Origin of the sequence: Candidatus Symbiopectobacterium sp. NZEC127 (assembly GCF_025962675.1) — a bacterium.
Classification (GTDB): domain Bacteria; phylum Pseudomonadota; class Gammaproteobacteria; order Enterobacterales; family Enterobacteriaceae; genus Symbiopectobacterium.
The window spans coordinates 1-57,671 of sequence record NZ_JAGFPG010000010.1; the positions used below are offsets into that span (position 1 = coordinate 1).

Genomic DNA, 57,671 nt, shown 5'->3' on the forward strand with positions numbered 1-57,671 from the left:
GAGCGGTAGTTCAGTCGGTTAGAATACCTGCCTGTCACGCAGGGGGTCGCGGGTTCGAGTCCCGTCCGTTCCGCCACTAAAAAGAAAAGCCCTGAGCATTTGCTCAGGGCTTTTTACTGTGTGCTATAGTCTGCTCACTCTGTAAAGATCTGTTATGCAGTGCAAGTCTTGCCGAATATCCCTGTCACTCAGGACGTTCTTTGCTTAAAGTAATAGCGTGTAGCACTGAAGAGACAAGCAGGTTCGTTGTGCGAAAGAAAACCTATGCGGTGAGGTACAGTGCGGGGCAACCCGTAGAGAGAATTTTTTCCTCTGGTGTACAGTATCCTGTTATGCAGGCACTGCCAGAGGCGCCGCTGCTTGAAAAAAACGACGTACTGCGTGTGTTGGTGTGGAATATCTATAAACAGCAGCGTCTGCATTGGCTTTCGGTATTACAAAACTTTGGTAAAGATGCACATCTCGTTTTACTGCAAGAGGCGCAAAGTACGCCTGAGCTGATTCGCTTTGCAACGGCGAACTACGTTGCGACCGATCAGGTTCCCGCCATTATTCTCCCCCAACACCCTTCTGGTGTGATGACGCTCTCCGCGGCTCAACCGTTATATTGCTGCCCTCTGAGAGAGAAAGAGCCCCTGCTGCGCCTGTCTAAATCGGCGCTGATAACGGTTTATGCATTGCAGAGCACTCAGCAACTGATGGTGATTAATATCCACGCCATTAATTTCAGCATCGGTGTTGAAGTGTATGGCAAGCAGCTGGATGCGATTGGTGAGCAGGTTAAACGTCATACCGGGCCAGTGATCATGGCGGGAGATTTTAATGCCTGGAGCCGGCAGCGTATCAATGCGCTTTATCAATTTGCCAGTGAGATTGCCTTGCGTGAGGTTCGCTTTGTTGACGACCAGCGGCGTCGAACGTTCGGCCGCCCGTTAGATTTTGTTTTTTACCGTGGTTTGCACGTCATGCAATCTTCCGTTCTGGTTACTCAGGCTTCTGACCATAATCCATTATTGGTTGAATTTCAGTTGCCAGCATGACGATAAAACAGCATACGAAAAAAAAAGCCACGGTCGTTATCAACAATCGTGGCTTTTTTATAGGCTATGCAGTACTTAAGAGTCTGGCGCTGTTGCCGTATTCACGAACAACGTTAACCGATCTCCAGGCTGAATATTCGCCTTTTTATTGATGACTGAATTCCACCGCATGACATCTGCGATATCTACCCCGTGACGTTTGGCGATACTCGCAAGAGAGTCTCCTTTACGCACCTGATAGGTAATGGAATTACTGTTACCCTTCTTACTGCCCGCAGCGGTTTGTGCTACCTGAAGCGATTGACCAATCTTCAGCGCGTTAGCGCTGGACAGATTGTTCCACTTACGCAGATCCTGCGCACTGACCTTCAGTTTCGCCGCAATACCTGACAACGTGTCGCCTGAACGAACCTTGTATTCCGTAGTTGCGGATAGCTGCGCCAGTTTAGTGGGTTGTACAGCGGCGATATCGCCATCTGCCAACGAATCCTTCAACTGCTCAACGTGTGCCTTAGGCACCATTATGTAATGTGGCCCGTTCGGAGCGGTCACGTCACGTTTGTAGCCTGTGTTGTAGCTCTTCAGTTTTGTTAGCGACAAGCCTGCCATTTCAGCCGCTTGCGTCAACTCCATCTGTTGACCCAGGTCTACCTGCGCCAGTGCCCGACTTTCGTTGGGCTTGGGTAACTCAATGCCGTATTTTTTGCTATTCTTAAGAATATCGCTTAAGGCTAGCATTTTGGGGACATAAAGTGACGTTTCACGTGGTAACGCCAATGCCCAGTAACTCGTTGACCTGCCTTTTGCCTTATTTGCTTTTACCGCTTGCAAGACACGTCCTTCACCGCTGTTATAAGCGGCGATGGTAAGTAGCCAGTCACCATCAAACATCGTGTTGAGGCGCTGCATCATGTCTAAGGCAGCCGTCGTTGATGCAACAACATCGCGACGACCATCATACCACTGGTTCTGTTTCAAACCGTAGTTACGCCCAGTGCCTGGCACAATCTGCCAGAGCCCTGCGGCATTGGCGGATGATGTGGCCTTGGGATCAAAAGCGCTCTCCACTATGGGTAGCAGTACCAGTTCCATCGGCATTTTGCGCTGCTTAATCTGCTCGACTATCCAGTACATGTACGGCTCTGCCCGTAATGTTACATCGTGGAGATAGCTCTTATTTTTTAAGTATCGTGTTTTTTGCTCGCGGATCCGGACATTATCCGGAACCTCCATCTTCAGCTCGTCGCTAATGAAGTTCCACAGGTCGCGCTGCGCTAGGCCATTATTATCCAACCAGCGCGCGGATGTCTCTCGACTTCCTGTGTACTTTCCTGCTTCACCTTGACCTGCTGAAGACAGACTCTGCCCATGTTGTTTCGGTTGTGAGGTGTCCTGGTAGACCCCTTGGCAACCTGCCAACAAGACTGAGGCGATAATAATCGCTTGAGCCTTCATATGTGTGTCAATAGTTTGCTTAAAAGACGAGCAATAATACTTTGATTAGCCGATCAGCACAACAAAAACCTTCAGAAGCAATCTTTCTTACCACGTAATTGGGCGAAAACTTGCCAATCCGCTATGTTACCGGGTTTTATTTTTAATTTTTCTTTTAAATCAATGTCATGGCATCTAAGGAAAAGGTTGATTTTTCGTTCAAGACCCAGGGTGGTTGGCAACGATGATTGAGATTTATCGCGTAATAGCCTGATTTCAGAAAGGTAAGCGGTAATATTGCACTCTTCAGGCCAGATAGTGTGAGCAAACTCAAGATTTGACAGCGTGTACTCGTGCGCGCAGCAAATGCGTGTGTCATCGGGTAATTTTGATATTTTTTCTATAGATTCATGCATTTGTTTTGGTGTCCCTTCAAAAATTCGTCCGCATCCAGCAGAAAACAGCGTATCTCCGCAGAACAAATACGGCGCGGAGTAGTACGAAATATGACCTAAAGTGTGACCCGGCACAGAAAACACGGAGAAATCCGAATTGAGTAACTGAATGTGATCTCCGTCGCGCAAAATGCGTGTTGCACCACGCTGCGCCGTCTCCTCGGGTCCATAAACCGGCAAGTCAGGATAAGCCTTCAGAATTTCAGGAACCCCCGCCACATGGTCACTATGATGGTGGGTGAGCAAGACCGCTACCGGTGTGAGTTGGTGTTTACCTAGCGCTTGTAATACTGGTTCCGCTTCACCGGGATCGACAATCACACAACGGTGCTGTGTGTCATGTAATAGCCAAATGTAGTTGTCTGAAAGTGCTGCAATACTGATAAGATTCATGCGATACCCCATTTATTACCTGGTCTGAGATAGCTATTGGGTCTGAGGGAGAATACTAAGATATGAAGCCAGCGCATACGCCCCAGGCTTACTCTACGCCAACGTGTTGGGAGGATATCCCTTGGGGCACACATTACCAGCAGACGCTTGAACATGCACTGGCTGCATGGTGGCCGCGTGTGTTCGGCTTCCACTTACTGAAAGTCGGCGCGCTCAGCAACGCTATCGCGACGGACACGTGTGCCATTTCTCATCAGGTCAACATCAACCCGTATGCGGCTGATGATGTGCATGTCTTGGCCGATCCTTATCAACTGCCCTTTTCTGAGAAGTCTATAGATGCCTGTTTGCTGGCGCATACGCTCTCTTATTCGTCGGACCCACATCGTATTTTGCGCGAAGTGGATCGGGTACTGATCAATGACGGATGGCTATTGCTGAGTGGTTTTAATCCTATAAGCCTGCTCGGGGCTGGGAAGCTGACGCCCGGTCTTCGTCAATGCCAACCCTATTGCGCACGTATGTTCACGCAGATGCGTATGATCGATTGGCTCAGCTTGCTCAATTATGAAGTGTTGTATCAGGGGACCTTCCACGTGGTGCCGTGGAAGATACCGCAGATGACAACAACATCAGCACCTCACTCTGCTCTCTTAGGCTGCCTGATGCTCCTGGTTGCGCGCAAACGTACCATTCCGCTCACCATGTCCCCTATGCGCCAGAAGTTCAATAAGGTACCGGTGCGCAGAGCGGTGGGGGCAACCAAGAGTTACCGTAAAGGATACAAGCCATTCTGAGCCGATTATTCCGGATGATACCCGGTATCGTCCTGCGTCGGGTGTGAGGCCGCCTGGCGTGCCAGTTCATCGCATTTCTCGTTCTCTGGATGACCCGCGTGACCTTTAACCCACTCCCAACGCATCGTATGCCGCTGAATAGCGGCATCCAGTCGCTGCCAGAGATCGATATTCTTGACCGGTTTTTTGTCAGCAGTTTTCCAGCCTTTAAGTTTCCAATTGTGGATCCAGCGCGTGATACCCTGCCGCACATATTGGCTATCGGTACTCAGTACCACCGTACATGGGGTCGTCAATGCTTCCAGCGCGGCAATCGCCGCCATTAATTCCATGCGGTTATTGGTCGTCAGATGATAACCTGCACTCATGGTTTTTTCGTGCTGCTTGTAGCGCAGCACAACACCATAACCACCCGGGCCGGGATTTCCCAGACAAGAACCATCGGTGAAAATTTCTACCTGCTTTGTCATCTCTGGTAGACTCTGCCTTAATCATAAAAACCGTAAGTCTGACATAAAACGAAAGCGATGAGCACTGCAATTACACGACAGATCGTTCTGGATACCGAAACCACGGGGATGAACAGGCTCGGTGTTCATTATGAAGGCCATAAAATCATTGAGATCGGTGCGGTGGAGGTCATCAATCGCCGCCTGACGGGGCGCCATTATCATGTGTATATCAAGCCTGATAGATTGGTTGACCCGGAAGCCTTCATGGTCCACGGCATCAGCGATGAATTTTTACAAGATAAACCCGCCTACGCTGAGGTAGCCGAGGAGTTTATTGAGTTCATTCGCGGTGCGGAGCTGGTTATTCATAATGCCGCGTTTGATATCGGCTTTATGGACTATGAATTCCGGATGCTGAATCGGGATATCCCGAAGACAGAGACCTTTTGCAAGATCACCGATAGCCTTATGGTCGCGCGTAAGCTGTTTCCTGGTAAAAGGAACAGCCTGGACGCACTGTGCGACCGTTATCAGATAGATAACAGCAAACGAACGCTGCACGGGGCGTTACTCGACGCCGAAATCCTGGCAGATGTCTATCTGGCCATGACGGGGGGACAAACCTCTTTGGCGTTTGCCATGGAGAGTGAGAACCAGCAAGTGAGTGCAGAAAGTGAGAGCGTGCAGCGAATTACGCGGCAGGCGTCTGCTTTGCCCATCGTTTATGCCAGCGCGGAAGAGCTGGCCGCGCATGAAACGCGCCTCGATCTGATTGCCAAAAAGGGGGGCAGTTGCCTGTGGCGCCAGTAATCACCACCCGATTGATGATGATTGCAGCATGACGCTGTAATTATAAACAAACAGTATGAATTGATTATAAAAAGCATTGACGCCATACTCAGATCACCTTAGTATTCATCCCGCTCGCAAGGGCATGTTAATGGGGAGCGGTAGTTCAGTCGGTTAGAATACCTGCCTGTCACGCAGGGGGTCGCGGGTTCGAGTCCCGTCCGTTCCGCCAATAACTAAAGAATGCTGATATAAGTTCGCTTATATCAGCATTTTTTTTTGCTTTTTCGATGGTTGATGAATTTATCAACAGCAAAGAAAACGAAATTGTGTAGTAATTCCTGTGCTGAAAATGCTAAGTATTAACCTTGTAGCACGCTTTTGAAGCTGGTTAGATGAAATCCGGTCATAAAATTACGTAAGTGAATCGGTCCGCTTGCTGTGTTAGATATTATCGGTTATAGGAATTTTGATCAGATAATTCATATTTTATTTTCTTGGTTTGAGCCATACCACCTTTACTGAAGGTAATGTGTATTACCCTCTGTCTGCGTTTGTTATTACTTTTGAATACTAATAAATTCACAATAAAACAATGTACTGTCTCTGTGAAAGTGACCTGATATCACATGGGCTGCATGTGTGCGTGAGGTTAGCAATCTCATTTTTAAGGCTGTGTCGCTTATTTTAATTGATTGTTTCATTGTGAATGTCGATATTTTATTTTTTTTATCTTTGAATGTTTGGCGCAAAATGCTAAATGTTGATTTATCATTCTTTTTTTTGATGGCTCGATGTAGATATGCCGTTTTTTTAATGTTCTTATGAATGAACATCTGTCCAATTTATTTAGGTTAGTTATTCTTAAGGCGTGTTTAAAGAAAGGTTATATTCGCTGATGTTTATTTTAAGGGGTGGGGTTAATAAGTAAGAAAATTCTTATTATTTTTTTAATTTTGCTAGTGTTTTGTTAATTGATAGGTTTTAACAATCGTTATTGTGTTTTTTTTTGACAATATAACCATTGTTAATGGCGAAAAAGAGATGCTATAAAATCCCCGCAAAATAATGAGTGTGAATATTACCAAGTCGAAAGTGAGATGCTAAGACATGGTGAAATAATAGCATTAATAAATGGAGATAATTGGATATGTATTCTTTAGTACGCTATGTTCAGGGGAAGTCAATCTCGAGTTATGTATATTTCACTGAGGTAATGCATAATTTTAAAAATAATCAGCGCGGGGTAACCGCTGTTGAGTATGCTATTGTGGCAGCGGGCGTTGCTGCGGTGGTCACAGTTATTTTTGGTGAAAAAGGGCCTGTTAGAGAGATGTTGGCTGGCATTTTCACTAAGATCAAAACTACAGTGGAGAACTCTGTTAAATAGAGGCTATTAACTATTCTCTGGAAATTTATAGCGATACGTGAGCCTGAAAATAGGTGCTTTATACCTTCATGCGTGTATAGAGCGCCTATTTCGAACGCCTTTATTGAGTTCATGCGGTAGCTATATATTAGCGAAAAGAGTTTTTATAATGGGTGTTATACCTGATGATTATTTTATAACAACAGCAAGAGCGGATTAGCGTTGAAATGAAAAAGAGCGCACTGATTATTTACATGTTAATGATCCTGACTGGCGGTATAGGTATTTTATTCTATATAAAATCCGCACATACGCCAGCACCAGGAGCGAGTGAAATGCAGGCGCATTCTTTAACAGAAACCATTATCGTGGCCGTCGCCCAGCGCGATCTGGCTGCCAACAGTATTCTGAAGAAAGATGATTTTCAATTGAAAAATATATCTGTATCACCTGAAAGCACAGAGATGCAGTTCAATATAATGGAAAATGACCTGACGCATTGGGCACTTAAAAGTGCGGTAGCCAAAGACAGTTATCTTCAGCCAACCGCGTTGGTTGAACCCGGAAGCGATGATTATATTGCCATGTTTATCACACCAGGAAATGTGCTTTATCCTTTTGAGTTAGATGCTTCTGATAATTATCTGCTAAACAATGTAAAGTCAGGTGCCAGTGTGGATATCTATCTCGCATATGGGCTCCGCCAAGACGATAACGGAAGTGAGGACATCATCTCTCCCGCAAAATCTATTCGTGATACACGGCTTAAACCCCTTATGGTCAACAGGCGTGTATTGGCAATCCGTCGGGTAAACCGGGATGAAAAAGAGAAGGCTCAAGAAAGCAGAAGTCAACTGCTGGTGGAACTGAGAGATGCAGAGCTCAAGCTGCTGAAAGGATTAGAAGGAAACGCCAGGGTACTGCTATTTCCCTCAATCAGAGGCCCTATTGACTTGCGTTCAAGAGGCAGTGAAACGCTATCCGGCAAAGAGGCGACATGGCCAGTCAGCAGCGCGCCCCTGTTTGATGAACCCCGCTCGCGGCCCACACATGAGTGGCGCGGTTAACAGGTCTTGTCTATTAGGGCTGATAGGGAAATTTTAACAGAGGAAAAAAGTTTGATTATGAAGCGCTTCTCATTTCACGTTAGCCTGATGCTAACGCTGATTTTAGTGTATCCGTTAGCGGCAATGGCCGATCAACTCTTTTTAAAGCCAGGCCAGTCAAAAACATTACGGACCAAAGGCCGTGTTAATACGGTATTTATCTCAGATCCTACGGTAGCGGACTATAAAGTATTGAATGAAAATACCATCGTATTGTATGCGAAAGCGCCCGGTATTTCAGAGGTCACAGCCTATGATGCTGACACAAGAATTTTGGCTGATTTACAGATAAATGTTGATTCTTTTCTCGGTGATATCAATCAGCGCATTGCGCTGGAGTTTCCCGGAAGCCAAGTAGTGGTTAAAAGCTTCATCAGTGGTGAAAATAAATCTTATATTCTGACCGGAACGGTGCCCGATGAGGAAACCCGTGGGGCAGTATATCAGCTGGTGGGCAGTGTTGTTGGAAAAGAAAGTCGAGAACTTAAGGTGAAAAATGATTCTGAGGATCAGAAAAGTTCAGAAGTTTTCTTTATGACAAAGAGAGTTTATAGCAATGTAATAAATAGATTGCAATTACCCTCATCAAATCAAGTTAATGTTAAGCTTAGCGTTGTTGAGGTAAGTAAAAAATTCACAGACACATTAGGGATTGAATGGAGTAATTTAACGCTGAGTGGGCTGATTAAAGGCAATGGCGCTGTTAATGACCCAGGGGTTTTCAGTTTGATTGGCCTCAAACATGGGTTTGATGCAGAAAATATCAGTACCACAATCAGTGCCGTTAATAATGACAGTTTGGCTAGAGTACTCGCGCAACCCAATCTCACGGTGTTGTCCGGTGAGGTAGCCAGCTTTTTAGTTGGTGGAGAAATCCCGCTTTTAGTGCAAAGCAAAGAGGGGACTACCGTACAATATAAAGAGTATGGTATTCGGTTAAATGTTGCTGCCAAAGTTGAAAAGAAACAGAAAATAAAACTGTTGATCTCGAATGAGATCAGCAGCGTTGCTGGGAGTTATGCGTACAATAATTACAATATACCTCAGATAAAAACGCGGCGTTCCAGTTCGACGATCGAACTGGCAGATGGCGATAGTTTTGTGATTGGGGGATTACTCAATGAGGAGGATGTGGAATCATTGACGAAAATCCCTTTCATTGGCGACATTCCCATTCTTGGGGCGCTGGCGCGTAAATCGCACACAGCGCGAAATAAAACAGAGTTGGTGGTTTTTGCTACTGTCGATCTTGTAAAGCCAGTATCTGCGGCATCACGGCAGAAAATTAAGTTGCCTGATTATCATCGTAGCTCTTCCGTTCAATTATTTTTTAATAGCGGAGTAGATAAAAATACCCTTGAAGGACGGCTTGCCAGTGATGCACGCAGTTTTATGGACCGCGGTGGATTTTCCAAATAGTCGCGATAAGCCAGTACACTGAACATTGGAGTTTCGCATGAAATTATTTTTTGATACCAAATCGAATAATAAGAATACAGCGGTGAAGTCGCAGAAGAAAAAATTTGCACAGCCCATTTTAATTATTTCACCAAGTCCTGATGTGATGTCTGATATTGTCAGCCAACTGCTGATGCATCATTTGGCTGATGTCATACCGCATGAAGCGGATTTTTTTACCATGAGTGATAATCCAGGTGCCAGCGATGCCATCGCGGTCATTGTTGATATTAATGATGTGGATAATGTTGAACTTATTATGCAGATGGTTGCGCTACTCATCCCGGTTTCGGCAAAACCGATTCTCGTGGGTAATAATGACTCAATCCGCTTTGCTCATGCGTTGATGATAGCAGGCGCTAACTATTTACATATTGGCTCGCAGTTACCGCAACTGCCCGATCTGATTCGTGACCCTATTCCGGCTGCACATAACCGAGCAACAATGAAAATCAGCATTCTGGGATGCAAGGGAGGGGCAGGAGCATCCACCGTGGCGCATCAGCTTTTTAAGGCTGCGGGAATGCTGACCTCAATACCCATGCTGTTGGTGCAGGGTTGCAGTGGCAGCCGGGATTTGGATTTATTGTTAGCTAAAGCGTTACCCAGCGACGGCAGCATTGCCGATCTTACCGCTCATCAGTCGGTAAAAATGGAAACGTGCGACGCTGCATGGCTGTATGAGGATACCGCGTTTAATCGTTATAACCTGGTTTTCTTTGATCATGGAATTCACACACACGTCGAACAGCAGCTGGAACAGGTATTCATGCAGTCCCATGTCATTGTGTTGGTCATTTCACGGGCGTTAGCCTCATTGCGTGTGGCGAAAAATATACTTGAAGAACATAAACGTTTCTTGTTGGCAAACCCACTGAAAGAAGTACGTATTTTGCTGTGTTTAAACGAGAGTCATCCCAAAAATACGGATGAACTTGTTAACGCTGATATTGAAGAGTATCTCGGGCTCGATATTTTTAGCGTAAATGCCTACAACGTTCACCATAATCCACTCTCCTCAGAGAGTGCGCTCTATCGACTTGCTGCTCACCTGTTAGGCAAATCATTGGGCCCTCCGTCCTCCCGTAAAACCCTGTTTACTCTACCGACTTTTCTTCGCCCCGCGCGTCAAAATGCGGCCGTGTGATTTTTGGTCTGTTTGATATCAGGGAGGTGGGAAATGGAACAGGTGATAGGGGGAAACGGCGATGAATCTTGAAACTGAAATGAACAGCACGCTGCTCTATTTTCGCGAGCAGGTGCTCAAAAATATCGATTTAGAACGCATTGATGAGTTGAAGAATCAGCGCGATGCGCTGCTGCGAGAAGTTAACGACGCCATTCAACGCGTGATGAATAGCACAGGACAATATCTTTCAAGCCGGGTTTGCAACTGCTTAAGCGAGCTTATTGCCGATGAGATTACGGGGTATGGGCCGCTGCGTGAGTTGATGGAGGATGAAAGTGTCAGCGACATTCTGGTCAATGGGCCCGAACGTATTTTTGTGGAGCGCGCGGGGAAATTGGAATTAGTCGATAAGCGTTTTATCAGCAACGAGCAGTTGATTGATATTGCGCGCCGACTGGTTGCGCGGGTGGGGCGCCGCGTTGATGACTCGCAGCCGTTGGTCGATGCGCGCATGCCTGACGGGAGTCGCCTGAACGTGGTCATTGCGCCTGTTGCACTGGATGGGGCTTCGATCTCTATTCGTAAGTTTGGCTCCGGGCAGAGAACGCTGGCCAATCTGATTGAGTACGGCAGTATGAATGAAATGATGGCTAATTTCCTGGTCATCGCGAGTCGCTGTCGCGTCAACATTATTGTTTCTGGCGGGACCGGGTCAGGGAAAACAACCCTATTAAATGCCATGTCCCATTATATCGATGAAGGGGAGCGGGTACTGACACTGGAAGATGCGGCTGAGCTACGTTTACAGCAACCGCACGTTGTCAGGCTGGAAACCCGTATGGCCGGTGCTGAGAACCAAGGCCAGATTACAATGCGTCATCTCGTGGTCAATGCACTGCGTATGAGACCCGATCGCATCATTATCGGAGAGTGCCGGGGAGAAGAAGCGTTCGAAATGTTGCAGGCAATGAACACCGGCCATGATGGCTCCATGTCAACCTTGCATGCCAACTCCCCACGCGATGCCTTGGCGCGTCTGGAAAGTATGGTCATGATGTCAAGCGCGGCGCTTCCCCTTACAGCAATCCGCCGCAATATCGTATCGGCCATCCATATTGTTGTTCAGGTATCGCGTTTGCCTGATGGCTCACGAAAAGTCATCAACATTACAGAAGTGATGGGGATGGAGGGCGATAACATTATCTTGCAAGATATTTTCAGCTATTCCGCGCAGGCAGAACGCTCTGAAACGGGGGAAATTCAGGGAAGTTTTACCTCTTACGGTCTATTACAGCGCTCAGCCGTGTACCAACAGGCAATAATCCATGATATGCAAGAACCCTTGAAGCAACTGTTCGGAAATAAATTACCATGATCGTTATCTTCACAAGCATGCTCCTGCTTGGCTTGCTCCAACTCGTGCTAGGGCATCGGAAGAAAAAAAACATTCAACGATTACGTCACGTTGCTACCGTGCCGAAAACCAACAAGTTAACCCACCAACTTAAACAGCACATATTATGGCAACATCTGGTGACGCTTTTCAGTGATATTTCCCGGTATTTGCTGGGTAAAAAGTATGACCTGGCGTTAAAAAATGGTTTGATTGTCTTCGCTGTTCAAGGGGCAAGCATTTATAGTAGCCTGGAGTATTTACAACTTGATGTGCTTATTGTATCACCGCTCATGTTGTTGTTGACATTGTATATACTTTTTCAACGGAGTAAAAAAGAGGCACGAATAGCCTTTGAAACCGCATTTTCGGAAGCGTTGAATATAATTAACAGCGTTATTAGCGCTGGGAATTCAGTGATGCTCGGCATTGAACAGTGTGGTGAGAAAGTTGCAGGTATTGTTGGTGAAGAGTTTAGAAAAATATCTCAGCGCCTTGAAATCGGTGAGGATATTGAAAGTGTTTTGATGGATTCGTATCGGCGTTTACCTTATAGAGAATATTACTTTTTTATTGTCACTGTCTTGGTGAATATGAAGGGGGGAGGGCAAATCAAGGACGTTATGACGCGGTTAGCAGCCATGATCTCCAATGGAAGAATTATTGATAGAAAAAAGTTAGCCATGACATCTGAAGTAAGAATGTCTGTAAAAATATTAACAGCCATCCCGATTTTTTTCTTCTTTTTTATAAAATACAGTTCTCCAGACAGTTTTGCTATATTGCTTTATGATCCAATGGGTAAAGTCATACTTTATTATGCGATAGGTAGCATTTCCTCAGGCATTTTTATTCTTTGGTTAATGATGAATAAGCTATAGGTGAGTTATGTTTTATCTATTTTCACTGCTCATGATAGTATTGGGCCTGGGTGGACTTCTCATCCATTTTTTCAAAGACAAGAATAAAAACAGGTCATTAGGGTTGTTGAATGTACATAAGCATTCATTGAGTGAGGCTGCAAGCCAGGATGACGCATCGCATGTTGAAACGATTATGATAAAATCAAGTCGTTTAATTTCGATTGCATCATTGTTAGATAAAAATGTGCTACTAAAAATGTTAACCGTCGTTACGCTTGGCGGCATATTATTTTTACTGAGCATCAGTGGTGTGCTTCAGGTGTCGATGAATGTTTTACTCATCTGTCTTTTAATACTGAGTGTGGCAGTCATTATTTTACCTGATATGGTAAAAAAACGTATTATTGGAAAACGCTTAAAAAGCATATCAAATGATTTACCTTTTATTATTGATATGATGGCGGTTTGTATTCAGTCTGGAATGACTGTTGAAAAATCTATGCGATATATTAGTGATAACACTAAACATGTTAATAAGGATATTGCCAGAATTCTGGAACGTGTGATGCTAAAAACAGAGGTGAGTGGAATCAATGCTGCGTTGGAACAACTTTATCAAGAGATGGCCAGTAATGAAGTGAGAATGTTCTGTACTACATTGCAGCAGAGCATAAATTTTGGCTCATCCATTTATAAAGTGTTAATCGCTTTAGGCAAGGAAATGAGAGATATACAGTTACTCGATATGGAAGAAAAAGTGGCAAGCTTATCTGCCAAAATGACCATGCCGATGATTGGCTTTATTATGTTTCCATTGTTGGCAATAATTGTCGGACCAGGTTTGATAGGGATGATGGCATTATGGGGAAGTTAGTTAATATTTTATTATTACTTTCAGGGTTGTTGCTCGGCGGGTGTGTTACGAAAGCCGGAGATCACGATGCTATCGATGAGGAACAGAAGGAGTTTATTCTTACCAAGATGAATGATTTCCAAGGACTCATTAAGTTATATCGTGAAAAACTAAATCGAAAAGAGGATGCAAAAACACGGTATATTTTGGCAAATCATTACCACTCTGCCATGGATTATGAATCATCAAGGCATTATTTAGCGCCTTTGCTGGTCGATAATCCCGATGAAGATATTCTGTTGCTTGAAGGCAAGAATTTGCTGGAACAGGGACAGATCGCGCAAGCGCTTGGTTGCGTCAGGGCGGCTTTAAGTAAAAATCCTGAACACGGGGAAGCGTTAAACACACAAGGCGTGTTGCTGGCGCAGCAGGGCGATTATCTTGCTGCCAAGGCATCGTTCGATAAAGCTCGGACGCATTTTGTTGATGAAGATAAGGTCATTAACAACCTGGCGATGCTGGCCATCATGCAGGAGGATTATCCTACCGCGAGGGATTATCTGGCACCCTTATATGCGCGAGGGTATACGGGTGAAAACCTATTACATAATTTAGTGTTTGTGCTGGTGAAAATGCGGGATTTTGAGGGCGCGGAAGCGGTGCTGCATCGAGCAAAGAACGTTGATGTCAGTGATGGTTTGCTTGAATCGTTATCAAAAATCAAGCCCCGCTCTCAACTCCAGTTACAGCAACGCGAATTGCTGGCTAAGCAAGAGGTATTGATAAAAAAAGGCCAAGGTGATGAAGACGCTACGCCCGCTTTACCGTTATCGAAAGAACATAATAACGAGATTATTGCGGTCCGGGCGGGACAACATGAAAAGTATTTCCGCATGGCAATGGCATCTCGGGAACGAATTGCAATTAAACAACTTGGTGATCGGGCACTGAACCAGGTAGTCTATGAATTACAAGGCGTGACGGCAAGTGATGACATATTACGCATAGGAAACAGCTTGATGGTAGATGGTAATGTACGGTCAATTTCAATTGCGCATAAAGATAATAACACTATTCTTGTTAAGTTCATATTAAAGAAAAAACTGGATAAGTTGAAAGTGTTCCACCTTGCGGCTGAAAAATCAGAACCGGAAAGATTGGTGTTTGATTTCTATCACGGCTAATCTTTTTGGGGCTCCTTTTATTTATTTTCTCTGAGCTGGTGTTGTTAGGCGGTTTATAATTGTATTACGTTGATTACCGTATCGCCTGTCGATTGCATACACCATACTATTCAGTGGATTATAAACGCTTCTGGCATGTTTAAGGGACAACTAAAAGTGAAAGTAGAAGGGATGCTGGCAATAGCTATCAGTGTAATATTGATATTCGTTTGTTATACAGATATTCGTTTTAGACAAATTACCAATGTGACAACATTGCTTATCTTTTTGCTTTCACTTTTATTAGCTTTTCACCATGTTGACGATCTCTCATTAATTATATTGTCGCTATTGTTTTGTGTCGGTTTTGTTTTCTCTGTAGCAGGAGTAATAGGTGCAGGTGATATTAAACTGGTATGTGCATTATCAACGGGGCTTTCAACGCCACATATAGGGGATTTTCTCTTATTGACGGGAATGGCAGGGATCCCACTCACGTTGCTTACGTGTTTATATTACCGAGTGTTCTCAAAACAGAATGTCATCACCGTACCCTACGGTGTTGCTATCTGCTGTGGCTATTGGCTGTTGTGGGCTGTGTAAGTAAGAAGGATTAAAAATTGAACAACAAAAGGAAATATGTGCTTTTATGGTACCGTTCGAGTACTGGAAGTGCCGCGCTTGAGTTTTCTTTGATCCTTATCCCTTTTATTATGGCACTTCTTTTTCTCGCAGAACTGTGTCGGGTGGTTTATATTTCATCTGCGCTGGATTTGATTCTGGCCGAATCCAGCTATCGTACATCGCTTCGTCAGCCTGATAGTGATTACCGCGCTTATTTCAAGAAAGCCTTTAATGAGCGTTTAGATGTATGGCCGTTATTTACCCAAAAAAATACGATACGTGTATCTGCACAATATTGTAATGACATTGCTGCGTTAATTGAGAATGGCAAACATTGCTCATCTACCCATGCGGTTGGAAAACCGTTGGCGCTGTATGATGTTAACATTCATTATCAACCTCTCTTCTTTATATTTCCAACGGTGATGGTTGAACAGCGATGGAAGCGAAAGATTGCTTTTGTTCAGGAATTTCAGCGAGGAGAATTGTAATATGTCTTCGCGTTACAGAAAAAGAAAATTGCTGTTTGGGATAGAAAGTGAGAAAGGAAGTGTAGTGATTGAGTTTATTTTCTATTTTTTTTCTATTATGCTGCTTTGTTTTTTATTAATTGATTACAGTCGATATTTTTTAAACAAAGGATATATGGAACGTGTCAGTCAGTCTCTTGCCAGTGTGTTGCGTGAGCGCACAGCACTTTATCAAGGAAAAGAAGTTTTGACACAGGATGATGTCGATCAGTTAGATATGTTGGCGGCGATGCTCTTGGCTGAAACTCACATCGGAAAAAAGTACAATCTCTACGTGGATGCAATCTATTTCGATGATGCTGCCAAATCAGAGAAAAAATTAAAAGGAAGCCCGATAGCGTTTACTGTTGATAATGTTAAGGATGACTATTGTCCAAAGTCTGACTTTGCCAAGGATTTTACTAAACGAATTCCGCTTTCCCCTTTTTCTCATGCTGATACTGCATCAGTGCAGGGGGGGCGTTGGCTACCTGTTTATCAAGTCACCCTCTGTACTCAAGGTCAGTATAGTTTATTAATAAGAATGTTAAATGCTATTGGACTATCTATTGGAAATATCTCGGTTAGTAATGCGGTAATTCCTCGGTGAGTTTTTTGGCGTTCGATAATCATCTCAGGGAGAGTCATGAAGATAAAACATGCTGTTGATTTCTTTCTCTTGGTATTCCGCAGAGAGTCTGGGGCAACGACATTGTTGTTTGCTATTATGTTTCCAATGCTGCTGATGTTTTTTTCTTTAGCACTTGATGGAGCTCATTTTCAGGCAAACCGCGCCCGATTGGCTGATGCGATGAATCAGGGGGTGTTAGCCATTGCGATAAACGATCGCTGCGATTACGTTGCTGATAAAGAATGTGGTATCAAGCATGGCAACAAGGAGGCGAATGAAAAGCTTCTGAGCCGCTATCTGAATTATTATCTGCCCAACGTAGCCTTTAATGATAACGATCTGGACGTTATGGTCAGTTTAAACCGTGATAATGCAAAAAAGTTAACCTCAATTGATTATAATGCATCAGGGATCGCAATATTACATCCTATTTTCAAGAAATATAACGAGGTGGGATTTAGCGATAATGTCCTTATTCGTGCTGACAGTTCTGCCGGTACAGTCAGAAAATCGATGGAACAGAAAAGTCTCCCTACGGATTTTGTTTTTGTTGTAGATATTTCTTCTTCTATGGGCGGTGAGATTAATGGGCTGAAATCTGGTATTAAATATGATATTTTAAAAGATGCAGTAGTGAATTTCTCTCAAACTATTCTTAATAGTAACGAGAAAAACACCATTGGCATTGTCCCTTTTAACATTGGCGTTCCTGTTAAATTGAGTAAAAAAAATGTTTTTGGTGGAAAAGAAACAGGCTGTTCTTTTGTTGGAAAACTTAAAAAAGAGTATGCGGAGTTTAAAAATAAAAGGGTTGATTTCGATTTTTGGTATAACAAAAACTTTGCTTTGAAAAATAAGGATATCAACCAGCAGGATGAGATCATCACCTCTTATTATAAATCAATCGTCTCACCTGGTTTGGGGCTTACTATGGCGCAAATGGTTGATGATAAAAAATGGTGTGCTGAAATTTCAAAAATGAATGGAAATTCATTTCCTTTTTATAGCTGTGATGCTGATCCTCGTGCCAATTTGCGGGCACATCCTGAAGAGTTTACTCTTCATTATCATAAGGCTGATAAATTATCCACACTGGCAAAAAATTATTTAAATGTGGTAAATGTTGAAACTATTGATTTCGATGAAACGTTGAAGGATGACTATTTGTTTTCTGAAAACTCAGTTACTACTTATACCTACTTTCCTTATCATGATAAAGATGGCATGTTTAACAATATGTGTTTTGATCATTGGCATACAATAAAGTTACCACGCGAATCTGATGTAAAGAAGATAACTGATTATGCCGAATTTTCGCGAAACAGAGAGTCTCCGACCTCATATTTGATTGAATTAACCTCGAAGGCTGATGTCATCTCTCATTTTAAAACAATGAAGATACAAGGAGGAAATACAGACAGTAGCAGTGGTTTGTTGCGATCGCTACCTGTGATTGCTAAGGGTATTAACCCTAAAAAAGTTATTATCATGGTTACTGATGGGGAAGATAGCGGTAGGCCGAAAGAATTGGCTACAGCGCTTCATAAGGAATACCATATTTGCAAACGCATAAAAGAGGGTTTGTTAAATTATAATAAAATCCATAAAACAGTGGAGGTGGATATTTTTTTTATTTCCTTGGCTAAGGACGGTCTTGATGGTAAAAATATTAAGTTTTGGAAGGAATTCTGTGTCGGCAATGATAATGCATTTGTGGTGGATAATTACTTAAGTTTGGTAAATATTTTGGCAAAAATATCCAAAAAAGAAAAAATTAATTTTATCGATAAAAGTGGTTTTAATCGATAAGTTGTTTCCATGTTTGGGGGGGGTATGAGAACAATAGTTATTGCGGATACACTCTATTATCGTTATATAGGGTTGAGCGATCTTTTTTATAAAAAATTCGATGGCAATCCTGATGTGGATGTATTCGATCACTACAACGAGAAAAAGCTAACACGTAGGGGGGAATACCGTAATGCGTTGGTTATAGGTAATCAAACCTTTCATGAGATGGAGAAAACAAATCAGTTATTACTTGCTAATAACAGCGATATCATTGTCTATCGTATCTTTTTTTCTGATGTAATTAAGCTACGGCGGTTGAAGCGACATTTGGTGCTGAGTCCTTATTGTATCGTGGTATCCTCAGATATCGCCAATCGTGATTTATTTATGCTAAGCCACTCTTGGTTGGGATCGCTAGACAAAGAGAAATGCGCCTATGTCAGGTTTAACTCACACGAGCGACAACTGTTAAAGTACTGGGAGGAGATAACGCATGGCCGTATTCCTGCCGGGCTTAAGGATATAGCCTACTCCGTTATTAGTCGTTTAAAGCGAAAAATGGATATTCGCAGTGAATACTCCCTTTATCTGCTGTGGCGGATAACGCATAGAGGGATTTTTTCTTTAAACAATTTTTCGATGGACAGTAACCGCAGCAGGGTCAGGACGCCCGTACCGCGAAAAGTATCGGCTACGCCGCCCATTCCCCACGGCTATTTTTTTCTGCGTTAACGCGGTTACGTCGTGCTGAGAGGGAGGTGGGCCCGGGATGCATTGCTTCCGGGCCGCATTTTGTCGCTTAAAAATCCCAATCGTCATCTTCGGTATTCACCGCCTTGCCGATGACGTAGGAGGAGCCCGATCCGGAGAAGAAATCGTGATTTTCATCCGCGTTGGGTGACAATGCGGAAAGAATGGCCGGATTAACATCGGTCATGTTGGCAGGGAACAGGGCTTCATAACCAAGGTTCATCAACGCTTTATTGGCGTTATAATGCAGAAACTTTTTCACATCCTCGGTCCAGCCCACACCGTCGTACAGCGCTTCTGTGTAGAGGATTTCGTTGTCATAAAGATCCTGCATTAAATCGAAGGCGTAGTCCTTTATCTGCTGTTGCCTTGCTGTGTCAACGGTGGCGAGGCTCTGTTGGAATTTATAGCCAATGTAATACCCGTGCACGGCTTCATCACGGATAATCAGACGAATCAGATCGGCGGTGTTGGTCAATTTGGCACGGCTGGACCAATACATCGGCAGATAAAAGCCGGAATAGAACAGAAAAGATTCGAGAAATACGCTGGCGACCTTTTTCATTAAGGGATCGTTGCTGCGGTATTGTTCAAGAATCAGTGTGGCTTTTTTTTGCAGTGTGGCGTTTTCTTCACTCCAGCGATAGGCATCATCCACTTCGCTGGTGAGACAGAGTGTCGAGAAAATAGAACTGTATGACCGGGCGTGCACCGCCTCCATAAAGCTGATGTTGGACAACACCGCTTCCTCATGCGGGGTGACGGCGTCTGGCATCAAGGTGGGGGCGCCCACGGTGTTTTGTATCGTGTCCAGCAACGTGAGGCCAGTAAAAACGCGAATGGTCAACTGGCGCTCTTGAGGGGTTAGCGTGCCCCAGGAGGGAATGTCGTTCGACAGCGGTACTTTCTCCGGCAGCCAGAAGTTACTGGTCAGACGATTCCATACTTCCAAATCCTTGTCGTCTTCGATTTTATTCCAGTTGATCGCTTTTACGCGTGTGAGCAGAGTCATCGTTAAATTCCTTCGAGAAACCTATCAGAGCGCACAGGAGACACAGCCTTGCACTTCGGTACCTTCCAGCGCCATCTGGCGTATGCGCACGTAATAGATGGTTTTAATGCCTTGTTTCCAGGCATAAATCTGTGCCTTGTTGATATCCCGGGTGGTGGCGGTATCGCGGAAAAACAGGGTTAACGACAGCCCTTGGTCGACGTGCTGGGTGGCGGCGGCATAGGTGTCGATGATTTTTTCCGGGCCTATTTCGTAAGCGTCCTGGTAGTAATCCAGATTGTCATTGGTCATATAGGGGGCAGGGTAGTACACGCGACCAATCTTGCCCTCTTTGCGGATCTCAATACGCGACACGATGGGATGAATGCTGGAGGTTGCATGGTTGATGTAAGAAATCGATCCGGTGGGCGGCACGGCCTGTAAATTCTGGTTATACAGCCCGTGCGCCATCACGGAATCGCGCAACTCAGCCCACGCTTGCTGGGAAGGAATGACAATCTGCGCCGCCTCGAACAGTTCACGCACGCGTTGCGTTTCCGGCTGCCAGGTACGTTCGATGTATTTGGTAAAATAGTCGCCGGACGCATAGGTCGATTGTGCAAACCCGGCAAAAGTGCGCCCACGCTCAATCGCCAGTTGGTTAGAGGCGCGCAGTGCATGATATGCCACGGTGTAGAAGTAGATGTTGGTAAAATCGATGCCTTCCGGTGAGCCATAGAAAATCCGTTCCCGCGCCAGATAACCGTGCAGGTTCATTTGTCCGAGGCCAATGGCATGAGAGTCATCATTGCCTTTGGCGATGGAGGGCACAGACCCGATGTGGCTCATGTCAGAAACCGCCGTCAAGGCGCGAATAGCGGTTTCCACCGTATTGCCGAAATCAGGTGAATCCATGGTTTTGGCGATGTTCAGCGATCCCAGATTACACGAGATATCCTTGCCGATGTGGCGATAGCCCAGGTCGTCATCGTAAAGGCTGGCTTCGTTGACCTGAAGGATCTCCGAACACAGGTTGCTCATGGTGATTCGGCCATGAATCGGGTTGGCGCGATTCACCGTATCTTCAAACATCATGTAGGGGTAGCCAGACTCAAACTGTATTTCTGCCAGAATCTGGAAAAACTCGCGCGCCTTGATTTGCGATTTACGGATGCGTTTGTCATTTACCATTTCATGGTACTTCTCGCTCACGCTGATTTCCGAGAAGGGCACGCCATACACCTGCTCCACATCGTAGGGAGAGAACAGGTACATCACCTGATTGGTTTTCGCCAATTGGAAGGTGATATCCGGGATCACTACGCCAAGAGAGAGCGTTTTGATGCGGATTTTTTCATCGGCGTTTTCACGCTTGGTGTCGAGAAAACGCAAAATGTCAGGATGGTGCGCGTTGAGGTAGACAGCGCCTGCACCTTGCCGTGCACCCAGTTGATTGGCATAGGAAAACGCATCCTCAAGCATCTTCATGATGGGGATGATTCCGGAAGACTGGTTTTCAATACGTTTGATCGGCGCGCCGGTTTCACGAATGTTGGTCAAGGTAAAGGCAACGCCACCGCCACGCTTGGAGAGCTGCAACGCCGAGTTGATGGCACGCCCAATAGATTCCATGTTGTCTTCGATACGCAACAGAAAACAGGAGACCAACTCACCGCGCTGTTTTTTACCGCAGTTGAGAAAGGTTGGCGTGGCGGGTTGAAAACGTCCGCTGATGATCTCGTCGACCAGGGCGCTTGCCAGTTGGGTATCGCCTTTGGCTAGCGCCAAGGCAACCAGACAGACCCGATCCTCATAGCGTTCCAGATAGCGTTTACCATCAAAGGTTTTCAGCGTATAGCTGGTGTAATATTTGAACGCACCGAGGAAGGTTTGGAAACGGAATTTGTGCGCATAGGCTTGCTGAAACAGGCTCTTGATAAAACTGAATTGATACTGTTCCAATACCTCAGCTTCATAGTAGCCTTCCTCCACCAGATAGCGCAGCTTCTCCTCCAGATTGTGGAAAAACACCGTGTTCTGGTTTACGTGCTGGAGGAAATAGCGTCGTGCCGCCAGCCGGTCTTTTTCAAACTGAATGTGCCCGTCAGCATCATAGAGATTCAGCATGGCATTGAGCGCATGGTAATCAAGCGCGTTATCGCTTTTTCCCTGCACGGGGGTGTTGATTACGGATGTTGTTGCCAAAATTGGGTTACTCCTTTGCGCACATTGATGACGTCTTCCGGTGTGCCGAGCAGTTCAAAGCGGTACAGGTACGGCACCTGGCATTTCTGCGCGATGATGTCACCCGCCAGACAATACGCAGTGCCGAAGTTCATATTGCCTGCGGCAATCACGCCGCGCAGACCGGCCCGGTTGTTGGCGTCGTTGAGGAAGCGAATCACCTGGTGCGGCACGGCACCTTTGCTGCTTCCTCCGCCGTAGCTGGGCACCACCAGAATGAACGGTTGTGCCACGTTGAGTACCGGCTGGTCTTCTGCTATCGGAATGCGCAGGGCGGGCAGACCCACACGAGCGATAAACCGATGCGTGTTTTCCGATTGGCTGGAAAAATAGACCAGTGGATTCATTACGCCCCCTTACTGCAACTGCGCTGAGCGCAACGCGCCGAGTTTATCCGGGCGAAAACCGCTCCAGTGGTCATCTTCTGTCATCACGACCGGCACCTGTTGATAACCCAATGCCCTTACCCGCTGTAACGCCTGCTCGTCTTCCGTCAGGTCGATAAGCTGATAAGCGATACCTTGTTTATCCAAAGCACGGCACGTCGCATTGCACTGAACACAGTGCGGTTTAGTGAAAATAGTAATGCGCATGATTCGTATTTACCTTTTGGGTTAAAGTCAGTATGGTGAAGCGGCCTTGTGACACCCTTCCGCTGCCGCCTTTCTGCGAAACGCGCCTCATCGATAACCGTGGCGTGTTTAAATACTAGATGTAGATGTTTTTAATTTCAACCATACAATATATGGTGTTTAGTGCGAATGGGTTCAGGTCGACACCTGAATGGGGGGAAGAGGGCTGCACTACCAAGCGGAAAACGGGGACAGCGTTGAGAATAAAAAAAATGGGCCGCTGTGGGCCCGTCGGTGCATCGTCTACAAAACCGGAAGATTCCTACCGTAGTAGATCTCTCGCATCTCATGATAGAGCAGATCGGTGATCCTTTTACGTTCGGCCGCTTGCAGATTTTCCGGCGCGGCGTTGAACAGGTAGTGCCGCAGATCGAAATCCTTGAGCAGCATTTTGGTGTGAAACATATTCTCCTGATACACATTCACATCCATCATGTGATACAGCGACTTCATATCTTCCGACATAAAGTTCTGAATGGAATTGATCTGATGGTCGATGAAATGTTTCACCCCGTTGATATCACGTGTAAAGCCGCGCACGCGGTAGTCAATGGTGACAATATCGGATTCCAACTGGTGAATCAGGTAATTCAGCGCTTTTAGTGGGGAAATCACGCCGCAGGTTGACACTTCAATGTCGGCGCGAAAGGTGCACAGGCCACCTTCGGGATGGCTTTCCGGGTAGGTATGTACACAAATATGGCTTTTGTCCAGATGCGCAACCACGGAATGGGGCAGCGGTCCGGGATGTTCGGAGTTATCGACATCGCGCGGATCCATCGGTTCCTCGCTGACCAGAATGGTCACGCTGGCGCCCTGAGGATCGTAGTCCTGCCGTGCGATGTTCAGCACATTAGCACCAATGATCGCGCAGGTTTCTGTCAGGATCTCCGTCAAACGATTGGCGTTGTACTGTTCGTCAATATAGGCGATATAGCCGTCGCGATCGTCAGCGGTTTTGGCATAGCAGATATCGTAGATACAAAAACTCAGGCTTTTGGTCAGGTTGTTAAAGCCGTGCAGTTTCAGCTTGTGCAATTTTCGTCACCCCCTTATGGCTGCAAGCGTCAGGCTAATGCATTCAGTAGATATTGTGGCAGCGCAAAGCTACCGGTATGGACTGCCGGCGTATAGTAACGGCAGGTAATGCCAGAGGCATGATAGCGTGCGGCAAGCGTCTCCTGCGCTACCTGGCGCAATGCCGGATCGTTACTGGCCCAGGCAAAGGTCATGATGCCACCGTAATAGGTGGGGATCGCCGCCTGATAGAAGGTGACATCCGAAAAGGAACGGTTAAGTAAGCGATGGCTGTTGATGGCTTCATCCTGTTGCAGGAAACAGACGCCATTTTGCGCCACAAACAGGCCGCCAGGATTCAGGCTGCGCGCACAGCCATCGTAAAACGCTGAGCTGAAAAGGCTTTCTCCGGGGCCGATGGGATCGGTGCAGTCAGAAATGATCACATCAAACCTGTCGCGGTTTTGGCTGACAAAATCAACGCCGTCGGCGATCACCAGCGTTAAACGCGGATCGTCATAAGCTCCGGCACTGTGGTTGGGAAGATACTGGCGGCAGAAACTGACCACACCCGCATCAATCTCCACCATGGTGATGTGTTCTACTTCCGGATGGCGACACACTTCGCGCAGGATGCCGCCATCGCCGCCGCCGACGATCAGCACACGCTTGGCATTGCCATGGGCCAGCAGAGGGACATGGGTCAGCATTTCATGGTAGATAAATTCGTCGCGTTCGGTGGTTTGCACCACGCCATCCAAGGCCATCACGCGCCCCAGCGCCGCATTTTCGAAGATAATCAGATCCTGATGTGCAGTTTTTTCATGAAACAGCACCCGGTCAATGGAAAAATACTGGCCGAAGCTGGCATGTAACGTTTCATGCCACATCTCTTTTCGGGACATGTCAGGGCTTCCTCTGCGATAACTGCCGTGAAAATGAGCGCGCCATCATAGCTAACTCGCTGATGGCATGCACGGCGAAATTTCAGGCAGTGCGGGAAACGTTACGCGAGCATTATTTTGCGTAAGCGAGCAGGCCGAGTGAGTTTTGTGCCAGTGATTGACACTTTTTGGGGGTCGGGATGGGGATATTACTCAGATCGCGGTAGCTATCCTCACCCAGGCGGGTCATATCAAAGTCACTGTAATTGTTGAGATTCCAACGGTTTTGTTGCGCGAAAGAGATCAGCACGCGTCGAATATGATCGTTGGGAATGTCTTGATAGCCACAGTTGTTTTTCAAATAGACGAAAATGGCCGTCAAGTCAGCGAGATCTTCTGCCTCAAATTCATTCAGTGCGTTACTGGCTGACGAAAATCCCATCAGACTCATAAGCAGCAGTGCCAGCGCAGAGCGTTTCATGATTAAACCTGTATCAACAATCGTAAAATGACGTTATCACAGATGGGGTAAGTGGGTTCAAGGTTTATTTTACGCGTTCAGGTTAGTAAAACCGGTTATTCCCTGATGTGCCACTCTGTACGCTTGAGTGCAATGGCCGGATTAAGCCCCATTTATTCCGTGTTGATAACATGACGCCGCGCGCAGCCTCTGTTATTAATAGAGGATGGTCAATAGGATTTACCGTTGCTGGTGTGATGATAGTGGGTCTCTGGCGTATCAGTTTTTGGGTGATTAACGGAGCATTTTTGCTTCCCGTGGGGATCGTCTTTGCGCTGGCATTTTGGCCCGAGGCTGGCGGCCTGCTGGCACTGTGGCAGCAGGGGATGCCGCTTTATCTGCTGCATACGACGATTCTGGTCTGTGGTGCGGTGGCGCTGAGCCTGCTGATTGGGCTGCCTGCCGCCTGGGTCATGGCCTATTACCGTTTTCCCGGCAAACGCGGTGTCGCCTGGGCCTTGTGCTTGCCGCTGGCGATGCCCGCCTTTCTGATGGCTGATTTTTATGCCGATATGCTGGGGCAACATGGTGTGCTGTGGTCCCTGTTTGATCTCCCTGCGTTCAACGAGGAAAGCGCGCACCGCCTAACGCTGTCGGGCGCTTGCGTCGCGCTGGCGCTGGCTTTTTACCCGTATGTTTATCTGCCGGTGCGTCATGCGCTGGAATCCCAACCTCCGCACTGGTTGCAGGCTGCGCAGCTACTCAAACTGACGCCGCGTCAGGTATTCTGGCGTTTATCTTTCCCGCTGGTGCGCCCGGTTATCGGGATGGGGGCCATGCTGGTGGCCGTCGAGGCCTTGAATGATTATGGTACCGCGCGCTTGCTGGCACTGCCGACGCTGACAACGCGTCTGATCGATGCTGGCGTGTTGCAAGGGGATACTCAGGCCGTCGCCCATTGGACGCTCTCTCTGTTGCCTTTCGTTGTACTGTTTACCTGGCTTGGGCTGCGCTTTGCCCGGCAGCAGCGGCAAAATACCTTTCCGGGTAGCACGGATTACGTCGCCAAGCCGGTGCTGACGGCAGGCAAAGCGCGCTTGGTCACGCTGGTATGCTGGGGGCTGGCGCTGTTGGCTTTCGGCTTGCCGCTCGGGCGTTTGCTGTATTGGCAATTAGCGAATATCAGCGACGGCTGGAACGCAACGCTGCTCGACGCGCTGTTGAACAGTCTGACCATGGCATCGCTAGCCGCTGTTATTCTGTGCCTGATGATGATCCCTTTTCTGTTGTTTATTCGTCTTGCGGGCTTGCGTGCCGGACGCGTTTCTTTCGCGCTGGCGCAGTGGGGGTATGTGTTTCCGGGGGCCGCGCTGGCGACGGGCATTGCCATTCCGCTGATTGCGCTCGATAACGGGCTCCGTTCTCTGGCGATGCTGGCGGAGATACCGTTTTCTCCCCCGCTGTTTTCCTGCGTCTGGTTGATCATGGTGCTGGTTTACTGCGCCAAATTCAGTCGTTTTGTACTGGAGCCGCTCAGTGTACGTATGGCGAGCATTCCGAGCCTGCTCGATCGGGCCAGCGAGGCTGCGGGTCTTTCGCTCTGGCAACGCGGGGTGCGCGTTTACTTCCCGTTACTGAAACCACAGGTGATGATGGGCGCGGTGATTCTGTTTTTCGAAGGCATGAAAGAGTTAAATGCCGCATTTTTGTTCCGCACGTTCGGATGGGAAACGTTGCCGACGTATGTTTTTCGTCTTGCTGCCGATAACCTGTTGCAGTGGGGTGCACTGCCTGCGCTGTGTCTCGTGGTGATTGGTGGTGTGCCGATGTTGTGGTTTCAATGGCTTTGGAAGGGAAATAATCGATGACGCCCACCACGGTTTTGGCAGTGCAAAGCGTGTCTTGTCATCTCAGGCAGCAGCCCGTACTGGACGCGGTAACCTTTTCAGTGCGCGAGCAGGAACTGATTTGCGTATTGGGTCCGCACGACAGCGGAAAGACCACGCTGTTGCAAGCGATCGCTGGCTTGTTGCCGGTGAGCAAAGGGGAGATCGCGCTTGTCGGTGAGCGCATGAGCACCCCGATGGTCTCTGTTCCTGCACATCAGCGTCCTGTTGGGCTGGTGTTTCAAGACTATGCTCTGTTTCCGCATCTGACCGCGCAGGAGAATCTGGCCTTTGCCTGCCCGGTGCCCATTACGCCAGCACATAAAGATGCGGTGCAGGAGATGCTGATGCTGTTGGGATTGACCGAGTGCGCGGCGCGCTATCCTCGCGATCTCTCTGCCGAGCAGCAGCTGCGCGTGGCGTTGGGGCGCGCGTTATTGTGTAAGCCGCGCCTGTTGCTGCTGGATGCGCCGTTCCCTGCGATGGATAGCCAGCAGCGCGATCGGCTGATTGCGGAAATTCGCGATTTGCTCAAACAGCGCCAGATTGCCGCCATTCTGGCGACGGTCAGTCGCGAAGAAGCGTTTGCCTGGTCAGATCATGTGGTGTTATTGCATGAAGGCAAGGTGATACAACAAGGCAATCCTTACGAACTCTATTACCGACCGGTGCAGCGCGTGGTGGCTGATTTTCTGGGTAACACCAACTATCTGCCGATCACCGTGCTGAGCGAACATCAGTGGCAAAGTCCGATGGGGGATTTTCATGCCAACTATCCGCTGGGTTTCCCGACTGGCAGCCAGTGCGACTGGTTGGTGCGACCGCAAGAAATTGCGCTGGCGCTCGATCCGGATGGCGCAGCGCTGATTGAAGATCGCGTGTTTCTGGGAACCTCAAACGTCTACAGGGTTCGGCTGGCGGAACGCGTGCTTACGGTGCAAACCAGCAACTGGTTTGAACCGGGGCAGCAGGTCAGGATCAGTATCCGACCGGATCAGCCGATCCTGTATCCTGCCTTGCCGCCTGAGCCCGTTGCTGAAGAGAACGCGCCCTGAGGGGCTATTTGTCGGTTTTTTTTACCTCAGAAGGCGGTGCCGGCAGTTCGCGAATCATCACCCTCACTTCATAGTTTTTGTTCTCCGCCTGCGGGGCGTTGGCAATCAGTTTGTTGAGCGCTTCCGCGGGCTGGTGGGTTTGCATCGAGGCCTGGTAAAGCGGCGGTGTGGGAGGTGGGGGAAGCTCGCCTTTGGCAAAGGGCGGGGCATCCATCGGCTGTGGCCGCGGTGTGTCTGGCGCTGCCTGCGCTATCCAGGATATCCCTAACAGCAGGGCAAAAAAAAGAGCAGGGTGCGGATGTGTGATGTTCATAAAGACCTTTCTCGCTGGCTGAATTCAGGCCCTATCAAAGCCGCTCTGGCAGGGGGGCGCAATGCGTTTTACCCAGTTTTATGCTGCGATAACGCTTCACTTACACTCCTGTCATTTTGCGATCGTCTGGCGATTAACGGCACATAAGCCTTTCCCTGTATCATTGAGAACCCTGTCCTGTGGCGTTATACTGCGCGCCTCAACGAGACCGTAAACAGGCTGCGAAAAAGCGGCGTAGTGCTTGCGTAGTGCTGTGGTGTCGCCCTTTTTAAAAACGAGTGATGTGTATGATGAAACATACTGTGGACGTCATGATTGCCGAGGCAGACGTTCGCGCGCGCGTGAGCGCATTGGGCCAGGAAATCAGCCAGCACTATCGTGGCAGTGACAGCGATCTGGTGCTGGTCGGGCTGCTGCGCGGTTCGTTTATTTTCATGGCCGATTTGTGCCGCGCGATCGATGTCTCCCACGAAGTGGACTTCATGACGGCGTCCAGCTACGGCAGCGGTACCAGCTCCACGCGAGACGTCAAGATCCTCAAAGATCTGGATGAAGATATTCGCGGTAAACATGTGCTTATCGTGGAAGACATCATTGATTCCGGTAACACCCTGAGCAAAGTGCGCGAAATTCTACGCCTGCGTGAGCCCGCGTCGCTGGCTATCTGCACGCTGCTGGATAAGCCGGAGCGTCGGGAAGTCGAAGTGAAAGTTGAGTGGGTTGGTTTCTCTATTCCTGACGAATTTGTGGTGGGATACGGTATCGACTACGCCCAGCACTATCGGCATTTGCCTTATGTTGGCAAAGTGATTCCGCAGGAATAAGTCGTCGCGTCAGATGCAGGGGCACAAAACGTGCCCCTGTAAAATCAGATCAGGGAAGAGATGGCGCGGCGATAGCGCTGTTCCAACGTTTCGCGGCTGGTGGCGGTAACCTCCAGATCGCTTAACAAACCGTCCTTGATGCCATACACCCAACCGTGAATCGTGACCTTTTGGCCGCGTTTCCAGGCGGATTGCATGATGGTGGAGTGGCCCAGGTTGTAGACTTGTTCTACGACATTGATTTCACACAGTTTGTTAAAGCGCTCTTCGGGCGGCAATTCTCCCAGCAGCGAGCTATGCTTGTACCACAAATCACGGATGTGCAGCAGCCAGTTGTTGATAAGCCCCAATTCAGGGTTTTCTACCGCCGCTTGCACGCCACCGCAACCGTAATGCCCGCAAATGATGATGTGTTCGACTTCGAGCACTTCAACGGCATACTGCACCACGGAAAGACAGTTTAAATCGGTATGGATAACCAGGTTTGCCACATTGCGGTGAACGAACAGTTCGCCGGGCGCAAGGCTGGTCAAACTTTCAGCCGGGACGCGACTGTCAGAGCAGCCAATCCACAAAAAACGGGGTTTTTGCGCCAACGCCAGACGTTCAAAGTAACCCGGATCTTCTTCAACCATGGTGTCTGACCAGCGCTGGTTGTTGGCGATGAGCGTTTCAATATCTTTCATGAAAGTAAATGGCCTGTGACAAAAAAAGGGCAGTGAAAGGTAATATAAGGCAAGCGTGAATGTTTTAAAATCGAAACTGAGTCACTCATTGATAATAGGGCTAGTTAACTTGTTATGACATATGCACTTGAACTGGAGAAACTGACCAAAACGTACCCAGGGGGCGTCAAGGCAGTGCGCGGTATCGATCTGCGCGTGGAGGCCGGGGATTTTTATGCGCTGCTGGGACCGAACGGCGCAGGAAAATCGACCACCATTGGCATCATCAGCTCACTGGTAAACAAATCTTCCGGTAAGGTGCGCGTTTTCGGCTACGATTTGGATCGCGACATCGTTAACGCCAAGCGCCAACTCGGGCTGGTGCCTCAAGAGTTTAACTTCAACCCGTTTGAAACGGTGCTGCAAATCGTTACCCATCAGGCGGGATACTATGGCGTATCGCGTCAGGACGCCCTGCAACGGGCGGAAAAATACCTCAAGCAGCTCGATCTGTGGGAAAAGCGCCAAGAAAAAGCACGCATGCTTTCCGGCGGTATGAAGCGCCGTTTGATGATTGCGCGCGCCTTGATGCACGAGCCCAAGCTGTTGATCCTCGATGAGCCGACCGCCGGGGTGGATATTGAACTGCGTCGTTCCATGTGGGGGTTTCTCAAGGCGCTGAACGCGCAGGGCACCACCATCATTCTCACCACGCACTACCTGGAAGAAGCGGAAATGCTGTGCCGCAATATCGGCATTATTCAGAATGGTGAACTGGTGGAAAACACCTCGATGAAGGCGTTGCTTGCCAACGTGCAATCGGAAACCTTTATCTTTGATTTAGCGCCGAAAAGCCCGCTGCCCAAGCTGGAGGGGTATGCCCACCGTCTGACGGATACCTCAACGCTGGAAGTGGACGTGATGCGTGAGCAGGGACTCAATAGTGTTTTCAGCCAACTAAGCACGCAAGGGATTCAAATATTGAGTATGCGTAACAAGGCGAACCGTCTGGAAGAGCTGTTCGTCTCCATGGTTAACGGTGAAAAGATGAAGCGAGTGAAGGCCAGCGGGGAGGCAAAAAAAGCATGACGCAGTTATATTGGGTCGCCCTGAAAAGTATCTGGACCAAAGAGATCAACCGCTTCAGCCGCATCTGGATACAAACGCTGGTGCCGCCAGTGATCACCATGACGCTCTATTTCATCATCTTCGGTAGCCTGATTGGCTCCCGCATCGGTGAAATGCACGGTTTCGACTACATGCAGTTTATCGTTCCTGGGCTCATCATGATGTCGGTGATCACCAACGCCTATGCTAACGTCGCGGCGTCTTTCTTCAGCGCCAAATTTCAGCGCAATATTGAAGAGCTGCTGGTTGCACCCGTTCCGACATACATCATTATTGCCGGCTACGTGGGGGGCGGGGTAGCCCGCGGCGTGTGTGTGGGCGTGCTGGTTACCGCGGTGTCGCTGTTTTTTGTTCCGCTGCATGTGCACGCCTGGTGGGTAGTGGTGGTTACGCTGCTGCTGACGGCAGTACTGTTCTCACTGGCCGGCTTGCTGAATGCGGTATTTGCCAAAACCTTTGATGACATCAGCCTTATCCCGACGTTTGTGCTGACGCCGTTAACCTACCTTGGCGGCGTGTTTTATTCATTGACGCTGCTGCCGCCATTCTGGCAAGCGGTGTCCAAGCTCAATCCCGTGGTGTACATGATAAGCGGCTTCCGCTACGGCTTTCTCGGCATTCAGGATGTACCGCTGGTCTTCACCATGACGGTGTTGCTGGTGTTTATTCTGGTGTTTTACGTGCTGGCGTGGTGGCTGATTGAACGCGGGCGCGGTCTGCGCAGTTGAGAGAAAAACGGCAGACTGCTGATAAAGTCCGTTGTTAGGCGAAGTACGGCGATGGGGTCGTAGCGGCGTAAGCCGCCGGAGCGCCCCTCGTCGTGATTCGCTGGGAAACACGGACGCGTCGAAATGGGTTTGTCAGCAACATACGGGGCCATCATGGCCCCGTTGCTGTTAGGCGACCTGAACCGGAATCGCCTTCGCCTGGCGTGACATCATGTTATCACCGGAGAAATAGGCGACTTTCGGGTGATGCGTGCGCGCCTCTTCGTCTGACATCTGTACATAGGAGCAGATAATCAGTTTGTCGCCGACGCAGGCGCAGCGTGCCGCCGCACCGTTGACAGAAATAATGCGTGATCCTCTTTCTGCCGCAATGGCATAGGTAGAGAAACGCGCCCCGTTATCCACGTTGTAGATATCGATGGCTTCATATTCCAGAATGCCCGCCGCATCCATGAAATCCTGATCGATGGCGCAAGAGCCTTCATAGTGCAGATCTGCCTGGGTGACTTTTACCCGGTGCAGCTTACCTTGTAGCATGGTGCGTATCACTGTCGGTTACCTCGGTTTATGTCTGTCATGCCAGTCAGTCGACCAGAACGACCTGCTGATTATCAATCAAACGGGCCTTACCCAGCCAGGCTGCCATCAATACCACCGCGCGCGTGCTAGCCACGGTCAGTGCTTGCAGCGTATCCGCGTCGCGAATATAGAGCTCATCGGGCGTGAACCCGGCTTCGCGCAATGCTTCTGCGGCACTGGTTACTATTTCCTCAAGCTGGCGATCGCCGTTGCTGAGTTTATCTACCATCTGATCCATGATGCGTTTAAGCGCGGGCGCAGACTGGCGCTCTTCCGGGCTAAGATAACCGTTGCGCGAGCTGAGTGCCAGCCCGTCCGGTGCACGGACAATCGGCACACCGACGATATCAATGTCGTAGCCCATATCGCGCACCATTTGGCGAATCAGCGCTAACTGTTGGTAATCCTTTTCACCAAAGCAGGCGATATCGGGTTGTACCATGTTAAACAGCTTGCTGACAATGGTTGCCACACCGCGAAAATGGCCCGGACGGCTGGCACCTTCCAGCATGGCAGACAGTCCCGGCACCTCGACAAACGTTTGCTGACCCAGTCCATGGGGATAGACTGTCTCAGGCGAGGGGGAAAACACCAGATCCACATTACGCCGGGTTAACTTCTCGCAATCCTCTTGCAAGGTGCGTGGATAACGTTTCAGATCGTCAGGCTTATCGAACTGCATCGGGTTGACGAAAATGGAGACGATAACAATATCGGCGCGTGCCCGCGCCTCGTCTACCAGCGTCATGTGTCCGTCATGCAGATTGCCCATGGTGGGCACCAATGCAATGCGTTTCCCCTCTTGACGCCAGCGGCGAATCTCACGGCGTAATAGCAAAGGGGTTTCAAGAATCAACACGGTCTTGCTCCTTTGTACCCGTCATACTTCAAGTTGCAGATGCGTTGGCTGCGTTCACTCACCCGAATCACTTACCTGAGTAAGCTCATCGGGATTCCTTCACTTGCCGCCTTCCTGCAACTCGAATTATTTAGGGTAATGTTCATTATATTTTCAATATCTGCTGTGGCAGCGAAAACGCTAATTTAACGGAACGAATGTTCCTCGGCAGGGTAGAGTCCCTGCTCAACTTCCTGCACATAAAGACGCGCGGCGGCGGGGATGTCGGCGCTCTGTGCCAAAAAGTTTTTGGCAAATTTTGGGGTGTTCTCGCCGGTAATGCCGAACGCATCGTGCATCACCAGAATTTGACCATCGGTGACATTGCCCGCACCGATGCCGATAACCGGAATCGACAATGCCTCGGTGACACGCTGTGCCAGCGGCACGGGTACGCATTCCAGTACCAGTAACTGAGCACCCGCAGCCTCCAGCGATAATGCGTCATCCAGTAATTGCGCCGCCGCAGCCTCATCGCGTCCCTGCACCTTATAGCCGCCGAAAATATTCACCGACTGCGGCGTCAAGCCCAGATGGCCGCATACCGGTACCGCGCGCTCGGTCAGCATCTTCACCGTGGGAGCCAGCCATTGGCCGCCTTCCAGTTTCACCATGTTGGCACCGGCGCGCATCACTTCCGCCGCGTTAGTAAACGTTTGCTCTGGCGTGGTGTAAGCCATAAACGGCAGGTCGGCAAGCAGCAGACAGAGCGGTGCACCGCGCCGTACACAGCGGGTATGATAGGCAATGTCACTGACGGTGACTGGCAGCGTGGAATCGTGGCCTTGTAACGTCATGCCCAGCGAATCACCCACCAGCATCACGCGAATGCCATTTTCGTAGAATAAGCGGGCAAAACTGGCGTCATAGGCGGTAATGGTCGCGAATTTACGCTTCTCCTGCTTACATTTGCGAAGGTAGGTCAGGGTTGTCGGTTTCATAGGCAGCCTCCCAGAATCAAAAAGTCAGGAGAGCATCTTAAAGGAAGCCTGCCTTAAGGCATAGCCGTTGAAGGGGGAAATGTAACGTCGGTGATGTTAGCCTTGCTGATCCCACAGCGTCATGCCGTTGCGCGGCACGACGGACAGGCGTAATGCCAGCGCTTCACCGTCAGGAAAGTGCAAGTCCGGGGCGATATCGGCCAGCGGATACAGCATGAATTCCCGGTTTTTCATGTCGTAGTGAGGCACGGTTAACCGCGCGGTGTGGAGGGTTTCATTGCCATACAGCAGAATATCCAGATCCAGCGTGCGCGGCCCCCAGCGGTGTGCTTTACGCTCGCGCCCATGTTGCTGCTCAATGGCTTGGGTGTGATCGAGCAGAATTTCCGGCGCGAGCGTGGTGTCCAATGCCACCACCGCATTGAGATAGTCGGGCTGATCTTGCGGGCCCAATGGGCGGCTGCGATAAAACGGTGAACAGCACAGTACGCGGGTGTGCGGCACGGCATCCAGCGCCGTTAGCGCAGAGTTAACCTGTTGCAGCGGGTGCGCCAGGTTGCTACCCAGCGCCAGATAAACGCGTGTCACGAGGTTCTTTCTCTGCGCGGCGCGCTTGGCTTACGGCGGCGGGAGTGGCGATGCGCCGTAGGCCCGTCATCCAGCGTGCTGAGCATGGCTTGCTGGCGCGGCACCGTGGCGACCTGAAATTCTCCCCACCATTGAGAGAGACGTTGCAACTCTGGCTGACGCTCTATTTCGGCGCGCAGGCTCAACAAATCGTAGGCAGCCCGGAATTTCGGGTGTTCCATCAGCTTGTAAGCGCGTTTGCCCTGACGCCGTGACAGGCGCAGTTGCAACTGCCAGATATCACGCACTAACGAGGTGATGCGTTTGGGAATGGCAAGGGAGCGGCACTGTTCGTCCAGAATGTCGTTCATGGCAAGGGCGAAGGAGTCGAAGTAGGTTAATCCACTCTCCTGTGCCAGTTTCTGCGCATGCTCGATCAACGGATACCACAGCATGGCAGCAAACAGAAACGCCGGGTTAACGCGCATATCATTTTGCAGCCGCTGGTCGGTGTTCTTTAACACCAGCGCCACCATGTTTTCCAGATGGCTATCGCCGTTAGGCGTAAAGTAGCGGCTGATCAACGGGAACAGCGGCTGAAACAGTTGATATTCGCACAGCAGGCGGTAAGTCGGGTAACCGTAGCCCGCTTGCAACAGCTTCAGCGATTCCTCAAACATACGTGCAGCGGGAATATCGTGCAGCAATGCCGCCAGACGTGGAATCGGCTCGGCGGTTTCCGGGCTGATGGTCATGTTCAGCTTGGCGGCGAAACGCACAGCACGCAGCATGCGTACCGGATCTTCCCGATAACGGGTTTCCGGATCGCCAATCAACCGAATCACACCCTGATGCAGATCGTTTAACCCGCCAGTGTAATCACGTACGCTGAAATCGGCGACGCTGTAATAGAGGCTGTTAATGGAGAAATCGCGGCGTTGCGCATCTTCTTCAATGCTGCCGAAAATATTATCGCGCAACAGCATGCCACTCTGTGCCTGCTGAGACGTGGTTTTTAGCTGCTGCTCCTGATGTTGCTCGTGATGACCGCGAAAGGTCGCGACTTCGATCACTTCAGGGCCAAACATCACGTGAGCGAGGCGGAAGCGGCGGCCAACCAGGCGGCAATTGCGAAATAGTTTACGCACCTGCTCCGGCGTCGCATTGGTAGTGATATCGAAATCTTTCGGCTTTTTCCCCAGCAGCAGATCTCTGACGCCGCCGCCAACCAGATAGGCTTCATAGCCCGACTTGTTCAGGCGATAGAGTACCTTCAGCGCATTTTCGCTGATATCACTGCGCGAAAGGGTATGCTGGTCGCGCGGAATCACGGTCATGGCCTGACGCACGGGCTCCGCGGTGGCCACGTCATTGTCGCGGCTGAGTACCTTACGACAGAAATTAGCGACTCGGGTAAAGATGGTACACCTCGATAGTGATGAAAAAATAACGGCACAACAAAAAATAGCGGCTAATCATAGCTCACCGCGCCACCTTTGAGAATGCCGATGTTGCCTTAGCCACATCGGATGCCCCGATTAACGGAACCGACGCGAGTGACCAACGGCTAACGGCCCACTGTAAAAGCGCAGGCAACGCCATATCCTGCCAGTGCTCCGGCACCGGTTGGTTAAGAAAACGCAGCGCGCTCAACAGCACCGGACGCGGATCGCCATCCGGTAGCGCTGGCGCGTGGTTCTGCTTGGAAAGCTTATTGCCCTGCGCGTTGAGCGCCAGCGGTAAGTGGATGTAATCCGGCACCGGATAGTGTAGCTGATGATAGAGCGCAATCTGTCGGACGGTGGGGGCTATCAGATCGGCGCCGCGCACAATTTCTGTTACCCCTTGATCGTGGTCATCCACCACAACGGCAAGATTATAGGCGAATAATCCATCGCGGCGATGAATGATGAAATCTTCCTGCGCCAGCGCCGGGTCGGCATATAACTCTCCGCGCAGTCTGTCGTGAAAGTGCAGCACCGGGTTGTCTTGTCGCAAACGCAGCGCGGCGTCGGTTGGCCCCAGTTGGCGCGTACGGCAATGGCCGTCATACTGCCCACCCAGCAAATGAATGCGCTGGCGCGTGCAATCGCAGTAATAGCACAGATGGCGGGCTTTCAGCGCGTCCAGCACCTCCAGATAGCGGGCATGCCGTTGGGATTGATAAAGCACCGGGCCATCCCACAGCAACCCATAGTGTTCCAACTGTGAAAGAATGCGGCTTGCCGCGCCGGCGACTTCGCGCGGCGGATCGATGTCTTCGATGCGCACCAGCCAGCGGCCACGATGAGCACGTGCCTGCAAATAGCTGCCTAATGCTGCGATCAGGGAACCAAAATGAAGATCGCCGGAAGGCGATGGGGCAAAGCGGCCGGTATAACGATGGGTATCAGGCATACGGGTGAACAAAGCCAGCACGTCACTCCCGCATTCGGTGCCGGGAGATGACGCTACGGCAAAAACGTAAAGCGGAACAGCTTTTCCGCCCTACTGTGGGATTTATCCCGCCATCTGTTTCTCGCGGATTTCCGCCAGCGTTTTGCAGTCAATGCATAAATCGGCGGTGGGTCGCGCTTCCAGGCGGCGGATACCAATTTCAACACCACAAGAATCACAGTAGCCGAAGTCCTCGTCTTCGATTTTCTGTAGTGTTTTGGAAATCTTTTTGATCAACTTGCGTTCCCGATCGCGGTTACGCAGTTCCAGACTGAACTCTTCTTCCTGTGCGGCGCGATCGACCGGATCCGGGAAGTTGGCTGCTTCATCGCGCATATGGGAAACGGTGCGATCCACTTCATCCCTGAGTTGATTGCGCCATGCTTCAAGAATACGCTTGAAATGAGCCAATTGGGCGTCGTTCATGTACTCTTCGCCCGGCTTTTCCTGGTACGGCTCCACTCCGGCAATTGCGAGAATGCTCAGAGAAGATGTCTTACGGTTTTGCTCTTCTTGCATGTTGCTTCTCCTACATAACACGACACGCACTATCGATCCCTAAGGGGGAGAAAAACAGGCCGCTATAAATAGCAGATGGAACTGGGGTTGGCAATAATTCCTGTCACAGGCCTGATAACGTGTCAGGAACCTCGTCGTCACATCCGATAATAAACAACAGGTAAAGCCTCCTGCCGCTTCTATCGCGTTACGGTTAACGGCAACGGGTACGTGAGCGTAATACCGTCAGGGCATAATGTGGTGGCATAGCAAAAAATTTCAACCCCCTTTTGCCGCGCTTCGCAAAATAATTCTGCATAGCGGGCATCGATGTGGTGCGCAGGCGCGACCTCGGCAATGCCAGAGTGCAGGACCGCGAAAAACAGCACCGCACGTTCGCCGTTTTCGGCCACCTGCATCAATTCGCGCAGGTGCTTTTGTCCGCGCTGTGTCACGGCGTCGGGAAAAAATCCCTGGTGAGGCGACAAATGCAACGGCGTTTGTTGCAATAATGTAACTGACTTCACCTCAATATAGCAGTTAATCCGCCCAGGTGCCTGTAACAGCAGGTCAATGCGGCTGTTCTCCGTGCCGTACTTCACTTCGGGGGTGATTTGGCTGTAACCGGCCAACTCAGGAATGCGTTGTGCCAGCAGCGCTTCATGCACCAGATGATTGGCGCGCAGCGTATTGACACCAATCCAGTGCCCCTGCGCCGTTTCCGTCAGTTCCCAACTGTGTGCGTATTTCCGCTTGGGATTATCCGAGGTGGAGTACCACACCGTATCGCCCGGCGTGGCGCACCCGGTCATCGCACCGGTGTTGGCACAGTGCAGCGTAAAGGTTTCTCCTTCGGGCGTAACCACATCAGCAAGGAAACGTTTGTAACGCTTAATCAACCGTGCCGGTTTGAGCGGCGGTGTAAAGTTCATCGGGCTATCCTGCGTTGTGCTGGGCTAACGACCATTCTGCTAACTGTTGATAGCAGGTTTTTCCCTGCTCCCAGCGAGATTCATACAAGGCAAAGCGCTCGGCAGACAGCGTCCAGTCAAAATGGGCGGGGGGAAGCGCCACGGGGCGCGTGGCACCGCGCAACAATGTGATATGCGGGTGAAAGGGTTGCGGGCTTTGGTAGCAACCGCTGCGTGCCGCTTGCGATCGTAGCAGTGCGGCCAATTGCAGCAGGCCGCGCGGTGCCTGACGGCAGCCCAGCCATACCACGCCGGGACGTGGCCACTGACCTGCATCATTAAGATGCAACTGAAACGCAGGCTGGCGGATCCTGTCGGCCAGCAGCCGAAGGGCGCGCTCTTTTTGCTCACTCACCTCACCCAAAAAGGCCAGCGTCAAATGCATATTGGCGGCAGCGACCGGGCGTCCCGCCTCTGGGGTAAAGTGCTGCGCACGCCACTGAACCAGCGTTTGCGCCAGCGAATCAGGCAAGGACAAGGCAAAAAACAGGCGACGTGTGGTTAGCATGGCTCTCTCTCTACGCAGATAACCGAGGATGCTACAATGCCCGCTCTAAGGCGACAACCACCGCTTTCGCGCAATATCCTATTTTGTGCGAACATGCATTGCGCCAGGAACGCGCCGTTTTGTCCGAGATCCAAGTGGCTCTCACGATGCAATAGAGGAGAATGCTGTGAGTTTACCGCCGGTCAGCGCCGTGCTGAATGAGGTGATTGACGCGTTAGGCCGTGCGCCCCAGGTGCTGCTGCACGCCCCCACCGGAGCGGGAAAATCCACCTGGCTGCCGTTAAAATTACTGGAAATGGGCGGGTTCTCTGGCCGGATCATTCTGCTCGAGCCGCGTCGGTTGGCTGCTAAAAACGTGGCGTGGCGCCTGGCGGAACAGTTGGGTGAAACACCGGGCGGCACCGTCGGGTACCGCATGCGCGCTGAAACGCGCGTCGGCCCCCAGACGCGCATCGAAGTGGTCACCGAAGGGGTACTGACACGCATGCTGCAACGGGATGCTGAGCTGACGGGCGTGTCGCTGGTGATTCTGGATGAATTTCACGAGCGCAGTTTGCAGGCAGATTTGGCATTGGCGTTGCTGCTCGATGTACAGCAAGGGCTGCGTGAGGATCTGGCGCTGCTCATCATGTCCGCCACGCTGGATAACGCGCGTCTGGCCGCGCTGTTACCGATGGCGGAGACGGTGGTGTCACAGGGGCGGGCTTTCCCAGTGGATCGCAATTATCAGCCGTTGGGCAGCCAGGAGCGGTTGGAAGAGGGCATTGCCCGGCAGATTCGCCGTTTGCTGACGGAACAGTCCGGATCCGCGTTGGTGTTTTTGCCCGGCGTGGCCGAGATCAAACGGGTTGAAGCCATGCTGCAAGAGACGCTTGCCAGCGATGTGGACATCTGCCCACTGTATGGCGCACTGACGCTGGCCGATCAACAGAAAGCGATTCACCCTGCCGTGCCGGGGCGGCGTAAAGTGGTGTTGTCCACCAATATTGCAGAAACCAGCCTGACGATTGAAGGTATCCGGCTGGTGGTCGATAGTGGACTGGAGCGCGTGGCCCGTTTTGATGTGAAAAGCGGGCTGACGCGCCTGGTGACGCAGCGCATCAGTCAGGCGTCGATGACGCAACGGGCAGGGCGTGCCGGACGACTGGAAGCGGGCCTGTGCGTGCACCTGTGCGCGAAAGAGCAGGCGGAGCGTGCCGCCGCACAGAGCAGCCCGGAGATTCTGAACAGCGACTTGAGCAGCGTCTGGCTTGAACTGCTGCAATGGGGCTGCACCTCCGTTGAGTCGCTCACCTGGCTCGATACCCCGCCGTTGCCCGCGTTTGATGCCGCGCGTCGTTTGCTGACGCAGTTGCAGGTCACCGACAACGCGGGGAAACTCACGACCCGCGGACGCCATATTGCCCGACTGGGCATTGAGCCACGTTTGGCAGCGATGCTGCACAGCACCGCGCAGCAGGATGCGCAAACCCAGGCTACCGCCTGTCTGTTGGCGGCACTGCTGGAAGAGCCGCCGCGCACGGGGGCATTGGATATTGAGCGTTTGCTTGCGCGGCCGTCGCCCTCCTGGCGGCAGCGTGCCACGCAGTTGATGACGCGTCTGGCGGGAAAATCGGCAAGCTGGCGCGAGCCACAGCACTTCGCCACATTGCCTGCGCTGCTGGCGTTTGCCTATCCCGATCGCATTGCCCAACGGCGCAGTGCCGATGGGCGTTATCAACTGGCGAGCGGGCTGGGCGCACGCCTGCCATTGGATGAGCCGCTGGCGGCGCAGGAGTGGCTGATTGTGCCCGCGCTGATGTTGGCAGAAGGGACGCAGAGCGCTGATGCGCGCATTACGCTGGCGCTGCCCGTGGATATTGAGGCGCTTATCGCGCAGCGCCCCGACCTGGTGTCAGAACAGAACATCGTGCACTGGGATGAAGAAAAAGGTACCCTGCGCGCCAGTCGACGTGAGGGGATCGGTTGTCTGACGCTGCGCCAACAGCCGCTGAATAAACCCTCTGCGGAGGCCATGCAGCAGGCGCTGCTCAACTGGGTGCGCGAGCAGGGTCTGTCCGCACTCAACTGGCAAACCGACGCGGAACAACTGCGGATACGCGTGGCCTGCGCCCAACGTTGGCTCGCCGAGGGTAACTGGCCCGCCATGGACGATGAGGCTTTGCTGGCAACGCTGGATACCTGGTTGCTGCCTTCGCTGAACGGCGTGCGCGATGTGCGGACTCTGCGAAACCTTGACCTTTACGACGCGCTGCTGCGCCTGCTGGATTGGCCAATGCGGCAGCGGCTGGAAAGTGCGCTGCCGCGCCATTACACCGCACCGGGCGGCAGCCATCTGCCCTTGCGCTATCATCACGATCGGCCGCCAGCGCTGGCGGTGCGCATGCAGGAGATGTTTGGCGAGCGGCAAAACCCCACGGTGGCAGAAGGGCGCGTTGCCGTGGTGCTGGAACTGCTCTCTCCGGCGCACCGGCCTTTGCAGATCACACGCGATCTGGCCGCCTTCTGGCAAGGGGCGTATCGTGAGGTGCAAAAAGAGATGAAAGGGCGCTATCCCAAACACGTATGGCCGGACGATCCTGCCAATACCGCGCCGACGCGGCGCACGAAGAAATACCAAGCGCCCTGATACGTTATCGCAACGTATTTCGGACGGTTCTGCTTTTCTGAAACCGGGCGGAACAACAGAGTAAGCGACGACAGTCAGCGCCAACGTCTATAGTGGTGCTGTTATTGTCATTAACCTGACGGAGAAGTAACCGCAATGTCACAGGACGATCGTGAACCTATCGGACGCAAAGGAAGAGCGTCAGGACGAAAACCGCCGCGCCCTCAGGCGACCCGGCGTCGTAGTAGAAAGGATGACTATGAAGAAGAGGATGACGTCTATCAGGATGACATTGATGAAGACGATGACGAGTACGACGATGAGGACGAGATGAGCAAAAAACCGCGTAAAAAAAGACGCTGGCTTGGGTTGTTCATTAAGCTGTCGCTGGTGTTCGCCGTGGTGCTGGCGCTGTATGGCGTCTATCTCGACAGCCAGATTCGCAGCCGAATCGAAGGCAAAGTGTGGCAACTGCCTGCGGCGGTGTATGGCCGGATGGTGAACCTCGAGCCGGGCATGTCCTACAGCCAGAAAGAGATGATAAACCTGCTGGAAGGGATGCAATACCGTCAGGTATCGCGCATCACTCGGCCGGGCGAATTCAGCGTGCGTGGCAACACCATTGATATACTTCGTCGCCCGTTTGATTTCCCCGATGGCAAGGAAGGGCAGATCAACGCCCGACTGATCTTTACCAACGATCGTTTGGCTCAGATCCAAAATCTGGAGAACCAACGCAATTTTGGTTTCTTCCGCCTCGATCCGCGTCTGATCACCATGATGCAATCCCCCAACGGGGAGCAGCGGCTGTTTGTGCAGCGCTCCGGTTTCCCTGATCTATTGGTCGATACGCTGGTTGCGACCGAAGACCGCCATTTCTACCAGCATGACGGCATCAGCTTCCTTTCTATTGGTCGTGCTTTTCTGGCGAACATCACGGCAGGCCGTGCGGTGCAGGGCGGGAGTACCCTGACGCAGCAGTTGGTGAAAAACCTGTTTCTTACCAATGAACGATCCCTGTGGCGTAAGGCGAACGAAGCCTACATGGCGTTGATCATGGATTACCGCTATAGCAAGGATCGCATTCTTGAGCTGTACCTGAACGAAGTGTATCTCGGCCAGAGTGGCAACGATCAGATTCGCGGTTTCCCGCTTGCCAGCCTTTACTACTTCGGTCGTCCGGTCAATGAACTGAGTCTGGATCAGCAGGCGCTGTTGGTCGGCATGGTAAAAGGCGCTTCGCTGTATAACCCGTGGCGTAACCCGCAACTGACATTAGAGCGCCGTAATCTGGTGCTGCGTTTGCTGCAAAACCAGCAGATTATTGACGAAGACCTCTACAACATGCTGAGCGCTCGCCCGTTAGGGGTGCAGCCGAAAGGGGGGGTGATCACACCGCAGCCCGCCTTTATGCAACTGGTGCGCCAAGAGTTGCAGCAGCGCCTGGGGGATAAGGTAAAAGATCTTTCCGGCGTGAAGATTTTCACCACGCTGGATCCGGTGTCGCAGGATGCGGCTGAAAAAGCGGTGGAAGAGGGAATTCCGGCGTTGCGCGCGGCGCGTAACGTTAACGATCTGGAATCGGCCATGGTGGTTGTCGATCGTTTCAGCGGTGAAATTCGCGCCATGGTGGGCGGTGCTCAAACCCAATACGCCGGTTTTAACCGTGCGATGCAGGCGCGTCGTCCTGTGGGGTCACTGGCAAAACCCCCGACTTACCTGACCGCGTTGAGTCAGCCCGACACCTTCCGTCTCAACACCTGGTTAGCGGATGAGCCGCTCTCGCTCAAGCAACCGAACGGGCAGGTGTGGCAGCCGAACAACTACGATCGTCAGTTCCGTGGACGTGTGATGTTGGTGGATGCATTAGCCAACTCGCTTAACGTGCCGACGGTCAATCTGGGGATGAAGGTCGGTCTGGAACAGATCAGCACCACGTTGCAACGTCTCGGGATCCCGAAAGAGGTGATCCAACCGGTGCCCGCCATGCTGCTGGGGGCCATTAGCCTGACGCCGATGGAAGTGGCGCAGGAGTATCAAACCATCGCCAGCGGCGGTAATCGCGCGTCGTTGTCGGCGCTGCGTTCGGTGATTGCGGAAGACGGCAGCGTGCTGTATCAAAGCTTCCCGCAGGCTGAGCGCGCGGTGCCTGCCCAGGCGGCGTACCTGACGCTGTATGGCATGCAGCAGGTGGTTGAGCGCGGTACCTCACGCTCATTGGCGGTGAAGTTCCCCAATTACCATCTGGCGGCGAAAACCGGGACCACCAACGACCTGCGCGACAGTTGGTTTGCCGGTATTGATGGCAAAGAAGTGGCGATCGCCTGGGTAGGGCGTGATAACAACGGTCCGGCAAAACTGACCGGTGCCAACGGTGCGTTAACCCTTTATCGCCGCTATCTGGAAAACCAGACGCCGCTGGCGCTGATGCTGACGCCGCCGGAAGGCATCGCCACCATGACCGTTGACGGTGGTGGTCAGTTTATCTGTAATGGCAGCGCAGGCCGGGCATTGCCGGTGTGGACGGAGAATCCGCAGGCGCTGTGCCAGAGCGCCCAACAGCAGCAACAGGCGCCTGCCCAGCAAAACGACAGCGGTGTGGCTGACTGGATCAAAGAGATGTTTGGTCAGTAGTTATAGATGGCGATACCTATTGGGGAAACTGAGCTCCAAATGGCTTTGTGACCTTTATAGAATTTGGTTGACGGTAATATGTGGCTGATCTCCTAATCATGACGAGGAATGTGACTTTCACATGGTTAGGAGATTGCTAAAATTGTGAATAAGGTGAAATAGCGTTCATCTTATAGAGAAGTCATTTTCTAGTATTTAATCTTTCTGATTTGATAAATTCTCTCGTTGAGCTATTACTTTTTTAAAGGAACGCAAGCGTGCGCTTGGAGGCCCCCAAATGCATTTTAGCTATTCAAAAAATGCAATTACCTAATATTTATTAGCGAGATTATTATATGACCAATAATAATTCATCTGATTATGAAAAAGATAATATATGTCATGACAACCCTATCACCCCTTTTGCTGCTCGGCAAGTGAATGTGACATTCAATAATTATACTGATTCTGTTCTTCACCTATCCCAAACACGTTTAATGTATGGGCTATTCAATCCTTCGCCCCCAACGGTTATTAGCGCTAGACGTAATGCGCGCTGGGCAACTGAATCCAACGGGGGGGCTGCGGGTACAGAGGCTTTAGCTGAATATAATGCGAGTGGTTCTAATCTTTACTTTGAACTTTATTGGAGTAATCCATTAATAGGTAATAATTCCTACAGGGCCACCATTAATAATAATTTTGGTCAATATGTCATTTTTGCTGCAGGCACTTCAGGGAATCATTCTGCGGTAACTTTTACAACGTTTAAAAATAACTCTTGGAACTATAACTCTTGGATGGGAGGCATCGATGGGACCAGATTAATCTCTCGTCTATCCATTCCCGGAACGCACCAATCAGGTGCAAGAGAGGATCACGGAACAGGATTGATCGCCTGTCAAGATATGACCATCAGCGAACAGCTTTTATATGGAATCAGGTTCCTGGACATAAGGTGTAGAGCTATTGATGGTGTTTTTACGATTCATCATGGTCCTGCATATCAAGGCTTAAATTTTGGTGAGGTATTGAATCAATGCATCAGCTTTTTGAATCAGAATCCATCGGAAACGATTCTTATGCGTGTAAAACAAGAGTATTCAACGGTAAGTGATACTGAGTTTATTCGTATCTTTAATGAGCAATATGGTAATTATCATTCCCGTATGTATTTGAATACAGCAACCCCTTCTTTAGATCAAGTGAGGAATAAAATTGTAATTCTGGCAAATGTATCTGGATTACCTGGTATACACTGGTCATCGATGAACATTCAGGATAATTATAATCCTAATTCTACTGAAGAGAAAGTTCAATATATACAAAAGCATCTGGCCTTAACAATTGATAACCATAGTAATGGAGGGAATTCTTTTTTTGTTAACTTCATAAGTCAGCAAGGTACGTTTGTAAGTGACCCTATCTATCATGCCGCTCTGTGGTTAAATCCAATATTTCTCACTTTAATGCTTGAAAAATTAATACACCCAGTTCCACCGGAGGTTGGTGTAGGCATCATACCAATGGATTTTCCTAACAATTCACCCGGAGTTGTTCATGGTATAATTAATAGTAATTTTGAATAAACACTACATAAAATAAATCTTTCCTATTTCAGGTTATAATTTTATTAATGTAATGAGACCAATGTATTGCTCTCACATACAACAACGCCTCGACGTGACCTGCGCCGGGGCGTTGTGCTTTTTTGGGCTATGCCCTAAGTAATTCGCGTTGCAGGAAGGCGGCAAGTTCTGGCCCGCAGGGAGAATCTCAGGGATGAGATTCCTTAATACCGATGAGCTTACTGAAGTAAGTGATTCGGGGGAGTGAGCGCAGCCAGCGCACCTGCAACGTGATGTATGACGGGTATAAATTGCTTGCGAGAGGGATCCCGTCCGCCTATCATTCCCGCTCTTGATAATAATCATTATCGTTCTCTTTTGCGTCGGTAGCGCCACGGTGAAAAGCGCCGCTACCTGACGAACGGCGGACAGCAACAACGGGTTACGACGGTTATGCAAAATCCAGACACGTCTTTTCATGAATCGGTGCGGGCTGATAATGGGCCGGATACCACCTTTCGTCTCGACGATGTCAGCTTCTCTGTGCCTGGTCGCACCCTGCTGCATCCGCTTTCTCTGACATTTCCCATCGGTAACGTGTGCGGGTTGATTGGTCACAACGGCTCAGGCAAATCAACGTTGTTGAAGATGCTGGGGCGTCATCAAACGCCGAGTACCGGGGTTATATCGGTCAAGGACACACCGTTGCCCGGCTGGGACAGCAAATCCTTTGCCCGACAGGTCGCTTATCTGCCGCAACAGCTCCCGGCTGCGGAAGGCATGACGGTGCGTGAGCTAGTGGCGCTAGGGCGTTATCCGTGGCACGGCGCGCTCGGGCGCTTTGGCAGTACCGATCGCGAAAAGGTGGAAAACGCTATCGCCGTGGTGGGGCTGAAGCCGTTCGCTCACCGTTTGGTGGACAGCCTGTCCGGCGGTGAACGTCAACGCGCCTGGCTGGCAATGACGGTGGCGCAGGACAGCCGCTGTCTACTGCTGGATGAGCCGACATCGGCGTTAGACATCGCGCATCAGGTTGAGGTACTGGCCCTGATCCAACGTATGAGCCGTGAGGAGGGGCTGACGGTGATTGCTGTGCTGCACGATATCAATATGGCGGCGCGCTACTGCGATTATCTGGTAGCGCTGCGCGGTGGGGAAATGATTGCACAGGGGACGCCTGATGCCATCATGACGCCGCAAGTGCTCGAAGCGGTATACGGCATTCCGATGGGGATCCTGCCGCATCCTGGCGGCGGTGCGCCAGTCAGCTTTGTGTGCTAAACATGGCTTCGTTATCCCATCACATTAATCACGATCGCCGTCGCGTGCTGACGGCGCTGTTGCTTTCCCCTCTGTGCTTCTCTGCCTGGGCAAAAACCGAGACACCGCCAGATCTGCGTCGTATCGTGGCGCTAGAGTGGTTGCCTGCTGAGCTGCTGCTGGCGCTGGGCATTACGCCGCTGGGTGTGGCTGAAATCCCGAATTATCGGCTGTGGGTTGCGGAGCCGCAACTGCCCGAGTCGGTGATTGATGTCGGCTTCCGTACTGAACCTAATATGGAACTGTTGGCGCAGTTGCGGCCTTCGTTGATGGTCTACTCTGCGGGCTACGGCCCGTCGGTAGAGAAAATGTCGCGTATTGCCCCGACCATGGGGTTCACCTTTAATAACGACGCCGGGCGGCCGTTGACTATGGCAAAAGCGTCGCTGCGCCAACTGGCGCAGCGGTTAGCCATCCCTGATGCCGCAGAGCAGCATCTGCACACCTTCTCAACGTTTATGCAGCAGGCCAAGATGCAGTTGCAGTCCTACACCCGTCGTCCGCTGCTGCTGTTCTCTTTTATCGACAGCACGCACGTCTTGATTATCGCGAAGAACAGCCTGTTTCAGGAAGTGATGGATGAACTTGGCATTGAAAATGCCTGGCGTGAAGAAACCAGCTTCTGGGGCAGCGTGGTGGTGGGCGTTGAGCGTCTGGCAGACATTCAGGATGCCAACGCCATCTGTTTTGGTCACGGTGACGAGGCCATGATGGCGCAGGTAGAGCGCAGCCCGTTATGGCAGGCGCTGCCGTTTGTGCGCCAACAGCGCTGGCAGCGGGTGCCTGCGGTGTGGTTGTATGGCAGCACGCTGTCTGCAATGCGTTTTTGTCAGGTATTGCAGGATGCGCAGGAGGCTCGCCATGATGCCAGCGTCTAAGCGCTCTGGCGCGGTGCTGACGGTTGCCAGCCTGCTGGCGTTGCTGCTGTTGATGATGGCTGTCAATCTGCGCCAGGCATTGCCAGCGGCGACGTGGTGGCAGGCCGTGGCAAACCCCGAACCTGAGGATTTGCGCCAACTGCTGTTCCATTACAGCCTGTTGCCGCGTGTGGCACTCTCGCTGCTGGTCGGTGCGGGGCTGGGGTTGGCGGGGCTGCTGTTTCAGCAGGTGCTGCGCAACCCGCTCGCGGAACCGGCTACGCTGGGCATTGCCACTGGCGCTCAACTCGGGGTGACGGTGGCAACCTTATGGATGCTGCCGGGCGGCGAAGCGGCGCAGCAGTGGATGGCGATGGCGGGGGCGCTCGGTATCGGCGTACTGGTGTTTGGCCTTTCATGGGGCAAGCAGATGTCACCGATTACGTTGCTGCTCGCTGGGCTGGTGCTGAGTTTTTACTGTGCTGCCGTCAATCAACTGCTGGTGTTGTTTAACCATGAGCAGCTACAAAACCTGTTTTTGTGGAGCAGCGGCATGCTGAACCAGCAGGATTGGAGCCGCGTGGCGTTTCTGCTTCCCAGGTTGCTGGCGTGCTTTGCGCTGGCGTTGCTGCTGTTGCGCCCGCTGACCCTGCTGGGGCTGGATGATGGCGTGGCACGTAACCTGGGATTGGGATTGGTGCTGGCACGCTTAACCACGCTTGGCGTCGCGATTTTCCTTAGCGCACAACTGGTGAACGTGGCGGGGATTATCGGCTTTGTTGGCCTGTTTGCCCCGTTGCTGGCCCGCATGCTGGGCGCTCGCCGCGTGTGGCAACGGCTCTGGCTGGCGCCATTGTTAGGGGCGTTGTTGCTGGGATTGACCGATCAAACCGTGCTGTGGCTGACCCGCGTCTGGCGTGAAGTACCGACTGGCGCGGTGACGGCGCTGATTGGTGCTCCACTGCTGCTATGGCTGCTGCCGCGCTTACGCACCACGCACCAGCCTGCGCTGGTGCCATCCGGAGACATTAACGCCACCGCACCCCGCTGGGGACGCTGGCTGCTGGCAGGGATAATGCTGTTGCTGGGCGCTTTGGCGATAGCGCTGATGCTGGGTAAAGGCGCACAAGGCTGGCAATGGAGCCGCGGTGAGGAGCTGGCACAGCTGTTGCCCTGGCGCTGGCCGCGCGCGGTGGCGGCACTGACGGCGGGCATGATGCTGGCGATGGCAGGCACACTGATTCAGAAACTGACGGCTAACCCGATGGGCAGCCCGGAAGTGTTGGGTATCAGCGCGGGTGCCGCGACCGGGGTCATTCTATTGCTGTTCCTGATACCGGGAGACACCAGCGCATGGCAGTTGCCCGCGGGCAGCGCGGGCGCGGCGTTGACACTGCTGGTGATGATCACCATCGCCAGTCGCGGTGGGTTTTCCACGCAGCGCATGTTATTGGCAGGGATTGCTCTCAGTACCGCATTTTCCACCGTGCTTACGTTGCTGTTGGCGAGCGGCGATCCGCGCATGAGCGGTGTCATCACCTGGATTTCCGGTTCAACCTACGGCGTTGAATCCGCGCAGGCGATCAACATCGCGGGTGTGGCACTGGTGTTAGCCCTTATGGTGCCATTGTGCCAGCGTTGGTTGCGCATTTTGCCGTTGGGCAGCGTGACAGCTCAGGCGTTGGGCGTTGCTGTCACGCCAGTGCGCTTGCTGATTTTGCTGTTGGCATCGGTGTTGACCGCGATGGCAACCCTGACGGTGGGACCGCTCAGCTTTGTCGGGTTGATGGCGCCGCATCTGGCGCGCATGTTGGGATTTTCCCGCGTGATCCCTCAGCTTTGCTGCTCGGCATTGATTGGCGGCATATTGATGCTGTTGGCCGATTGGGCGGGCCGCATGATCCTGTTTCCTAATCAGGTGCCCGCTGGCCTGCTGGCGACCTTTATCGGCGCGCCTTACTTTATTTATCTGCTGCGTAAACACACCCATTAACCACCTGTTGGCAGGAAAAACCGTGCCAACAGGTAAATCCTATTTACATATTAAATGCAAATCCTTCTCACTATGATTCCCATTATCTAATATTATGTAGGCTCAATAGGTAGATTAGTGCTTCAGGGGCACGACCATTGTCGGGCGTTAAACCGATGATAGCCAGGTAACACGGTGTCGTGTCAGCATGATGTACGCTTAAGGGATCGTTATGAAAGGAAAGAGGTTCGGCTGCGCGAAGTCGGTTCAGGCAATGGAATCGGTAAGCGGTTTTTCTGTTTTGGCGCTGTGTGTGGGCGCTGCACTGTGGCCCGCTCTGGCGGGGGCGGCACAGACCAGCACTGCGGTGGGTGACAACACCCATCAGAGCGCTGCACAATCTGCCTCATCACCGGGTAAAAAAAGTGGCGACACGCTGGTGGTCACCGCCACCGGGGGGGCTGCGGGGCAGGATGTGCCCGGCGACTACAGCACCAAATTGACCTCAGCGGGGACGCGCTTGCTGTTAAGTCCGCGTGATATTCCGCAATCCATCACCATCGTGAATAAACAGCGCATGCAGGATCAGAACCTGCAAACGGTGGGCGACGTGTTGGATAACGTGGTTGGTGTCACCGGCAACTATACCGACAGTGAACGCATTGGCTACTATGCGCGCGGTTTCTACATCAACAATTTCGTCATTGACGATATCCCCACTTCGGTATCCGAAGCCTGGAATTTTGGTGACGCGCTGGGAGATACCGCGATCTATGACCGCATCGAAGTGGTGCGCGGTGCCAACGGCCTGCTAACCGGAACCGGTAATCCCTCCGCAACGGTGAATATGGTGCGCAAACACGCCACCAGCAAGGAAGTGACCGGCAATGTTTCCGCCAGTTACGGCTCGTGGAATAACCAACGCTATGTGACCGATCTTTCCGCGCCCTTGACCGAATCCGGCAACGTGCGCGGGCGTATTATTGCCGGCTATCAGGATCAGGATAGCTGGCTCGATCGTTACCATAAGCGCAAAAAATTTATTTCCGGCATTGTCGATGCGGATCTGGCCAATAATTCCACGCTGTCATTCGGCTACGATTATCAGGAAAGCAAAACCCCCGGTTCAACCTGGGGCGGCTTGCCGACCTGGTTCAGTAACGGCAACCGTACCCACTTCGATCGCAGCTTCAATCCCGCCCCAAACTGGGCCTATTACAACATCGAGACCAACAAGGTTTTCGCCCAGTTCAGCCATATGTTTGATAACGGCTGGGACTGGCATATCAACAGTACCCATGCGGAAACCAAGTTTGATGACAAGCTGATGTACGCTTCACCTTATGATTATTATGATGCTAATGGCGTGAAAGATCCTGCCAAATCAGGCACCTTCCCCGATCAAACCACCGGCGAGGGCTTGGCGGGCGGTGCTGGCTGGTTTACTGGCACACGCAAACTGGACGCGTTGGAAACTTACGTGCGCGGTCCGTTCGAACTGCTGGGGCGCCAGCATGAGCTGGTTACCGGGGTAGGTTTCAGTCGCCAGCGCAACTACTACTACGCCTCGAACGATGCGGTGACGGTTGCGGATATGGGCAATTACTACAACTGGAACGGCAGTGCGCCGGAGCCGAACTGGCAGGCGCAGACCAAAAGTTCGGATGATACCGTGCATCAACGGTCGGTCTACAGTGCGGCCCGTTTCTCGCTGGCCGACCCGCTGGCGCTGGTGGCCGGTGCGCGCTATACCGAATGGAGCACGGGCGGCATGACCTCCAGCTTCAGCAAAGACAAGGTGTCGCCCTATGCCGGGTTGATTTACGACATCAATGACACCCTCTCTGCCTATGTCAGCTACACCTCTATCTTCCAGCCGCAAGATAACCGCAGTGTTAACGGCAACTACCTGGCACCGATTGAAGGCAAAAACTATGAAACCGGTCTGAAATCCGACTGGTTTGATGGTCGCCTGACGGCATCCATGGCGCTGTTCCGCATCGAGCAGGATAATCTGGCGCAGACCGATGGCAGCAACAAGGTCACTGGGTCGAGCGAACAGGCTTACTACGGTGCGCAAGGCGTGACCAGTAAAGGCATGGAACTGGAGCTGAACGGTGCCCTGACGGATAACTGGCAGATGACGTTTGGTGCCGCACGTTACGTTGCCAAAGACGCGGCGGATAACCGGGTAAACAGCCAACTACCGCAAACCTCGTTGAAATGGTTTACGCGCTACCAGTTGCCGATGCTGCCGGAACTGACGCTGGGTGGCGGGGTAAACTGGCAGAACGGCACCTTTGTGGATACCACGGGGCCGAATGGGGCAACGCGTGTGCATCAGGGAAGCTATCCGCTGGTTAACCTGTTTGGTCGCTACCAGATCAACAAACAGCTGGCGGTGCAGGCCAACGTCAACAATCTGCTGGATAAGAACTATTACAGCGCCCTCAGTGACAACTATGCCTATGGCGCGCCGCGCAGCGTGTCGATGAGTGTGAATTACAACTTCTGATGCGCAGACGCCCCGATCGTGCGATCGGGGCGTTTCTCTCGGCTGTGATTACAACTGGGCAAAGCAGCGGCGTGCTGCCGCGATGGTGTTCTCAATATCCTGCTGGCTGTGTGCCAGTGACATAAAGCCCGCTTCAAACGCTGACGGCGCCAGATAAACGCCTTCGGCCAGCATCAGGTGGAAGAAACGTTTGAAACGCTCCACATCACACTGCGTCACATCCTGATAGCAGGTTACGCTCGGTGCATCGGTGAAAAACAGACCGAACATGCCGCCCACGTGATTCACCACCAGAGGAATATTCTGCGCTTTGGCTGCGGCCTCCAGCCCCTGTGCCAACTGCGTGGTCAAGGCGGTAAGGGTGTCGTGCACACCGGGCTTAGCCACTTCGCTCAGGCAGGCAAAGCCCGCCGCCATGGCAATTGGGTTACCGGACAGCGTCCCCGCCTGATACACCGGGCCGGTCGGTGCCAGCGCCTGCATCACATCACGCCGTCCGCCAAACGCGCCCACCGGCATGCCACCGCCAATGATTTTACCCAGGCAGGTCAGGTCGGGCACCACGCCGTAATGCGCTTGCGCGCCGCCCAATGCCACGCGAAAGCCTGTCATCACTTCATCAATGATCAGCAGCGCGCCAAATTCATCGCACAATGCGCGCAATCCCGGCAGAAACTCTGGCAGCGGCGGAATACAGTTCATGTTGCCCGCTACTGGCTCAACGATAATCGCTGCAATGTCATCTGGGTATTGCTCAAAAGCCTGACGGACTGAATCCACATCGTTGTAGATGCAGGTCAGCGTGTGGCGTGCGAAATCAGCGGGTACGCCGGGGGAGTTGGGCTGTCCTAGGGTCAATGCGCCTGAGCCCGCCTTGACCAGCAGGCAGTCCGCGTGGCCGTGGTAGCAGCCTTCAAATTTGATGATTTTGTCACGGCCGGTGAAGCCGCGCGCCAGACGAATAGCGCTCATGGTGGCTTCAGTGCCCGAATTCACCATGCGCACCATGTCCATTGACGGCACCAGTGAGGTCACCAACCGTGCCATGTGCACTTCCATTTCGGTTGGCGCACCAAAGCTCAATCCGCGCTCTGCGGCGGCGATCACCGCCTGACGAATGGCCGGGTGGTTATGCCCCAACACCATCGGCCCCCAGGAGCCGACATAATCGATATAGGCGTTACCGTCTGCATCGTAGAGACGCGATCCTTCCGCCCGCTCGATAAACAACGGCACGCCGCCGACGCCGTTGAACGCGCGTACCGGCGAGTTGACGCCGCCTGGAATAAGCTGCTGGGCCGCAGCGTAGAGACTTTCTGATTTATTCATGGAAAGGGTCCTGAAAAGAGAGCGGAGTTTTGCCTATTGTAAACAACGCTGTCGCGTTATCAAATTCGATGCTGAAGTGAACAAAATGTGTCACATCTTGAACCTTGTTTCCCGCTGTTGGATAATGAGCGTATGATTGGGATAAGGCAAACGGCGTGCGCCGCCCAATAAAAGACAAGCTGGGAGTACGACAATGAGCGATGAAGTAATGGCTGTGCCGCTGCAATTCACTGATGCGGCGGCAAAAAAGGTGAAAGTCCTGATTGCTGATGAAGAGAATCCGGAGCTGAAGCTTCGCGTCTACATCACCGGGGGCGGCTGTAGCGGCTTCCAATACGGTTTCACTTTTGACGATAAGATTAACGACGGCGACATGACCATTGAAAAACAGGGCGTGGCGCTGGTGGTAGACCCGATGAGTCTGCAATATCTGGTCGGTGGCGCGGTGGATTACACCGAAGGCCTGGAAGGTTCGCGCTTCGTGGTCACTAACCCGAATGCGAAAAGCACCTGCGGCTGCGGCTCTTCTTTCAGCATCTGATTATCCAGCCACCTAATGGCAATAAAAAACCGCGTTCTTCAACGCGGTTTTTTGTTTTAACGGGCTGAATAAACCAACCATCACCATTCAATAGTGATCAGCCGCTGTTCCTGATGGGTTACCGTACGAGCCCCTGCGCTGAGAGACGTTTGCGTAATCTTCGGCATCAACGCTTTTGCGGCCGGGCACTCGACGCGGGCTGATGTTGCGGTTTCCTTGACTTCACAGGTGGGAACCACGCTCAACCCCACATTGATTTGCCCGCTGGTGCTTGCTGCACACGCAGTATTGCAGGCCAGCATCAGCAGGCCCGCAGTAAGCAGACTTATTTTTATCACTTTTTCTACCTGGTGTTAAAAAGAACCGTTACCGGCTCAGTGCACAATAGTGCGTTATCAAATCGTTATGTTTTGGTTTGTTTCTTGTCTAATCATGGTTGTATTTTGACCATTGCCGACATGATAACCGGTTTTTTTCTGGATGAAAAGCATGCAGTAATGCCTGCATGAGCGCAGGCATTACCCTGTGATTTACTGGGCGGGGAGGGCGGAGAGTTGCTGGCAAATGTACTGGGCTGCCAGCAGCAGGCGCGGGCTGCTGCGATTAAACCAATCTTCCTCTACCGTAATGATCGGCACGGACAACTGCGGCGACCAAAAATCACGGGTGGCGGCCGCATCGGCAGCGGTACCCGTAGTAATGATCACCTGTGGTTTGCGCCGCAACACCTGTTCACGACTGACCTGTGGCCAGGGCACTTTGCTGTCGTCGAAAACATTGACGCCGCCACACAGGGCCAGTACCTGGTTTTGCAACGACTGCTTGCCTGAGGTAAACAGCGGGTGTGTACCAAATTGCAAAAACACCTGATGTTTCGGCGCATCGGCGTAGCGCGCTTTCAAATCGGCCAACTGCTGGCGCAGGGCCTGTGCATTTTGCCGCGCTACGTCAGGGTGCGCGCTGTATTGCCCAAGCTGTTCCAGCATGGTCGGTATCGCATCCAGCGAGGTGGGATCCAGATACACCACTGGGATGCCAAAGGCAGAGAGCTGTTCAAGCGGTCGCTGCGGGTTTCCTTCACGCCAGGCCAGAATTAAGTCCGGTTTCAGCGCCAGCACCCGTTCCAGATTGATACCTTGCCAGGACGCAACCTGTTCTCGCTGCTCTGCTTCGGGCGGGTAGTTTGACCAGGCACTTACACCAATCACCTGATCGCCCATGCCAGCGGCGAAGGCCAACTCCGTAGCGTGCGGGGCCAGGCTGATAATGCGCTGAGCGACAGCGTCTGCGCTGACCCGCCCGCTAATGAGCAGGCACAGTATTGCCAGAAGAGCGAACCCGCGAACGCGCATCAGGCTTTTCCGGCAAGCTCTTGCAGCATGGCACTCACCATGCGCGACGATTGCTGGGCCGCCACGGCCAGAAACTCATCAAAACTCAGGTGCGACGCTTTGTCAGCCACATCGGAGATAGCGCGTACTACCACGAAAGGCACGCCGAACTGATGGCAAACGTGAGCAATTGCGGTGGCTTCCATTTCGACCGCGACGGCCTGCGGGAAGGTGCGACGGATGCGGGCCAGCGGCTCGGCACCGTTGATAAACGCATCACCACTGACGATAAGCCCCTGCACGGCATTCAGTTGCAGAGACACAATGGCGCGCTCGGCCAGCGCAATCAGGGACGCATCGGCGGGAAACGCCGCTGGACAACCTGCCATCTGACCTGCTTCATAACCGAAAGCGGTGACATCGGCATCGTGATAGCGCGCTTCACCGGATACCACGATATCGCCGACGTTCAGGGTCGGTGCCAGACCACCCGCAGAGCCGGTGTTGATGATGAGGTCCGGTTGAGCGTGTTCCAGCAGTAGCGTGGTGCCCATTGCCGCAGAAACCTTGCCAATACCCGATTTTAACAGCGCCACGTCGACGCCGTTCAGCGATCCGCTGTAGATTTCGCACCCGGCGCGCGTGAAGGTTTTGAGGTTTTCGATGCGATCGCGCAGAAGCGTCACTTCTTGTTCCATGGCCCCGATAATGCCGACTTTCATAAGATTCCCCACAAAATTTCGAATAGTATTTCGAATAGTTAGCCGTAGTGTGTGTTGTGTAGTCTATCATGGCTAACGGGGGGAAATGGAACCCAGGCGTGATTTTGGCGACGGTAAAGGAGGAAGGGGATGTCCGATATCGATTTTTCAAAGAAGTTCAGCGTTCAGCGGCCGCTGAGCAAACCGATTACGGCTGAGAGTGAATATGACATCGTGCGCCTGTTCGAAAGCGACAGGGGGCGTATCATCAACTCTGCCGCGATCCGCCGTTTACAACAGAAGACGCAGGTGTTTCCTCTGGAGCGTAACGCCGCGGTGCGTTCGCGACTGACACACTCTATGGAAGTGCAGCAGGTCGGTCGTTACATCGCCAAAGATATTCTGGTGCGGATAAAAGGCGAAAATCGACTGGATGCCCTCGGCCTGTCTCTCTGGCAAACCCCCTTTGAAAGCATGGTGGAAATGGCCTGCCTGATGCATGACATCGGTAACCCACCCTTTGGCCATTTTGGTGAATCCGCCATCAATAACTGGTTTAGAAAACGGTTGGATGCCGCTTATATTCAGGATGAGGCATTGCCGCGTGATGATGCCTGCCAGGCTGAAGCCCTGCGCCTGAAAGGCGATGCCCATGATGCATTGCGGCGTCAGGTGCGGCAGGACCTCAGCCATTTTGAAGGCAATGCGCAGGCGATTCGGTTGGTGCATACGTTGCTTAAACTGAATCTTACCTACAGCCAGGTGGGCTGTATTCTCAAATATACCCGGCCAGCGTATTGGGTCGGCGAGGTGCCTGACAACTACCGCTATCTGATGAAAAAGCCGGGCTACTATCTTTCCGAACAGGATTTTGTTGCCGATTTGCGCCATGCGTTGTCGCTGGACGAATACCACCGCTTCCCGCTCACCTACATCATGGAAGCCGCTGACGACATCTCCTACTGCGTCGCCGATCTGGAGGATGCGGTAGAAAAAGAGATCCTCAGCACCGAACAGCTTTATCTGTACCTGCGCCAGACCTGGGGTACTGTCGATCCTTCGGACTTGTTTGCCAAAACCGTAGAGCAGGCT

At 51.4% G+C, this 57,671-nt stretch carries 55 protein-coding genes and 1 tRNA gene (1 of these 56 running past the window's edge); 31 read left to right on the forward strand and 25 right to left on the reverse strand.

The window, feature by feature from the left end:
- Nucleotides 1-248 precede the first annotated feature (248 nt).
- Nucleotides 249-1,040, forward strand: a complete 792-nt coding sequence (locus tag J5069_RS22705; RefSeq protein ID WP_264645969.1) for an endonuclease/exonuclease/phosphatase family protein — start codon at nt 249-251, stop codon at nt 1,038-1,040.
- Between the two features lie 75 nt (nt 1,041-1,115).
- Here the strand turns inward: J5069_RS22705 and mltD are convergent, their stop codons facing one another.
- On the reverse strand, nt 1,116-2,495 hold the full coding sequence (gene mltD / locus J5069_RS22710) for a murein transglycosylase D (protein ID WP_264645970.1): 1,380 nt from the start codon (nt 2,493-2,495) through the stop codon (nt 1,116-1,118).
- Nucleotides 2,496-2,566: 71 nt separating this feature from the next.
- Nucleotides 2,567-3,322 (reverse strand): hydroxyacylglutathione hydrolase, encoded by a 756-nt coding sequence (gloB, locus tag J5069_RS22715; protein ID WP_264645971.1) that lies wholly within the window; start codon nt 3,320-3,322, stop codon nt 2,567-2,569.
- 62 nt (nt 3,323-3,384) lie between these two features.
- On the opposite strand from gloB, the gene J5069_RS22720 reads away from it, so the two are divergent.
- Nucleotides 3,385-4,119 (forward strand): class I SAM-dependent methyltransferase, encoded by a 735-nt coding sequence (locus tag J5069_RS22720; RefSeq protein ID WP_264645972.1) that lies wholly within the window; start codon nt 3,385-3,387, stop codon nt 4,117-4,119.
- A gap of 5 nt (nt 4,120-4,124) precedes the next feature.
- Here J5069_RS22720 and rnhA read toward each other — a convergent pair whose 3' ends face one another.
- Nucleotides 4,125-4,589 carry a ribonuclease HI gene (gene rnhA, locus J5069_RS22725; protein WP_264645973.1) on the reverse strand — a complete coding sequence of 155 codons (465 nt, stop codon included), beginning with the start codon at nt 4,587-4,589 and terminating at the stop codon, nt 4,125-4,127.
- Nucleotides 4,590-4,646: 57 nt separating this feature from the next.
- On the opposite strand from rnhA, the gene dnaQ reads away from it, so the two are divergent.
- The 15 genes from dnaQ to J5069_RS22800 all read left to right on the forward strand — a co-directional run bounded on the left by dnaQ (nt 4,647) and on the right by J5069_RS22800 (nt 18,981).
- Nucleotides 4,647-5,381: a DNA polymerase III subunit epsilon gene (gene dnaQ, locus J5069_RS22730; RefSeq protein ID WP_264645974.1), complete on the forward strand. Its 735-nt coding sequence runs from the start codon at nt 4,647-4,649 to the stop codon at nt 5,379-5,381.
- Nucleotides 5,382-5,515: 134 nt separating this feature from the next.
- Nucleotides 5,516-5,592 (forward strand) — tRNA-Asp (locus J5069_RS22735).
- A gap of 918 nt (nt 5,593-6,510) precedes the next feature.
- Nucleotides 6,511-6,750 carry a Flp family type IVb pilin gene (locus tag J5069_RS22740; RefSeq protein ID WP_264645975.1) on the forward strand — a complete coding sequence of 80 codons (240 nt, stop codon included), beginning with the start codon at nt 6,511-6,513 and terminating at the stop codon, nt 6,748-6,750.
- A gap of 206 nt (nt 6,751-6,956) precedes the next feature.
- Nucleotides 6,957-7,796 (forward strand): hypothetical protein, encoded by an 840-nt coding sequence (locus J5069_RS22745; RefSeq protein WP_264645976.1) that lies wholly within the window; start codon nt 6,957-6,959, stop codon nt 7,794-7,796.
- Between the two features lie 57 nt (nt 7,797-7,853).
- Nucleotides 7,854-9,254: a type II and III secretion system protein family protein gene (locus J5069_RS22750; RefSeq protein WP_264645977.1), complete on the forward strand. Its 1,401-nt coding sequence runs from the start codon at nt 7,854-7,856 to the stop codon at nt 9,252-9,254.
- 37 nt (nt 9,255-9,291) lie between these two features.
- The gene (locus tag J5069_RS22755; RefSeq protein ID WP_264645978.1) at nt 9,292-10,440 is read left to right on the forward strand and encodes a hypothetical protein; all 1,149 of its coding nucleotides are present in this window, start codon (nt 9,292-9,294) and stop codon (nt 10,438-10,440) included.
- A gap of 61 nt (nt 10,441-10,501) precedes the next feature.
- Nucleotides 10,502-11,797 (forward strand): CpaF family protein, encoded by a 1,296-nt coding sequence (locus tag J5069_RS22760; RefSeq protein WP_264645979.1) that lies wholly within the window; start codon nt 10,502-10,504, stop codon nt 11,795-11,797.
- On the forward strand, nt 11,794-12,696 hold the full coding sequence (locus J5069_RS22765; protein ID WP_264645980.1) for a type II secretion system F family protein: 903 nt from the start codon (nt 11,794-11,796) through the stop codon (nt 12,694-12,696). The genes J5069_RS22760 and J5069_RS22765 overlap by 4 nt, the downstream gene beginning before the upstream one ends.
- Before the next feature lie 7 nt (nt 12,697-12,703).
- Nucleotides 12,704-13,552 carry a type II secretion system F family protein gene (locus J5069_RS22770; protein WP_264645981.1) on the forward strand — a complete coding sequence of 283 codons (849 nt, stop codon included), beginning with the start codon at nt 12,704-12,706 and terminating at the stop codon, nt 13,550-13,552.
- Complete coding sequence (locus J5069_RS22775; protein WP_264645982.1) at nt 13,540-14,715, forward strand: tetratricopeptide repeat protein; 1,176 nt, start codon at nt 13,540-13,542, stop codon at nt 14,713-14,715. The genes J5069_RS22770 and J5069_RS22775 overlap by 13 nt, the downstream gene beginning before the upstream one ends.
- A gap of 156 nt (nt 14,716-14,871) precedes the next feature.
- On the forward strand, nt 14,872-15,297 hold the full coding sequence (locus tag J5069_RS22780) for a prepilin peptidase (protein ID WP_264645983.1): 426 nt from the start codon (nt 14,872-14,874) through the stop codon (nt 15,295-15,297).
- A gap of 17 nt (nt 15,298-15,314) precedes the next feature.
- On the forward strand, nt 15,315-15,809 hold the full coding sequence (locus J5069_RS22785; RefSeq protein ID WP_264628176.1) for a TadE/TadG family type IV pilus assembly protein: 495 nt from the start codon (nt 15,315-15,317) through the stop codon (nt 15,807-15,809).
- A gap of 1 nt (nt 15,810) precedes the next feature.
- Nucleotides 15,811-16,437, forward strand: a complete 627-nt coding sequence (gene tadF, locus J5069_RS22790; RefSeq protein ID WP_264645984.1) for a tight adherence pilus pseudopilin TadF — start codon at nt 15,811-15,813, stop codon at nt 16,435-16,437.
- A 36-nt stretch (nt 16,438-16,473) separates the two neighbouring features.
- Nucleotides 16,474-18,267: a hypothetical protein gene (locus J5069_RS22795; protein WP_264645985.1), complete on the forward strand. Its 1,794-nt coding sequence runs from the start codon at nt 16,474-16,476 to the stop codon at nt 18,265-18,267.
- Nucleotides 18,268-18,291: 24 nt separating this feature from the next.
- Entirely contained in the window at nt 18,292-18,981 is a 690-nt protein-coding gene (locus J5069_RS22800; protein WP_264645986.1) for a hypothetical protein, read from the forward strand.
- A 67-nt stretch (nt 18,982-19,048) separates the two neighbouring features.
- Here the strand turns inward: J5069_RS22800 and nrdF are convergent, their stop codons facing one another.
- The 7 genes from nrdF to J5069_RS22835 form a co-directional block, all read right to left on the reverse strand.
- Nucleotides 19,049-20,011 (reverse strand): class 1b ribonucleoside-diphosphate reductase subunit beta, encoded by a 963-nt coding sequence (gene nrdF, locus J5069_RS22805; protein WP_264645987.1) that lies wholly within the window; start codon nt 20,009-20,011, stop codon nt 19,049-19,051.
- 24 nt (nt 20,012-20,035) lie between these two features.
- Nucleotides 20,036-22,177 (reverse strand): class 1b ribonucleoside-diphosphate reductase subunit alpha, encoded by a 2,142-nt coding sequence (gene nrdE / locus J5069_RS22810; protein WP_264646047.1) that lies wholly within the window; start codon nt 22,175-22,177, stop codon nt 20,036-20,038.
- Entirely contained in the window at nt 22,177-22,581 is a 405-nt protein-coding gene (gene nrdI / locus J5069_RS22815; protein WP_264625785.1) for a class Ib ribonucleoside-diphosphate reductase assembly flavoprotein NrdI, read from the reverse strand. Before nrdI ends, nrdE begins: the two co-directional genes overlap by 1 nt.
- Nucleotides 22,582-22,590: 9 nt before the next feature.
- On the reverse strand, nt 22,591-22,827 hold the full coding sequence (nrdH, locus tag J5069_RS22820; protein ID WP_196905655.1) for a glutaredoxin-like protein NrdH: 237 nt from the start codon (nt 22,825-22,827) through the stop codon (nt 22,591-22,593).
- Nucleotides 22,828-23,109: 282 nt separating this feature from the next.
- Nucleotides 23,110-23,904 (reverse strand): adenosylmethionine decarboxylase, encoded by a 795-nt coding sequence (gene speD / locus J5069_RS22825; protein WP_264645988.1) that lies wholly within the window; start codon nt 23,902-23,904, stop codon nt 23,110-23,112.
- A gap of 29 nt (nt 23,905-23,933) precedes the next feature.
- Nucleotides 23,934-24,788 carry a polyamine aminopropyltransferase gene (speE, locus tag J5069_RS22830; RefSeq protein ID WP_264645989.1) on the reverse strand — a complete coding sequence of 285 codons (855 nt, stop codon included), beginning with the start codon at nt 24,786-24,788 and terminating at the stop codon, nt 23,934-23,936.
- A gap of 112 nt (nt 24,789-24,900) precedes the next feature.
- Nucleotides 24,901-25,248: a YacC family pilotin-like protein gene (locus tag J5069_RS22835; protein ID WP_264645990.1), complete on the reverse strand. Its 348-nt coding sequence runs from the start codon at nt 25,246-25,248 to the stop codon at nt 24,901-24,903.
- Nucleotides 25,249-25,490: 242 nt separating this feature from the next.
- On the opposite strand from J5069_RS22835, the gene J5069_RS22840 reads away from it, so the two are divergent.
- Both J5069_RS22840 and J5069_RS22845 read left to right on the forward strand, forming a co-directional pair.
- Nucleotides 25,491-27,095, forward strand: a complete 1,605-nt coding sequence (locus tag J5069_RS22840) for an ABC transporter permease (RefSeq protein WP_264645991.1) — start codon at nt 25,491-25,493, stop codon at nt 27,093-27,095.
- Entirely contained in the window at nt 27,092-28,168 is a 1,077-nt protein-coding gene (locus J5069_RS22845; RefSeq protein ID WP_264645992.1) for an ABC transporter ATP-binding protein, read from the forward strand. The genes J5069_RS22840 and J5069_RS22845 overlap by 4 nt, the downstream gene beginning before the upstream one ends.
- Before the next feature lie 4 nt (nt 28,169-28,172).
- Here the strand turns inward: J5069_RS22845 and J5069_RS22850 are convergent, their stop codons facing one another.
- On the reverse strand, nt 28,173-28,481 hold the full coding sequence (locus J5069_RS22850) for a hypothetical protein (protein WP_264645993.1): 309 nt from the start codon (nt 28,479-28,481) through the stop codon (nt 28,173-28,175).
- A 287-nt stretch (nt 28,482-28,768) separates the two neighbouring features.
- Between J5069_RS22850 and hpt the strand changes: the two genes are divergently transcribed.
- On the forward strand, nt 28,769-29,305 hold the full coding sequence (gene hpt / locus J5069_RS22855; protein ID WP_264645994.1) for a hypoxanthine phosphoribosyltransferase: 537 nt from the start codon (nt 28,769-28,771) through the stop codon (nt 29,303-29,305).
- A gap of 44 nt (nt 29,306-29,349) precedes the next feature.
- Here hpt and can read toward each other — a convergent pair whose 3' ends face one another.
- Nucleotides 29,350-29,991 (reverse strand): carbonate dehydratase, encoded by a 642-nt coding sequence (gene can, locus J5069_RS22860; RefSeq protein ID WP_264645995.1) that lies wholly within the window; start codon nt 29,989-29,991, stop codon nt 29,350-29,352.
- A 114-nt stretch (nt 29,992-30,105) separates the two neighbouring features.
- On the opposite strand from can, the gene J5069_RS22865 reads away from it, so the two are divergent.
- Both J5069_RS22865 and J5069_RS22870 read left to right on the forward strand, forming a co-directional pair.
- A complete protein-coding gene (locus tag J5069_RS22865) occupies nt 30,106-31,059 on the forward strand; it encodes an ABC transporter ATP-binding protein (protein ID WP_264645996.1) in 954 nt (317 codons plus the stop codon).
- Nucleotides 31,056-31,826 (forward strand): ABC transporter permease, encoded by a 771-nt coding sequence (locus J5069_RS22870; protein ID WP_264645997.1) that lies wholly within the window; start codon nt 31,056-31,058, stop codon nt 31,824-31,826. The genes J5069_RS22865 and J5069_RS22870 overlap by 4 nt, the downstream gene beginning before the upstream one ends.
- A 168-nt stretch (nt 31,827-31,994) precedes the next feature.
- Here J5069_RS22870 and panD read toward each other — a convergent pair whose 3' ends face one another.
- The 9 genes from panD to thpR form a co-directional block, all read right to left on the reverse strand.
- Complete coding sequence (gene panD / locus J5069_RS22875) at nt 31,995-32,375, reverse strand: aspartate 1-decarboxylase (protein WP_264645998.1); 381 nt, start codon at nt 32,373-32,375, stop codon at nt 31,995-31,997.
- A 34-nt stretch (nt 32,376-32,409) separates the two neighbouring features.
- Nucleotides 32,410-33,264, reverse strand: a complete 855-nt coding sequence (gene panC / locus J5069_RS22880) for a pantoate--beta-alanine ligase (protein WP_264645999.1) — start codon at nt 33,262-33,264, stop codon at nt 32,410-32,412.
- 185 nt (nt 33,265-33,449) lie between these two features.
- Complete coding sequence (gene panB, locus J5069_RS22885) at nt 33,450-34,244, reverse strand: 3-methyl-2-oxobutanoate hydroxymethyltransferase (protein WP_264646000.1); 795 nt, start codon at nt 34,242-34,244, stop codon at nt 33,450-33,452.
- A 96-nt stretch (nt 34,245-34,340) separates the two neighbouring features.
- A complete protein-coding gene (gene folK, locus J5069_RS22890; RefSeq protein ID WP_264646001.1) occupies nt 34,341-34,832 on the reverse strand; it encodes a 2-amino-4-hydroxy-6-hydroxymethyldihydropteridine diphosphokinase in 492 nt (163 codons plus the stop codon).
- On the reverse strand, nt 34,829-36,232 hold the full coding sequence (gene pcnB / locus J5069_RS22895) for a polynucleotide adenylyltransferase PcnB (RefSeq protein ID WP_264646048.1): 1,404 nt from the start codon (nt 36,230-36,232) through the stop codon (nt 34,829-34,831). The genes folK and pcnB overlap by 4 nt, the downstream gene beginning before the upstream one ends.
- Before the next feature lie 61 nt (nt 36,233-36,293).
- On the reverse strand, nt 36,294-37,208 hold the full coding sequence (gene gluQRS, locus J5069_RS22900) for a tRNA glutamyl-Q(34) synthetase GluQRS (RefSeq protein ID WP_264646049.1): 915 nt from the start codon (nt 37,206-37,208) through the stop codon (nt 36,294-36,296).
- 102 nt (nt 37,209-37,310) lie between these two features.
- Entirely contained in the window at nt 37,311-37,766 is a 456-nt protein-coding gene (dksA, locus tag J5069_RS22905) for an RNA polymerase-binding protein DksA (RefSeq protein ID WP_196905643.1), read from the reverse strand.
- A 179-nt stretch (nt 37,767-37,945) separates the two neighbouring features.
- Nucleotides 37,946-38,677, reverse strand: coding sequence for a DNA/RNA nuclease SfsA (sfsA, locus tag J5069_RS22910; protein ID WP_264646002.1), 732 nt, complete (start codon nt 38,675-38,677; stop codon nt 37,946-37,948).
- Between the two features lie 4 nt (nt 38,678-38,681).
- Nucleotides 38,682-39,224: an RNA 2',3'-cyclic phosphodiesterase gene (thpR, locus tag J5069_RS22915; protein WP_264646003.1), complete on the reverse strand. Its 543-nt coding sequence runs from the start codon at nt 39,222-39,224 to the stop codon at nt 38,682-38,684.
- A 166-nt stretch (nt 39,225-39,390) separates the two neighbouring features.
- On the opposite strand from thpR, the gene hrpB reads away from it, so the two are divergent.
- From hrpB to fhuE, 7 genes are all read left to right on the forward strand, one after another.
- On the forward strand, nt 39,391-41,853 hold the full coding sequence (hrpB, locus tag J5069_RS22920) for an ATP-dependent helicase HrpB (protein WP_264646004.1): 2,463 nt from the start codon (nt 39,391-39,393) through the stop codon (nt 41,851-41,853).
- Nucleotides 41,854-41,988: 135 nt separating this feature from the next.
- Nucleotides 41,989-44,466 (forward strand): bifunctional glycosyl transferase/transpeptidase, encoded by a 2,478-nt coding sequence (gene mrcB / locus J5069_RS22925; RefSeq protein WP_264646005.1) that lies wholly within the window; start codon nt 41,989-41,991, stop codon nt 44,464-44,466.
- A gap of 335 nt (nt 44,467-44,801) precedes the next feature.
- On the forward strand, nt 44,802-46,034 hold the full coding sequence (locus J5069_RS22930) for a phosphatidylinositol-specific phospholipase C (RefSeq protein WP_264646006.1): 1,233 nt from the start codon (nt 44,802-44,804) through the stop codon (nt 46,032-46,034).
- 432 nt (nt 46,035-46,466) lie between these two features.
- Nucleotides 46,467-47,294: a Fe3+-hydroxamate ABC transporter ATP-binding protein FhuC gene (gene fhuC / locus J5069_RS22935; protein WP_264646007.1), complete on the forward strand. Its 828-nt coding sequence runs from the start codon at nt 46,467-46,469 to the stop codon at nt 47,292-47,294.
- Between the two features lie 2 nt (nt 47,295-47,296).
- On the forward strand, nt 47,297-48,211 hold the full coding sequence (gene fhuD, locus J5069_RS22940; protein WP_264646008.1) for a Fe(3+)-hydroxamate ABC transporter substrate-binding protein FhuD: 915 nt from the start codon (nt 47,297-47,299) through the stop codon (nt 48,209-48,211).
- The gene (gene fhuB, locus J5069_RS22945; protein ID WP_413542275.1) at nt 48,177-50,183 is read left to right on the forward strand and encodes a Fe(3+)-hydroxamate ABC transporter permease FhuB; all 2,007 of its coding nucleotides are present in this window, start codon (nt 48,177-48,179) and stop codon (nt 50,181-50,183) included. Before fhuD ends, fhuB begins: the two co-directional genes overlap by 35 nt.
- Before the next feature lie 211 nt (nt 50,184-50,394).
- Nucleotides 50,395-52,677 (forward strand): ferric-rhodotorulic acid/ferric-coprogen receptor FhuE, encoded by a 2,283-nt coding sequence (fhuE, locus tag J5069_RS22950; protein ID WP_264646009.1) that lies wholly within the window; start codon nt 50,395-50,397, stop codon nt 52,675-52,677.
- 48 nt (nt 52,678-52,725) lie between these two features.
- On the opposite strand, the gene hemL is transcribed toward fhuE, so the two are convergent.
- Nucleotides 52,726-54,006: a glutamate-1-semialdehyde 2,1-aminomutase gene (hemL, locus tag J5069_RS22955; protein WP_264646010.1), complete on the reverse strand. Its 1,281-nt coding sequence runs from the start codon at nt 54,004-54,006 to the stop codon at nt 52,726-52,728.
- A gap of 193 nt (nt 54,007-54,199) precedes the next feature.
- On the opposite strand from hemL, the gene erpA reads away from it, so the two are divergent.
- Nucleotides 54,200-54,547, forward strand: coding sequence for an iron-sulfur cluster insertion protein ErpA (gene erpA / locus J5069_RS22960; protein ID WP_264646011.1), 348 nt, complete (start codon nt 54,200-54,202; stop codon nt 54,545-54,547).
- Nucleotides 54,548-54,627: 80 nt separating this feature from the next.
- Here the strand turns inward: erpA and J5069_RS22965 are convergent, their stop codons facing one another.
- The 3 genes from J5069_RS22965 to mtnN form a co-directional block, all read right to left on the reverse strand.
- On the reverse strand, nt 54,628-54,885 hold the full coding sequence (locus J5069_RS22965) for a hypothetical protein (protein WP_264646012.1): 258 nt from the start codon (nt 54,883-54,885) through the stop codon (nt 54,628-54,630).
- A gap of 192 nt (nt 54,886-55,077) precedes the next feature.
- The gene (gene btuF / locus J5069_RS22970) at nt 55,078-55,899 is read right to left on the reverse strand and encodes a vitamin B12 ABC transporter substrate-binding protein BtuF (RefSeq protein ID WP_264646013.1); all 822 of its coding nucleotides are present in this window, start codon (nt 55,897-55,899) and stop codon (nt 55,078-55,080) included.
- A complete protein-coding gene (mtnN, locus tag J5069_RS22975) occupies nt 55,899-56,600 on the reverse strand; it encodes a 5'-methylthioadenosine/S-adenosylhomocysteine nucleosidase (RefSeq protein ID WP_264646014.1) in 702 nt (233 codons plus the stop codon). Before mtnN ends, btuF begins: the two co-directional genes overlap by 1 nt.
- Before the next feature lie 129 nt (nt 56,601-56,729).
- Here mtnN and dgt point away from each other — a divergent pair, with 129 nt between their 5' ends.
- On the forward strand, nt 56,730-57,671 hold the 5' portion of the coding sequence (gene dgt / locus J5069_RS22980; RefSeq protein ID WP_264646015.1) for a dGTPase. The gene runs 570 nt beyond the window's last position; the window shows 942 of its 1,512 coding nt (coding positions 1-942); the start codon lies at nt 56,730-56,732; its stop codon lies off the right edge, out of view.

Bases quoted from the DNA above. Each gene is read 5' to 3' on its own strand.
- mltD (WP_264645970.1), bottom strand. From the start codon at position 2,495: ATGAAGGCTCAAGCGATTATTATCGCCTCAGTCTTGTTGGCAGGTTGC.
- gloB (WP_264645971.1), bottom strand. From the start codon at position 3,322: ATGAATCTTATCAGTATTGCAGCACTTTCAGACAACTACATTTGGCTA.
- J5069_RS22720 (WP_264645972.1), top strand. From the start codon at position 3,385: ATGAAGCCAGCGCATACGCCCCAGGCTTACTCTACGCCAACGTGTTGG.
- rnhA (WP_264645973.1), bottom strand. From the start codon at position 4,589: ATGACAAAGCAGGTAGAAATTTTCACCGATGGTTCTTGTCTGGGAAAT.
- dnaQ (WP_264645974.1), top strand. From the start codon at position 4,647: ATGAGCACTGCAATTACACGACAGATCGTTCTGGATACCGAAACCACG.
- J5069_RS22740 (WP_264645975.1), top strand. From the start codon at position 6,511: ATGTATTCTTTAGTACGCTATGTTCAGGGGAAGTCAATCTCGAGTTAT.
- J5069_RS22745 (WP_264645976.1), top strand. From the start codon at position 6,957: ATGAAAAAGAGCGCACTGATTATTTACATGTTAATGATCCTGACTGGC.
- J5069_RS22750 (WP_264645977.1), top strand. From the start codon at position 7,854: ATGAAGCGCTTCTCATTTCACGTTAGCCTGATGCTAACGCTGATTTTA.
- J5069_RS22755 (WP_264645978.1), top strand. From the start codon at position 9,292: ATGAAATTATTTTTTGATACCAAATCGAATAATAAGAATACAGCGGTG.
- J5069_RS22760 (WP_264645979.1), top strand. From the start codon at position 10,502: ATGAATCTTGAAACTGAAATGAACAGCACGCTGCTCTATTTTCGCGAG.
- J5069_RS22765 (WP_264645980.1), top strand. From the start codon at position 11,794: ATGATCGTTATCTTCACAAGCATGCTCCTGCTTGGCTTGCTCCAACTC.
- J5069_RS22770 (WP_264645981.1), top strand. From the start codon at position 12,704: ATGTTTTATCTATTTTCACTGCTCATGATAGTATTGGGCCTGGGTGGA.
- J5069_RS22775 (WP_264645982.1), top strand. From the start codon at position 13,540: ATGGGGAAGTTAGTTAATATTTTATTATTACTTTCAGGGTTGTTGCTC.
- tadF (WP_264645984.1), top strand. From the start codon at position 15,811: ATGTCTTCGCGTTACAGAAAAAGAAAATTGCTGTTTGGGATAGAAAGT.
- J5069_RS22795 (WP_264645985.1), top strand. From the start codon at position 16,474: ATGAAGATAAAACATGCTGTTGATTTCTTTCTCTTGGTATTCCGCAGA.
- J5069_RS22800 (WP_264645986.1), top strand. From the start codon at position 18,292: ATGAGAACAATAGTTATTGCGGATACACTCTATTATCGTTATATAGGG.
- nrdF (WP_264645987.1), bottom strand. From the start codon at position 20,011: ATGACTCTGCTCACACGCGTAAAAGCGATCAACTGGAATAAAATCGAA.
- nrdI (WP_264625785.1), bottom strand. From the start codon at position 22,581: ATGAATCCACTGGTCTATTTTTCCAGCCAATCGGAAAACACGCATCGG.
- nrdH (WP_196905655.1), bottom strand. From the start codon at position 22,827: ATGCGCATTACTATTTTCACTAAACCGCACTGTGTTCAGTGCAATGCG.
- speE (WP_264645989.1), bottom strand. From the start codon at position 24,788: ATGTCCCGAAAAGAGATGTGGCATGAAACGTTACATGCCAGCTTCGGC.
- J5069_RS22835 (WP_264645990.1), bottom strand. From the start codon at position 25,248: ATGAAACGCTCTGCGCTGGCACTGCTGCTTATGAGTCTGATGGGATTT.
- J5069_RS22845 (WP_264645992.1), top strand. From the start codon at position 27,092: ATGACGCCCACCACGGTTTTGGCAGTGCAAAGCGTGTCTTGTCATCTC.
- J5069_RS22850 (WP_264645993.1), bottom strand. From the start codon at position 28,481: ATGAACATCACACATCCGCACCCTGCTCTTTTTTTTGCCCTGCTGTTA.
- hpt (WP_264645994.1), top strand. From the start codon at position 28,769: ATGATGAAACATACTGTGGACGTCATGATTGCCGAGGCAGACGTTCGC.
- can (WP_264645995.1), bottom strand. From the start codon at position 29,991: ATGAAAGATATTGAAACGCTCATCGCCAACAACCAGCGCTGGTCAGAC.
- J5069_RS22865 (WP_264645996.1), top strand. From the start codon at position 30,106: ATGACATATGCACTTGAACTGGAGAAACTGACCAAAACGTACCCAGGG.
- J5069_RS22870 (WP_264645997.1), top strand. From the start codon at position 31,056: ATGACGCAGTTATATTGGGTCGCCCTGAAAAGTATCTGGACCAAAGAG.
- panB (WP_264646000.1), bottom strand. From the start codon at position 34,244: ATGAAACCGACAACCCTGACCTACCTTCGCAAATGTAAGCAGGAGAAG.
- gluQRS (WP_264646049.1), bottom strand. From the start codon at position 37,208: ATGCCTGATACCCATCGTTATACCGGCCGCTTTGCCCCATCGCCTTCC.
- dksA (WP_196905643.1), bottom strand. From the start codon at position 37,766: ATGCAAGAAGAGCAAAACCGTAAGACATCTTCTCTGAGCATTCTCGCA.
- sfsA (WP_264646002.1), bottom strand. From the start codon at position 38,677: ATGAACTTTACACCGCCGCTCAAACCGGCACGGTTGATTAAGCGTTAC.
- thpR (WP_264646003.1), bottom strand. From the start codon at position 39,224: ATGCTAACCACACGTCGCCTGTTTTTTGCCTTGTCCTTGCCTGATTCG.
- mrcB (WP_264646005.1), top strand. From the start codon at position 41,989: ATGTCACAGGACGATCGTGAACCTATCGGACGCAAAGGAAGAGCGTCA.
- J5069_RS22930 (WP_264646006.1), top strand. From the start codon at position 44,802: ATGACCAATAATAATTCATCTGATTATGAAAAAGATAATATATGTCAT.
- fhuC (WP_264646007.1), top strand. From the start codon at position 46,467: ATGCAAAATCCAGACACGTCTTTTCATGAATCGGTGCGGGCTGATAAT.
- fhuD (WP_264646008.1), top strand. From the start codon at position 47,297: ATGGCTTCGTTATCCCATCACATTAATCACGATCGCCGTCGCGTGCTG.
- fhuB (WP_413542275.1), top strand. From the start codon at position 48,177: ATGCGCAGGAGGCTCGCCATGATGCCAGCGTCTAAGCGCTCTGGCGCG.
- fhuE (WP_264646009.1), top strand. From the start codon at position 50,395: ATGAAAGGAAAGAGGTTCGGCTGCGCGAAGTCGGTTCAGGCAATGGAA.
- hemL (WP_264646010.1), bottom strand. From the start codon at position 54,006: ATGAATAAATCAGAAAGTCTCTACGCTGCGGCCCAGCAGCTTATTCCA.
- erpA (WP_264646011.1), top strand. From the start codon at position 54,200: ATGAGCGATGAAGTAATGGCTGTGCCGCTGCAATTCACTGATGCGGCG.
- btuF (WP_264646013.1), bottom strand. From the start codon at position 55,899: ATGCGCGTTCGCGGGTTCGCTCTTCTGGCAATACTGTGCCTGCTCATT.
- mtnN (WP_264646014.1), bottom strand. From the start codon at position 56,600: ATGAAAGTCGGCATTATCGGGGCCATGGAACAAGAAGTGACGCTTCTG.